This is a genomic window from Desulfobacter sp. (assembly GCA_028768525.1).
GTDB lineage: Bacteria > Desulfobacterota > Desulfobacteria > Desulfobacterales > Desulfobacteraceae > Desulfobacter.
Genome location: CP054837.1, coordinates 3277672 through 3335342, shown reverse-complemented (window position 1 = coordinate 3335342; position 57671 = coordinate 3277672). Strand labels below are relative to the sequence as shown.

Annotated in this window: 48 protein-coding genes and 2 riboswitches (2 of these 50 only partly in view); of the genes, 29 read left to right on the top strand and 19 right to left on the bottom strand. The window is 54.2% G+C overall.

What is annotated here, in order from left to right:
• The 8 genes from HUN04_14865 to HUN04_14830 all read right to left on the bottom strand — a co-directional run.
• On the bottom strand, positions 1-1183 hold the 5' portion of the coding sequence (locus HUN04_14865; GenBank protein ID WDP90906.1) for a CpaF family protein. 164 nt of this gene lie to the left of the window's left edge; the window shows 1183 of its 1347 coding nt (coding positions 1-1183); its start codon is at positions 1181-1183; its stop codon lies beyond the left edge, outside the window.
• Complete coding sequence (locus tag HUN04_14860; GenBank protein ID WDP90905.1) at positions 1180-2340, bottom strand: AAA family ATPase; 1161 nt, start codon at positions 2338-2340, stop codon at positions 1180-1182. The genes HUN04_14865 and HUN04_14860 overlap by 4 nt, the downstream gene beginning before the upstream one ends.
• Before the next feature lie 18 nt (positions 2341-2358).
• Positions 2359-3801: a pilus assembly protein N-terminal domain-containing protein gene (locus HUN04_14855; protein ID WDP90904.1), complete on the bottom strand. Its 1443-nt coding sequence runs from the start codon at positions 3799-3801 to the stop codon at positions 2359-2361.
• A gap of 33 nt (positions 3802-3834) precedes the next feature.
• Positions 3835-4938 carry a Flp pilus assembly protein CpaB gene (gene cpaB / locus HUN04_14850; GenBank protein WDP90903.1) on the bottom strand — a complete coding sequence of 368 codons (1104 nt, stop codon included), beginning with the start codon at positions 4936-4938 and terminating at the stop codon, positions 3835-3837.
• 48 nt (positions 4939-4986) lie between these two features.
• Entirely contained in the window at positions 4987-5445 is a 459-nt protein-coding gene (locus HUN04_14845) for a pilus assembly protein (protein ID WDP90902.1), read from the bottom strand.
• Positions 5442-5957 carry a prepilin peptidase gene (locus HUN04_14840; GenBank protein ID WDP90901.1) on the bottom strand — a complete coding sequence of 172 codons (516 nt, stop codon included), beginning with the start codon at positions 5955-5957 and terminating at the stop codon, positions 5442-5444. The genes HUN04_14845 and HUN04_14840 overlap by 4 nt, the downstream gene beginning before the upstream one ends.
• Positions 5954-6163, bottom strand: coding sequence for a Flp family type IVb pilin (locus HUN04_14835; protein WDP90900.1), 210 nt, complete (start codon positions 6161-6163; stop codon positions 5954-5956). Before HUN04_14835 ends, HUN04_14840 begins: the two co-directional genes overlap by 4 nt.
• A 319-nt stretch (positions 6164-6482) precedes the next feature.
• Positions 6483-7124, bottom strand: coding sequence for a hypothetical protein (locus HUN04_14830; GenBank protein WDP90899.1), 642 nt, complete (start codon positions 7122-7124; stop codon positions 6483-6485).
• Between the two features lie 48 nt (positions 7125-7172).
• A riboswitch (cyclic di-GMP riboswitch) is annotated at positions 7173-7255 on the bottom strand.
• A 186-nt stretch (positions 7256-7441) separates the two neighbouring features.
• Positions 7442-7546, top strand: a riboswitch (cyclic di-GMP riboswitch).
• Positions 7547-7588: 42 nt separating this feature from the next.
• On the opposite strand from HUN04_14830, the gene HUN04_14825 reads away from it, so the two are divergent.
• The 6 genes from HUN04_14825 (at position 7589) to HUN04_14800 (ending at position 18117) form a co-directional block, all read left to right on the top strand.
• A complete protein-coding gene (locus HUN04_14825; protein WDP90898.1) occupies positions 7589-8482 on the top strand; it encodes a PEP-CTERM sorting domain-containing protein in 894 nt (297 codons plus the stop codon).
• Positions 8483-8691: 209 nt separating this feature from the next.
• Positions 8692-9723 (top strand): VPLPA-CTERM sorting domain-containing protein, encoded by a 1032-nt coding sequence (locus HUN04_14820; protein ID WDP90897.1) that lies wholly within the window; start codon positions 8692-8694, stop codon positions 9721-9723.
• 274 nt (positions 9724-9997) lie between these two features.
• Positions 9998-12415: a tetratricopeptide repeat protein gene (locus tag HUN04_14815; GenBank protein WDP90896.1), complete on the top strand. Its 2418-nt coding sequence runs from the start codon at positions 9998-10000 to the stop codon at positions 12413-12415.
• Positions 12416-12430: 15 nt separating this feature from the next.
• The gene (locus HUN04_14810) at positions 12431-13534 is read left to right on the top strand and encodes a UDP-N-acetylglucosamine 2-epimerase (GenBank protein WDP90895.1); all 1104 of its coding nucleotides are present in this window, start codon (positions 12431-12433) and stop codon (positions 13532-13534) included.
• Between the two features lie 156 nt (positions 13535-13690).
• Positions 13691-14854, top strand: coding sequence for an efflux RND transporter periplasmic adaptor subunit (locus tag HUN04_14805; GenBank protein ID WDP90894.1), 1164 nt, complete (start codon positions 13691-13693; stop codon positions 14852-14854).
• Positions 14851-18117: an efflux RND transporter permease subunit gene (locus HUN04_14800; GenBank protein ID WDP90893.1), complete on the top strand. Its 3267-nt coding sequence runs from the start codon at positions 14851-14853 to the stop codon at positions 18115-18117. The genes HUN04_14805 and HUN04_14800 overlap by 4 nt, the downstream gene beginning before the upstream one ends.
• 61 nt (positions 18118-18178) lie before the next feature.
• Here the strand turns inward: HUN04_14800 and HUN04_14795 are convergent, their stop codons facing one another.
• The gene (locus HUN04_14795; protein WDP90892.1) at positions 18179-19600 is read right to left on the bottom strand and encodes a sigma-54-dependent Fis family transcriptional regulator; all 1422 of its coding nucleotides are present in this window, start codon (positions 19598-19600) and stop codon (positions 18179-18181) included.
• Positions 19593-22025, bottom strand: a complete 2433-nt coding sequence (locus tag HUN04_14790; GenBank protein WDP90891.1) for a DUF3365 domain-containing protein — start codon at positions 22023-22025, stop codon at positions 19593-19595. Before HUN04_14790 ends, HUN04_14795 begins: the two co-directional genes overlap by 8 nt.
• 341 nt (positions 22026-22366) lie before the next feature.
• Here HUN04_14790 and HUN04_14785 point away from each other — a divergent pair, with 341 nt between their 5' ends.
• The gene (locus HUN04_14785; protein ID WDP90890.1) at positions 22367-23929 is read left to right on the top strand and encodes a diguanylate cyclase; all 1563 of its coding nucleotides are present in this window, start codon (positions 22367-22369) and stop codon (positions 23927-23929) included.
• 39 nt (positions 23930-23968) lie between these two features.
• Here HUN04_14785 and HUN04_14780 read toward each other — a convergent pair whose 3' ends face one another.
• Positions 23969-24652, bottom strand: a complete 684-nt coding sequence (locus tag HUN04_14780) for a nitroreductase (protein WDP90889.1) — start codon at positions 24650-24652, stop codon at positions 23969-23971.
• A gap of 211 nt (positions 24653-24863) precedes the next feature.
• On the opposite strand from HUN04_14780, the gene HUN04_14775 reads away from it, so the two are divergent.
• From HUN04_14775 to HUN04_14705, 15 genes are all read left to right on the top strand, one after another.
• The gene (locus HUN04_14775) at positions 24864-26342 is read left to right on the top strand and encodes a glutamate--tRNA ligase (GenBank protein WDP90888.1); all 1479 of its coding nucleotides are present in this window, start codon (positions 24864-24866) and stop codon (positions 26340-26342) included.
• A gap of 111 nt (positions 26343-26453) precedes the next feature.
• Entirely contained in the window at positions 26454-27281 is an 828-nt protein-coding gene (locus HUN04_14770) for a hypothetical protein (protein ID WDP90887.1), read from the top strand.
• 18 nt (positions 27282-27299) lie between these two features.
• A complete protein-coding gene (locus tag HUN04_14765; GenBank protein ID WDP90886.1) occupies positions 27300-27791 on the top strand; it encodes a hypothetical protein in 492 nt (163 codons plus the stop codon).
• A gap of 31 nt (positions 27792-27822) precedes the next feature.
• The gene (locus HUN04_14760) at positions 27823-28308 is read left to right on the top strand and encodes a hypothetical protein (protein ID WDP90885.1); all 486 of its coding nucleotides are present in this window, start codon (positions 27823-27825) and stop codon (positions 28306-28308) included.
• 470 nt (positions 28309-28778) lie between these two features.
• Positions 28779-29027 (top strand): hypothetical protein, encoded by a 249-nt coding sequence (locus HUN04_14755; protein ID WDP90884.1) that lies wholly within the window; start codon positions 28779-28781, stop codon positions 29025-29027.
• A 72-nt stretch (positions 29028-29099) separates the two neighbouring features.
• A complete protein-coding gene (locus tag HUN04_14750) occupies positions 29100-29639 on the top strand; it encodes a hypothetical protein (protein WDP90883.1) in 540 nt (179 codons plus the stop codon).
• 471 nt (positions 29640-30110) lie between these two features.
• Positions 30111-30893 carry a hypothetical protein gene (locus HUN04_14745; protein WDP90882.1) on the top strand — a complete coding sequence of 261 codons (783 nt, stop codon included), beginning with the start codon at positions 30111-30113 and terminating at the stop codon, positions 30891-30893.
• A gap of 2 nt (positions 30894-30895) precedes the next feature.
• Positions 30896-31384 (top strand): hypothetical protein, encoded by a 489-nt coding sequence (locus HUN04_14740; protein WDP90881.1) that lies wholly within the window; start codon positions 30896-30898, stop codon positions 31382-31384.
• Positions 31381-31788 (top strand): hypothetical protein, encoded by a 408-nt coding sequence (locus HUN04_14735; GenBank protein WDP90880.1) that lies wholly within the window; start codon positions 31381-31383, stop codon positions 31786-31788. The genes HUN04_14740 and HUN04_14735 overlap by 4 nt, the downstream gene beginning before the upstream one ends.
• A 433-nt stretch (positions 31789-32221) precedes the next feature.
• A complete protein-coding gene (locus tag HUN04_14730; protein ID WDP90879.1) occupies positions 32222-34528 on the top strand; it encodes a response regulator in 2307 nt (768 codons plus the stop codon).
• Between the two features lie 280 nt (positions 34529-34808).
• On the top strand, positions 34809-35075 hold the full coding sequence (locus HUN04_14725) for a hypothetical protein (protein ID WDP90878.1): 267 nt from the start codon (positions 34809-34811) through the stop codon (positions 35073-35075).
• A 44-nt stretch (positions 35076-35119) separates the two neighbouring features.
• Positions 35120-36748, top strand: a complete 1629-nt coding sequence (locus HUN04_14720) for a putative sulfate exporter family transporter (GenBank protein WDP90877.1) — start codon at positions 35120-35122, stop codon at positions 36746-36748.
• A gap of 11 nt (positions 36749-36759) precedes the next feature.
• Positions 36760-36915 carry a hypothetical protein gene (locus HUN04_14715; GenBank protein ID WDP90876.1) on the top strand — a complete coding sequence of 52 codons (156 nt, stop codon included), beginning with the start codon at positions 36760-36762 and terminating at the stop codon, positions 36913-36915.
• A gap of 91 nt (positions 36916-37006) precedes the next feature.
• Entirely contained in the window at positions 37007-37480 is a 474-nt protein-coding gene (locus tag HUN04_14710; protein WDP90875.1) for a universal stress protein, read from the top strand.
• Positions 37456-38040 (top strand): hypothetical protein, encoded by a 585-nt coding sequence (locus HUN04_14705; protein WDP90874.1) that lies wholly within the window; start codon positions 37456-37458, stop codon positions 38038-38040. The genes HUN04_14710 and HUN04_14705 overlap by 25 nt, the downstream gene beginning before the upstream one ends.
• A gap of 4 nt (positions 38041-38044) precedes the next feature.
• On the opposite strand, the gene HUN04_14700 is transcribed toward HUN04_14705, so the two are convergent.
• The 5 genes from HUN04_14700 to HUN04_14680 all read right to left on the bottom strand — a co-directional run bounded on the left by HUN04_14700 (position 38045) and on the right by HUN04_14680 (position 46644).
• Positions 38045-39154 (bottom strand): radical SAM protein, encoded by a 1110-nt coding sequence (locus HUN04_14700; GenBank protein WDP90873.1) that lies wholly within the window; start codon positions 39152-39154, stop codon positions 38045-38047.
• A gap of 326 nt (positions 39155-39480) precedes the next feature.
• Positions 39481-40257 carry an MBL fold metallo-hydrolase gene (locus HUN04_14695; GenBank protein ID WDP90872.1) on the bottom strand — a complete coding sequence of 259 codons (777 nt, stop codon included), beginning with the start codon at positions 40255-40257 and terminating at the stop codon, positions 39481-39483.
• A gap of 57 nt (positions 40258-40314) precedes the next feature.
• A complete protein-coding gene (locus HUN04_14690) occupies positions 40315-41022 on the bottom strand; it encodes a DUF3108 domain-containing protein (protein WDP90871.1) in 708 nt (235 codons plus the stop codon).
• Positions 41023-41104: 82 nt separating this feature from the next.
• On the bottom strand, positions 41105-42343 hold the full coding sequence (locus HUN04_14685; protein ID WDP90870.1) for a glyceraldehyde-3-phosphate dehydrogenase: 1239 nt from the start codon (positions 42341-42343) through the stop codon (positions 41105-41107).
• Positions 42344-42444: 101 nt separating this feature from the next.
• Entirely contained in the window at positions 42445-46644 is a 4200-nt protein-coding gene (locus tag HUN04_14680; GenBank protein WDP90869.1) for a pyruvate, phosphate dikinase, read from the bottom strand.
• Between the two features lie 517 nt (positions 46645-47161).
• Here HUN04_14680 and HUN04_14675 point away from each other — a divergent pair.
• From HUN04_14675 to HUN04_14645, 7 genes are read left to right on the top strand one after another with little or no spacing between them, the layout of a single operon-like run.
• On the top strand, positions 47162-47920 hold the full coding sequence (locus HUN04_14675; GenBank protein ID WDP90868.1) for a class I SAM-dependent methyltransferase: 759 nt from the start codon (positions 47162-47164) through the stop codon (positions 47918-47920).
• A gap of 50 nt (positions 47921-47970) precedes the next feature.
• Positions 47971-50280 carry a TonB-dependent receptor gene (locus tag HUN04_14670; GenBank protein WDP90867.1) on the top strand — a complete coding sequence of 770 codons (2310 nt, stop codon included), beginning with the start codon at positions 47971-47973 and terminating at the stop codon, positions 50278-50280.
• A gap of 10 nt (positions 50281-50290) precedes the next feature.
• Complete coding sequence (locus HUN04_14665; GenBank protein WDP90866.1) at positions 50291-51862, top strand: ABC transporter substrate-binding protein; 1572 nt, start codon at positions 50291-50293, stop codon at positions 51860-51862.
• A 4-nt stretch (positions 51863-51866) separates the two neighbouring features.
• Positions 51867-52688 (top strand): ABC transporter ATP-binding protein, encoded by an 822-nt coding sequence (locus tag HUN04_14660; GenBank protein ID WDP90865.1) that lies wholly within the window; start codon positions 51867-51869, stop codon positions 52686-52688.
• Complete coding sequence (locus HUN04_14655; protein ID WDP90864.1) at positions 52673-53653, top strand: ATP-binding cassette domain-containing protein; 981 nt, start codon at positions 52673-52675, stop codon at positions 53651-53653. Before HUN04_14660 ends, HUN04_14655 begins: the two co-directional genes overlap by 16 nt.
• Positions 53638-54576 carry an ABC transporter permease gene (locus HUN04_14650; protein ID WDP90863.1) on the top strand — a complete coding sequence of 313 codons (939 nt, stop codon included), beginning with the start codon at positions 53638-53640 and terminating at the stop codon, positions 54574-54576. The genes HUN04_14655 and HUN04_14650 overlap by 16 nt, the downstream gene beginning before the upstream one ends.
• The gene (locus tag HUN04_14645; GenBank protein WDP90862.1) at positions 54573-55421 is read left to right on the top strand and encodes an ABC transporter permease; all 849 of its coding nucleotides are present in this window, start codon (positions 54573-54575) and stop codon (positions 55419-55421) included. The genes HUN04_14650 and HUN04_14645 overlap by 4 nt, the downstream gene beginning before the upstream one ends.
• A gap of 105 nt (positions 55422-55526) precedes the next feature.
• Here HUN04_14645 and HUN04_14640 read toward each other — a convergent pair whose 3' ends face one another.
• The 3 genes from HUN04_14640 to HUN04_14630 all read right to left on the bottom strand — a co-directional run.
• Positions 55527-56273 (bottom strand): transporter substrate-binding domain-containing protein, encoded by a 747-nt coding sequence (locus tag HUN04_14640; protein ID WDP90861.1) that lies wholly within the window; start codon positions 56271-56273, stop codon positions 55527-55529.
• A gap of 226 nt (positions 56274-56499) precedes the next feature.
• A complete protein-coding gene (locus HUN04_14635; GenBank protein WDP90860.1) occupies positions 56500-56883 on the bottom strand; it encodes a cupin domain-containing protein in 384 nt (127 codons plus the stop codon).
• 277 nt (positions 56884-57160) lie between these two features.
• Positions 57161-57671, bottom strand: the end of a protein-coding gene (locus HUN04_14630) for a sigma 54-interacting transcriptional regulator (GenBank protein WDP90859.1). 1079 nt of this gene lie beyond the right edge of the window; the window shows 511 of its 1590 coding nt (coding positions 1080-1590); its start codon lies beyond the right edge, outside the window; it ends in the stop codon at positions 57161-57163.

Sequence of the window (57671 nt, the reverse complement as noted above, 5' to 3'; positions counted from 1 at the left end):
GGTCAACGGCCTCGGCGCGCAGTCCCCTGACCTCGGTGATGGAGACCACCCGGCGCTTGCCGTCGGCCAGGCGGGCTAGCTGGACAATGATGTCAATGGCACTGGAAATCAGAGTTTTAAGGGCGGTCTCCGAATAGGTTACCGTCCCCATATTGGCCATGACCTCCATGCGGGAAAGGGCGTCCTTTGGGCTGTTGGCGTGGATGGTGGACATGGATCCGGGGTGGCCCGTATTCATGGCCTGGAGCATATCCATGACTTCCCCCCCCCGGGTTTCCCCAACGATAATCCGGTCCGGCCGCATCCTTAAACTGTTTTTCACCAGGTCAGTGAGGGTGGCCTCCCCCTTACCCTCCACATTGGGAGGCCTGGATTCCAGCCGGACCACGTGGGGCTGGCCCAGCCGTAACTCCGCACTGTCCTCAATGGTGATGATACGCTCCTTGTCCGGGATATTCTCGGACAATACATTCAGCAGGGTGGTCTTTCCGGCGCCGGTACCGCCGGAGACCAGAATATTGAGTTTTGACCGGATGGCGGCCCGCAAAAAATCGAACATTCCGCTGCCCATGGCTCCCCTTGCCATGAGATCATCTCCCGTGAACTGGTGTTTACCGAATTTCCGGATGGACATCATGGGGCCGTCCAGGGCCAGGGGGGGGATGATCACGTTAACCCTTGAACCGTCCGCCAGCCGGGCGTCCACCATGGGGGAGGACTCGTCAATCCGCCGGCCGACACCGGATACAATCTTATCGATGATGTGCATCAGGTGCTTGTCGTCCCGAAACTGAACCGGGGTGGTTTCCAGAATCCCGTCCCGTTCAACAATGACCTGGGAATGGCCGTTGACAAGGATATCCTGTACGCTATCGTCATTGATATAGGCTTCCAAAGGCCCCAGCCCCGTTATCTCATTGACCAGGTCCGATACCAGCAGGGTGCGCTCCCTGTTGTTCAGGGGCATATCCCGGTTCAGGGTGATTTCGTTGAGCATGTTCCGGACAGCGATCTCCAGCTCCTGGGAAGAGAGGTCCGTCACCGTGGACAGATCCAGGCGCTCCACCAGCATCAGGTGGACCTCCGACTTGACACGATTGTAGCGGGTCCGGTCCATGGGTTTTGCCGCAACCGGTCCGGTCCGCTGTCCGGTTCCGGCATTGAGCCGGTCGCTCAGCTTCATCGGAACATTCCCCCCAGCCGGTGCAGCAGGCCAGAAGGTGAAGGGTGAATACCGGTCAAACGGCCTGCCAACGCCCTGAACTCCCGGTTTATGGGATGCTTCCCGTCCCCCCGGCATACAATTTTCCCCCCGGCGGTCATTTTTTCAAAAAGGGGGGAAGCGCTGCTGATCCTGGCAGCTATTTTTTTCTCCAGCACCCCTTCAAGGGCGGCTGCATCCATGGCGCTGTCTTTTTTGTAACGGTTGAGCACCACCTCTATTTTGTCCCGGTCAAATTCCATCTCATTGAAGAAATCCATGACCTGACGGGTGCTTTTGACGGCAGGGATGGTCTGATGGGCTACCACCAGAATCTTGTCCGAAAGGGAGCAGGCCATGAGGGTCCGCTCGGAAAATTCATGGGGACAGTCCACAATAATATAATCGAAATACCGTTTCACCACAGCGGTCATGGCAGCGATGTCCTCGGGGCCGACCTGTTCGGCATCGCTGATGCCAACCGGCGGGGCCATCACATATATTCCCGAGTCATGGCGGTTCACCAAGGAAAACATCAGCTTTTCATCCATACGGTCCACATCACGGAGCAGGTCATAGGGGGTATAGTCCATTGGCATATTCAGATAACTTGTCACATCCCCCATAAAAAGGTTGAGATCCAGAAGCAGCACCTTGTCCCCTGTCAGATCGTAAAGATGCCCGGCCAGATTCATGGCAATGGTGGTGACCCCGACCCCGCCTTTGAGGCTGAACACGGAAACCACCTCCCCTCCGCCGGAACCGTCCCCCCCCCTGGCAAGGGCCCCCTGAACCGCATCAGAGATTTCTGCATTGTTAAAAGGCGAAAACAGAAAATCCGAAACCCCCGCCCGCATGGCGTCAAGAAGGAGGCCGGGATCCTTGGCCGCCCCCACCATGAGCACCTGGGTGTCCGGCTGCACCCGTTTCATCCGCCGGGTAAAACTCATGCATTCTTTTTCCCCGGCACCCAGGTCCAGAAACACCAGTTCTGAAGCGGCATCCCTGGCCTGGCGGTATCCAAGGGCAATGTCGGCCACCGGCCCCTGGATGTCCACCATTGGGGAAAGCACCGATGCCAGTTCCCGGCAGAGCCCCTTATCACTGCTGATTACCATGCCTTTTGGAGTATTGTTCATCTTTTCTTGATTTCCCTTTTATTTTGCGAACCCGGTCTTTCCCCTGAATTCCCGGGTATCTTTTTCATCGGATTCCATGAACCCCAGATTATTTTTAATGAAAAAATCCCCATCACGGATCTCTTTTTTCATTCCTCTGCCGGGCAGTGCCGGCACCTCACCCGGATTCATGGCCCTGACGATCCTGGGGGTTACCATAATCACCAGTTCGGTTTCACTGTGTTTGTTTTCCTTGCTGGTGAACAGGGTCCCCAGATAGGGAATATCGCCAAGGAAGGGCACTTTATTGATGGTCACCGAAGATTCTTCCTTGAGCAGCCCTGCCATGGCGAAACTCTGACCGTCTTTGAGCTGGAGGGTACTGGTGGCCCGTCTGGAGGTAATGCCCGGCGGATCAAATGAGAAATCCACAGCACTGACTTCCGGATTGACCTCAAGGGTAATGGTCTCCTTGTCCAGCAGATAGGGGGTAAACTTCAGGATAATACCGTAGGGCTGCATTTTCGTACTGATTTCACCTTCATCATTTTTTGTATTGATGGGATACTCCCCCCCGACCTGGAATTCGGCCTTTTGCCCGCTCATGGCCACCAGGGTGGGGGTGGCCAGGGACCGGGCCAGGCCTTGGTTCTTAAGGAGGCTCAGGTAGGCCAGCCAATTGTGCTTGGTGGAATTCAGGGCAATCTGAAACGCCGATTTAAACGGGGAACCGATGGTATTGGAAACGGTCTGGGTAACGGTATTGCTTATGGAATCTGGGGATTTGCCGGAACTGGCGGCGGCTGTATCGTATTTTGTTTCCCCCTTGAACTCCACCTTGGTTTCTGTGGTTCCCCCCTTAAATACGCCGAACCCCAGGTTGTCGCCGGAGTCCAGAAAATTAATGCCCATTTGCTTGAGACCGGATTTGGAGACCTCGGCAATGACCACCTTAAGCTGGATCTGCTGGGGGCCTTTGAGGTCAATGAGGTTGAAATAACGGATCCCAAAACTTTCAACAACAGTGATCACCCGCTCCATGACCATCTGGCTTTCCACCTCCCCCTTGAGAATGATTGATTTCGAATCAACCGCCTGCCGAGCCGGCAGAATATCGATGCTGACCCCTGGGGCAACGGCCCGGATCCGTTCAGCCATGAGGGAGAGCAGGGCCGGGTCGATCTTTGAAAATACGCAGATATCGTAAGTAACGGCCTTTTTTTCACTCTCCCAGAGGATGAGGGTGGTGGAGGCGTTACGCTTTGCCTTGGCCACCACAAGGATCTGGGTGGGGGAGAGGATATTGACATCAGCCACCTTGGGGTCGGCAATGGAGGCTCTCATGATGGGCACTCCGGTTTCAAGGAGATGGGAGTGAAACATCTCGATACGGATCTGCCCGGAAGGGCTGCCGGCATGGGCCGGGCATGCAAGGCAGAGCAGGAGGGCCGGGACAATTAAACACAATTTACAGGGTTTCAATATTCGTCTTCCTTGAACACTCATGGACAGTTCTCAATCTTCATAGAATTTGACCGGGTACTTGGCCGTACCTTTCAGAATTTCAACCATTTTATAGGGGCGCTTGTCTTTGATCACCAGATCTGTGAACAGTTCACCCCTGCTGTGGATACGCCGGCGGTCGCCTGGATTCCTGGCAACCACCCTGAACTTCCCGGATTTTGACGCATCCGTGACCACGGCCACCGTTTCCGCTTCCTTGGGGGTGACCACCAGGGTAAGAAATCTGGATTTCCTGGTATTTCCCAGGGAGGCGTCCAGGCTGCCTTCGGTGGCCAGTACTTCCACATCCTGAAGAATGATACGGGAGGATTTCCGGTGGCCGCTCATCATCCCTTGGGTTCCTGCAGCGCTGTTCCCCCCTTCGGTGGTGAACAAAGATTCCATGCAGGAAAAGATCAGGTCCACCCGGTCCCCCGGCTCAAGGGTGCCGCAGATGCCGTCATTGTTGTCGATTTCAATGGAGATGGCCCGCATGCCGGGCCGGATCCGGCCGGCCGGATTTACATGCCCGTCCCTTATGGTTACCAGTCCGTTCCGGGTGGTATAGATCATGGGCACGGCCCCCCGGATCCCGGTATCGTCCCGGTTTCTGAGCAGCAGGCGCAGCCTTGCCGCCTCCCCAACAGACGCAAGTACGGTGCCCTGGTCAGGGGTGACCAGCAGATGTATGGACCAGTTTTTTTTCTTCCGGCTCCCCTTATCTGTCAGACTTTTTTTAAATGCCGTCTTTTCAATGTCGAATATCCTGATATTCTGGAGCACCATTCTGGAAATACTGCCTTTCTGCCCATCCTGGAAATCCGTTACCGCCACCACGTCCACCCGGTCATTTTTTTCCAGAGACCGGCTCACTCCTGAGACATCATCCACCCGGATGGTGACAATACGCATCCCCCTGGGAATGCCGGCTGAAAAATCAACGGCTGCCGGCGCAGTGATTGTCCCATGTTCCGCTATCCCCGGCTTGACACTTTCTGCAACGGGCTGCGGGGCCGGGACGGCAGTATCCTTCTTGACCAGGGCGACCCCCTTGACGGCCAGAAGCCCCATTAGTAAAGAAAACAGGATGGCAATGACAGTTTTTGCTTTAAACATGGGCAATTCGCTTTCTCCATTGATTCATCGGGGAAATTCCCGGCCCTTTCACGGCAGCGTCATCAGGGCAATGGTACTGATTTTTCGAGGAATCATGCGGTCCGGCAAATACCCGGTCAACGGAGGATATTCATAATCCACCAGTTTGACTTCAAGGTATTGGCGCTGTCCATCCTCTTCCGCCGGCTGATTGGAGCCGTCCTTGAACCTCACATCAATCAGGGCAGGATTCAGGTCCGTATCCAGCCAGAAGGCATGCCTTACGGCATCTCTGGCGATCTCCACCGGGTCCTTATAGTCGTCGTCATCGGGTGCCAGCCAGTATTTCACCGTCACACCGGCCCTGGCACCGGCGGCCACGGCATTTTCCGCCACCATGACATGGGTCAGATACCAGGCATAATCCAGCATACCGAAAAACAGCAGGAGCCAGACAGGGACAAGAAGGGCAAACTCCACGGTGGCGGCCCCCCGGCTATTGGAAATACAAAGGCGTCCTTTTCTCACACCAGGCCTCCTGCCGCCGTATAAGCCAGGTATCCGGCCAGCACAGGAAGAGAATAGGGAATAGTCCTTCGCCCTGTATTCTCCTGATACGGCCCTGGGTTCCGGCCCCGGGCCAATTGCCTGATATCATCGGCCAAGTTTAACACCACTCCGTAATTCTTTTTCGCCATCAGGACAGCCATGGAGTAAATGCCTCCGGCCAGGGCGGCATATAAAAAGGTCCAGAATACGCCGCAACAGCCGAGCAGGGCCCCCATGGCTCCCAACAGCTTGACATCGCCACCGCCCGCCCCGCCCAGAATAAAGGGGACCATAAGACAGGCCAGCCCGGTCCCCATCCCCTTGAGGCTGAATAGAAGACCCGGCACCAGCCCCAGCTGGGCGGTGCTGAACCAGAGCCCGATAAACAGAAAGGGGATGGTTAGCCAATTGGGAATCCTTCCCCAGGCCAGGTCGGTATATGCCGCACTGCATGCCAGCACCATGGCTGCCGACGGAAGGGAAATGATCAACCGCCGCTTACCGTACTGCTGTTTTTAATGGTGTCCGTGGTATCGCTGAGTTTTTCCGTAATGGCATCAAATAGCCCGCTCAGCTTATCGCTGAACCCGCCCAGCACAGTGACCAGCAGGGCGGCCATGATTCCTGCGATCAAGCCGTACTCAATTGCGGTGGCACCGAAATCGTCTTCCCATAATTTGTTTAAAAATCGTTTCATTGCCTCACCTGGATTTTTCGGTTTATCCGGGGGCCTCCGCCGGTCTCCCGGCTCCGGTTGCATCCGCCCCGGCCTGATAACTAATACCCGATTGATCGGCTAAAAGCTTGGATTTTATTGCCTAAAATCAGGACTAAATTGCTATTTATACATAAAAAAATTGCCACCCGTATTCCATAAGATGGCGTCCTATTCCCCACATGGCAGCGGGCCGGCCGGAACCCTCCCGTGCAGGGGAGATTCCGGCCGTAACACACCTGGACAATGGCCCGTACCTGCCAGGAGTCCAACTCCGGCACAGGCGGCGTGTTCCAACCCCTTATACCCGTATCCGATTCCGGCCCATGCCGGCGAGCCCCAGCAACCCTGTGCCCAGCAGCCAGGCCGCCCCGGGCACGGGGACGGGAGATCCTGGGTCGCCGGCGGCAATCACCTTTCCCGCCTCGGTTTCCCAGGCCATGTCGTAGAGGGTGATGTATTGGTTTCCGGGATTGACCCAGGCCCGGATCCAGCCGTAGTGAACCGCCTCATCCCCGTCCAGAAAGCGGAACCCCAGATAGCCGGTGTCGCCTTCGGCCATATTGTCCCAGTTGCCCCAGGTATAATAGGTCCAGTCCTGGTCATCGTAATACCGGCTGAGCATCACGGTCTCATTTTTAAAGGTTTGTTCCGGGCCCACCATATCGCCGGCGACCAATTTCAGGGCCAATGATCCGCCCGCGGCAAACCCGTTGGCGTCCGGACTGCCTAAGGGATGGTTGGCCTCAGCCGTGGTAGAATCATCCCAGTCTTCATAGTTCCAGAACACACCGATATCATGGGTGCCGTTTCCATCCAGGTCCCAGGTATTTGTACCATGGGAGGGGATACCCTCTAACTGGGTATAGACGATGTCTGCAAATCCCAAGGCAGGAAAATTGACAAATACAACAACCAAAACCAATAATAATATACGCTTCATGGGAATCATCTCCTTTTTAACCGTTCAATCACAAGTTATTGATGAACCTTTGGCAACCCGGCGGTCTTGAGGAAGAAATGAGATCCGTGGCTTTCCGGCCCCGCCTTTCAACGGGTGTGGCGTTTCTGGTCAAAGCGGAACATAGCCCAATTTCTCCTGCCATGCTCAGACTTATTTGCCGAATTCCGGTAATTTTTTGCGTTTTATTCACTTTTCTTACTGCAAAAAATAAAATTCGCACATGGTGACAAGAAACTACCGAATTTTCGCAAATTAGTCTGAGAAAAAAAAACAGAGGCGGGATATGGTGCCTCTGAATCTGAAAAAGCCACACCTGCTGTGAAGCAGGGCCGGAAAACCACGGATCTCCCCCCCCCTTATCTCCTCGCTTCATGCCGGGGCCAGACAGCCGGGTCGCCGATTCACAACAGGCTATTTTATTTTTCAATGAGGAGAAAATCAAAATGAAAAGACTTCAAACGTTTTTTATCATTGTCTGCGGGGTGGCCGTTGCCGCCGGCAGCGCCCTGGCCGGTCCCTACACCGAAGCCGGCATTCCGGGATTTGTCGATGGCACCATAAACCCTGTTTTCCAGGGGTGGGCCACGGGGTTTCTAAATTATACCCCTGCCCCTGCCCTGGACCCTGATTTGGACGGTCAATATACCCAGGGGGGTGGGGTTTCCACAGAACCGAACAGAAATTACAGGACTCCGGAAAAAGCCCTGGGCCCGGTAACAGGGAGCAATATGGATATTGTTTCCCTGGGGGATTTATGGGCGTCCCAGATTGATGCCGGAATTTCACCGGGAGAAATCACATTGACCTTTGACGCCCCCATCATGAACGGGAGCGGTGACGACTTTGCCGTATTTGAAAACGGCTTTTACTCAGGCAGCGATCTCTTTGCCGAACTGGGCTATGTGGACGTATCCACGGACGGTATCAACTTTGCCCGGTTCGGCAGCGTCTCCCTGACCCCTGGCCCCGTCGGCGGATACGGCGGCATTGACCCCTCAGATGTCCATAACCTTGCAGGCAAGCATCCCAATGCCTACGGCAGTTCAGAGGGCACCGGATTTGACCTGGAGGAATTGTCAGACAATGCCCTGGTCCTGTCGGGCCTGGTGGACCTGGACGACATCAATTTTGTCCGGATCGTGGATATCCCTGGCAGCGGCGATTTCCTCGACTCCCAGGGTAATCCCATTTATGACAGCTGGGTAACCTGGGGTTCCGGCGGTGTTGACCTGGAGGCTGTGGGCGTTATCAACCAGGCTGCCGCCGTCCCGATTCCCGGGGCATTCTGGCTTCTGGGCACCGGCCTTCTTGTCGTTGCAAGGTCCCGCAGGAATTAGGCCAAGGGAAAAACCGCCATGGGCATCAACGTCATGGAGATCACGCCGGTACCGGTGCCCGGATCCTGTCGGCTTCTGGCATGGGGCCTGGCGGCCCTGGCCGGACGAATCCGAGAAAGGAGGTAAGGTTCCTTTAAATAGCGTCATCATCAAAAATACAACATCGTATTAACGATTAACTGACAATCTTAAATTTAAAAGGTGAATAAATGAAACGATTTTTAAAACTCACTATGGCCATCACATCATTTTTAGTCATCATGGGGTTGGCCGTTACCGCCGGGGCCTCTTCAGCCTTTTTCGACACCTCCGCGGCAACCGCCGGAACTTATGTCGCAAATGATATAATCTCAAATCAATATTTTGGCGGCTATGATGTATCAGGGGCTACGGTTTACGGCTGGGCAAACAACACTTTAAAAATCATGAATAAAAACAACGGGGCAGTAATTTCCGACCTTGGCACCCCCGACAATTACACCGGCTATAACAGCTTTGTCAGGCTGGACCCCACCGGGACTTCCTCATGGGTGGGCTTTACAGTTGAGGGCAACGTAGACGACCGGATTTACCAGGTGGACCATGCCACAGGCACCTGGACCCAGATGGCAACCATGGCCGGCAACTTTGATATGGATTTTTCCAACGGCAATGCCTATGTATCAGGCCTGAACAGCACCGACTGGTCAGATCCCACCTCCATCTGGCGCCTTGACACCTCCGGCGCCGACAACCACGATAAAATCGTTGAAATGAGCGGGAACTCCGCCGGCCTGGCCTTTGATGCGGCCGGCAATGCCTATTATGCATCATACGACGGCGGGGGGCTTTACCGCTGGGCTGCCGCAGACATCGCCGGTGCAGCCGGCGCCGGCAACCTGAACTATACCGATGGTACCAAGCTGACCGACCTGGAACTTGGCGCCTATGATGTTGACGTGGACGATGCCGGCAATGTGATCTTTAACGGCAATGGCGGATATTCTTTCACAGCGGTCTGGAACGGCACCGAAGGCGACGGCACCAACTATGATTACATCGGTATCGGTCCTGGGTCGCACTGGTTCTCTTTCATCGATTCGGAAGGTGATGTCACCAAAGACGGCAGCCTTTACCAGGCGGATTTCTACAACAATGGTATTGCCGAAGCAAAACCGGTTCCCGTTCCGGCGGCGGTATGGCTGCTGGGCACCGGCCTGGCCGCACTTGCCGGCATCCGGCGGAAAGCGGTTAGATTCTAATTCAGCACAATTTCAGCAAACATTTCAAAGGCCCGGTGAAATCCGGGCCTTTGAACCGCTGCCTGCCGGGCGCATCCCCCTGGCCGCCCCTTTCCTAACGCCCTTTTCCAACAGCAAAAAAAGTCAAAAAAAAGACAAAAAAAGTCAAGCTTATCACCTTGCCTTTTCCCAGGCGAAATGGTCTTATCAGGCCACTGTTTTGCTCAAAATCAACGGGCGGCCAGGGTGGATAAGGCTTTTCTCCCGGCGTCTGCCGCCACTCAAGGAGGATATAATGAAATCCGCAACAGCAAAAGCCCTGGCCGGTTTAGTGATCCTGGTCCTGCTGGCCCAGGTCCTCGGCTGCGCCAGCCCGGAAGATAAAAAACTCAAGTTCATGGATAAAGGGGACAGGCTGTTCAGCCAGAGGGACTATTCAAGGGCCCGCCTGGAATACCGGAACGTCCTGCAGATTGATCCGAAATTTGCCAAAGGCTATGCCGCCCTGGGAAAGACCCAGCTTAAACTCAAGCAGTTCAAAAAGGCCTACGCCTCATTTAGCAAAGCCGTTGAACTGGCACCGAACGACCTTTCAACCCGGATTGAACTGGGGAAAATGCTGCTGGCCGGCAGGGCCTCGGACAGGGCCATGGCCCAGGCAGAAGCCGTTCTGGCGGCAGATCCGGAACACCTGGACGGAAATCTGCTAAAGGTATCCGCCCACTATATGAAAAAAGAATTTGCCCAAGGGGATGAGCTCCTCAACACCTTGTATCATTCAGGCCGCCTGAGCCCGGATCTTTATATGCTGCTGGCCACCTCGGCCAAGCGGCAGAAAAATGCCGGAAAAAGGGATACATACCTGAAGGAAGGCCTGGAAAAATATCCGGACAACGTCGATCTTATTCTTTTGGCCGTGCAAAGAGATGCAGGCAAAAAAGACTGGGGGCGGGTTATTGAAGGGTTTGAGCGGGTGATCACATTGAAACCGGACACCCTCAGGTATCGTATCAGCCTGGCCAAGGTCCTCCTGGCCCGGCAGAAAACCGATAGGCTCCAGGAAGTGCTGGATGAGGCACTGGAAAGGAGCAAGGAAAACCCGGAAACCCGGCTTGCCATCGCCCGATTCTGGATTTCCGCCCGGAAACCTGGGCAGGCCGTCAAACTGCTGGAAAACGGGATTGCCCTTGATCCGGAAAATTTCGACTTCCGGCTCGCCCTGGCAGATATCCATGCGGGCACAAGGCAAATAAAAAAGGCTGAAGGCGGCCTGAGAAACGCCCTGAAACTGAACCCTGATCCGGCCCACCCCCAAATCATTAAAACAAAGGTGGCCCTGGCCAGACTATTGTTGACCACCTCACGGCCGGACCAGGGCGAAACCTTGATTGAGCAGGTCCTCAAAGAGGATCCCAAAAACGTGGATGCCCATTTTATCAAAGGCCGGATTCACCTGGGCAAAAAAAACGGACTCAATGCCGTATCCGAATTCCGGACCGTCGTGGAAAAACGCCCATCTTCGGTGAAAGCCCATCTGAACCTTGCCTCGGCACACATGATCTGCAGGGAGCCCGACCTGGCCATGGAAGTCCTCAAGGCCGCCCACAAGGCCATGCCAAGGGAGAATGAACTCCTGAACGCCCTTGCCCGCCTGAACATTATAAAAAAAGATTATCCGGCAACCGAAGCCAACCTGAAACAAGCCATTGAAAACCAACCAGAGACCCCAGGCCCCAGGATTGCCTTGGGAGATTTCTATACGGCCTCCCGGGATTTCGACAAGGCCCTTGTTCAATATCGGAAGGCAAGGGAGAAAGCCCCCGCCAACGCAATGGCTTATCTTAAAGCGGCCTCCGTCCTCGGAGCCCAGAAAAAAACCAAAGAAGCCATGGATGAACTGAAGATCGGCTATGCCGAAAATCCCAATGCCGCACTCATTGTCGCCAACATGGTCAGGGGCTATATGGCCCTGAAAAAACCGGATCTAGCGGAATCGCTTTGCCGGGAACGCCTGGAGAAAGCCCCCAAGGAAGCATTTACCTGGAACCTGCTGGGCAATGTGCTGCTTACCGGAAAAAAGTCAGACCAGGCCATGGCTGCCTATGAAAAGGCTGCGGCGTACAAGCCCCTGTGGGATACCCCCTACGACAATATGGCCCGGGTATACCTGGCCCGGGGAGAAAAAGAGGCCGCGGTGAAACGATTTAAGGCCGCTTTGACTAAAAACCCCAAAAATATGGGGGCCTGGATGGTATTGGGCAGTATCTACACCCGGGATAAAAACTATGCCGCTGCGGCCCGAACCTATGAACAGGCCTTTGAAAACAATCCACGGCTCTGGGCCGCGGCCAACAACTTTGCCTTCACCCAGAGCGAACTGACCCATGACCCGAAAAAACTGGGCAAAGCCATGGAGTACGCCCAAAAGGCCCTGGCCCTCAACCCCGGATCCGGCGTGGTTCTGGATACCCTGGGATGGATTCAATATAAACTCGGGGAAACGGAACAGGCCAGGAATAATGTGGCCCAAGCCCTGGAACAGATGCCGGACAGCCCCATCCTCAATTACCATATGGGCATGATCCTTGACCGCCTGGGACACGAACTTGAGGCCAGAAGCCACCTGGAAAAAAGCCTGGCATCGGGGAAAAATTTTCCCGGGGCAGGCCAGGCGGAAAGCCGGCTGAAAGACATTGATACCCAGGCAAGCTGATCCGGAGGCCGGAATATGACCACGGTGCTTCTTTCCGGGACAGGATCCGATTTTATACTATTGGCCCCCCTTGCAAGGGCCTTTAACGCCTGTTCCGGACTCTCCTGCAAAATCGTATACACCGGCCGATATGATGACAGCTATATCGGCCGTCCTCTGTTTGACGAAATGGGCATGGGCGAACCGGATTTTATTCTCAATGCCCAAGATCTGCCCTGCGCCCATCACCTGTCAGACACCATGGGAGTATTTGAAAACCTTTACCGAAGACTTCGTCCCGCCCTTGTATTTGTCGCCGGCGACGGCGATGCGGCGCTGGCTTCGGCGCTTACCGCAGCAAAACAGGGAATACGTGTGGCACATACCGAAGCCGGCATGCGCTGCCATGATAAAAACGCCCCAGGGGAAATCAACCGCTTGGTCATTGATACGGTGACCGATATTTTTTTCGTAACCGAGTCCCAGGCCATGGTCAATCTGAAAAAAGAGGGAAAGCCGGGAGGGGCCATACATTTTGTGGGGAATGTTCTTGTGGACAGTCTCTATTACCGGCTGGGGAGGCTTGACAGCCTGCCCCGTAAAAAATTCAGCAGCACCCGGTTTAAATCAAAACATAAGGAATACGCCGTGGCCGCCGTGGCCAGCCGATCCCTCACGGATGATCCGGCCAGACTCTCCTGCATAATGGATATTCTGGGCTGTATTGCAAAACGAATCCCTCTGGCGGTGCCAATTATGCCGGGTATCCAGAAAAAACTTGACGCCTTTGGCATCCGCCCGGCATCTGAACTTTTTTTTCTGCCGGGCCTATCCCATATGGCCTTCTTAGACCTATGGAAAGATGCCCGCCTGGTCATCACGGATTCAGGCCGCCTGCAGGAAGAAACCACCATTCTCGGCATCCCCTGCCTCACCCTGGGCGATCTCACAGACCGTTCCGCCACTGTTTCCAAAGGCACCAATGAACTGGTGGGCATTTCACCGGAAAAAGCCATGAACTGCCTGGATCAAATTCTAGCCGGCAGATGGAAACAGGGTACCCGCCCCGAATTCTGGGACGGCCGTGCCGCCCAACGCATTGTGGAACTGATCATGATCAAGGAATTTCATCTCAATTAGCGCAGGACACTTTTTAACATTTTATCCCTATACATAAAAATTATCCTGTTATAGGATCGAATTTCATAAAATTGCCCGGTGACATGAATATGTCAGGAAAGCCACCTGATATTAGACTGTTACATTCGTTCGATTGATTTTATAAGAGGATTTTCCATGGATACCCCAAATACAACCGTCAAGCAAAAAACCCCCCCCCTGCGCCGCCTGCTCAGATTCATCTGGAGAAGCATGCCTTTTTTCATTGTGCTGCTGGTTATCGCCCTTGTGATTCTGCCCCTGATGAACAGAATCAATGCCCAGAAGGCGGAACTGGCTGAAAAGCAGGCCTCCCGGGCCAGGACGGAACGGACCCCGACCAATGTGGTGACAATGGAAATGCTTCCCGGGCCGGTGGTGGAAAAAATCAGCCTGCCCGGGGTGGCCAGGCCGTGGATTTCCCTGACGGTGATGTCCGAAGTCAAGGGCAAAATCGTGGACAAACGGGTGGAAGAAGGGGCCCGGGTGGCCAAGGGGGATGTCCTGGCCGTCATCGATACCCGGGATTACCGCCACAATTACGAATCCGCCCTGGCCTCCTTTGAAACCGCCCTGACCAACCAGAAACGGTTCAAGGCCCTGTCCAAAAAGCAGTTCATCACCCAGTCCCAGCTGGACGACGCCGAGGCCCGGGTCAAAACCACCCGGGCGGCCATGGACCTGGCCAAGCTGAACATGGAACGGTGTACCATCCGTTCCCCCATGGCCGGGGTGGTGGACCGGGTCCATGTGGAATACGGGGATTTTCTGGATGCGGGCAAGCCCGTGGCCGTGATTCTGGACATGGACCGGCTCAAGGTGGAAGTGGGCATCCCCGAATCCGACGTGGCCGCCGTGCGAAAACTCAAAACCTTTGAAATGCGCTTCGACGCCCTGGGGGGGAAGGCGGTCACCGGCACCTATAACTACCTGTACAAAACAACGGATTCCCTGGCCCGGCTCTACAACCTTGAAATCCGGGTGGAGAATCCGGAACTGGAGATCCTTCCGGATATGTTCGCCCGGGTGGATATCGTAAAAAACCGGGCCGACAACGGCCTGGCCGTGCCCATCTATTCCCTGGTGACCCGGGAAAAAAAGACCGGGGTCTTTGTAGAATCGGAAGGCCGGGTCTCCTTTCGCCCGGTGGCCACGGGATTCCAGGACGGCTGGCGGATTTTGGCGGCCCGGGGCCTTGCCCCGGGAGACCATGTGGTGGTGGTGGGACACCGCCTCATCGAAGACGGGGAAAAGGTCAATGTCACCCGCACCGTTAAGCAGATGGAGGAACTGGTCCAATGATCCTCTCCGATACCGCGGTCAAAAACCGGATTTCCGTGCTGGTGCTGGTGGTGATCATTGTGGTCATCGGGCTCTACGCCTATAAGGTGCTGCCCCGGGAAAGCTCGCCGGACATCACCATCCCCTATGTATTTGTCCAGACCGATTACCGTGGGGTCTCCGCTTCGGACATCGAAACCGCCATCACCATCAAAATCGAAAAAAAGCTCAAGGGCCTGGACAAGGTGAAAAACATCTCCTCTGTCTCCTCCCAGGGGCTCTCCCAGATCAATATTGAATTTCTGCCGGGAACCGACATTGACGAGGTGCTCACAAAGGTCAAGGACAAGGTGGACGAGGCCAAGAACGACCTGCCCACGGACCTGGAAAACGACCCTTCGGTATTTGAGGTGAATTTCTCGGAAATGCCCATCGTGGTCTATTCCCTGGCCGGGGACGCCGGCCCCAAGCTCCTCAAAAAAATCGCCGACGACCTTAAGGACGATATCGAGGCTGTGCCCGGTGTCCTTGAGGTGGAGATCACCGGCGGACAGGAGCGGGAGATCCGGGTGGAGGTGGACACGGACAAGCTGGCCTATTACCGGATTCCCATCACCGCCCTGCAAAGCGCCGTGGCCAGGGAAAACCAGAACACCTCGGGCGGGGCCATCACCCTGGGGGACGGCCGGTACCAGCTCAAGGTGCCCGGGGAATTCGATACCCCCGAAGAGATTCTCTCCCTGGTGGTGGCTACCCACGACGGACGGCCCATCTATCTCAAGGATGTGGCCCGCGTACTGGACGGGATAAAAGAGGAAACCTCACGGTCCCGGCTCAACGGGGTGAATGCCATCAATATCTCGGTTAAAAAACGGGTGGGGGAAAACATCATCTTCATTTCCGACAAGATCGATGCCATTGTCCAGGAGGCCTCCGGGCACTTTCCCAGGGGCACCACCATCACCAAGCTCATGAACCAGTCCAAGGAGATCCGGGCCATGGTGGCGGACCTGGAGAACAATATCATTTCCGGGCTCATCCTGGTGGTGGTGGTTCTCTTTGTGGCCCTGGGCGTCCGCAATGCCTTTCTGGTGGGGCTGGCCATCCCCTTTTCCATGTTCCTCTCCTTTGCCGTGCTCCAGGCCCTGGGGATCACCCTGAACATGGTGGTCCTCTTCTCCCTGACCCTGGCCCTGGGCATGCTGGTGGACAATGCCATCGTCATCATAGAAAACATCTTCCGCTACATGCAGCAGGGGGTGCCCCGGCTGGAGGCGGCCATGCGGGCCACCGGCGAAGTGGCCTGGCCGGTGATCGGCTCCACTCTCACCACCCTGGCCGCCTTTTTCCCCATGATCTTCTGGCCCGGCATCATGGGGGAATTCATGTCCTACCTGCCCGTCACCCTCATCGTGACCCTCAGCTCATCCCTCTTCGTGGCCCTGGTCATCAACCCGGCCATGTGCGCCTTTTTCATGAAGGTCAGCGGAGACCGGCCCCGGCTTTCGGCGGAAGAAATCGAATCCAAGGGAGAACAGCCCATTGAAATACGGGGATTTTTCCTGAAAACCTATGAACTCATCCTGGTCCAGTCCCTGAAGCACAAGTTTACCGTGCTCCTGGCCTCCTTTGCCGTCCTGGTATTGTTATGGCAGGTCTGGATGCTGCGCATCGGCATTGAAAAGCCGGTGGAATTCTTTCCCGCCATCGATCCCCGGTCCGCCTATGTGAACATCGACGTACCCGAAGGGGCGGACCTGGAATATATCGACAGGACCGTAAAACAAGTGGAACAGGCCATTGCCGGCCTTCCCCATGGGGACTACCGGGAGGCCATGGTCCTCCAGGAACATGAACGCGCCGACGGCTCTGTCTTCATGGCCCCCTCGGATATCAACAATATCGAGCATATCTTCACCCGGACCGTCCAGAACGCCGGGGCCTCGGTATTCGACCAGAACCTGCCCAACCACATCGGGATCCAGTTCATCGATTTTGAAGAGAGGACCAGCCCCACCAAGGCGGACCTGGAGGAGATCCGCAGGCGGGTGGCCGAGATTCCGGGTGTGAAGATCACCGTGGACGAACTCAAGGAGGGCCCGCCCACCGGTCCCCCCGTCAATATTGAAATCTCCGGGGAAAGCTTCACAGTGCTGGCCCGGCTGGCCGAACAGATCAAGCAGATCGTGGGCAGCGTCCCCCATGTCAAGGATATCCGGGACGACTACCAGGGCGGGCTGCCCTCGGTCCAGGTAAAAATCGACCGGCAGCGGGCGGCGCTGTTCGGCCTGACCACCTCGGCCATCGGCTCGGCCCTGAAAACTGCATACAACGGCCTGGATGTCTCCACCTATTACGAGGGGGACGAGGACTACGACATCACCGTCACCCTGGCCGAATCCGACCGCAAGGTGGCGGATATCCTCCACAAGCTCATGATCCCGGCCCCCACCGGGGAGATCGTTCCGCTCACCACCCTGGCCGCCATTGAGTACAAGGGGACCCTGGGGGATATTGTCCGGAAAAACCACGAGCGGGTGGTCACGGTCCAGGCCAATGTGGATGAGACAAAGACCTCCGGCGCCGTGGCCCGCCTCCAGGTCATGGAGTTGATGAAGGAACTGGACCTGCCCCCGGGATACCGGTACAAGTTCACCGGGGAGGACGAGGAACAGCAGGAAGCCCAGAAATTCCTCTCCAAGGCCTTTGTCATCGCCCTGTTTTTGATCTTCCTCATCCTGGTCACCCTCTTCAACTCCGTGGTCCAGCCGGGCATCATCCTGACCTCGGTGATCCTCTCCCTGGGCGGGGCCTTCTGGGGCCTGGCCGTCATCGACTCCCCCTTCGGAGTGATCATGACCGGGGTGGGCATCATTTCCCTGGCCGGGGTGGTGGTCAACAACGCCATCGTCCTCATCGACTATACCAATAAGCTGCGGGATGCGGGGATGGGGGTGGAGGATGCAGTGATCTCCGCCGGAGCCACCCGGCTGCGTCCGGTGCTGCTCACCGCCGTCACCACTATTTTAGGGCTGCTGCCCATGGTCACCGGGGTCTCCTACGACTTCCATGTCATGGCCATGTCATGGACCTCGGAATCCAGCCAGTGGTGGCGGTCCATGGCCATCGTGGTCATCTTCGGCCTGCTCATCGCCACCATCCTCACCCTGGTGGTGGTCCCCACCCTCTACGCCCTGATTGAATCGGTGAAAACAGGGCTGGCCAAGGGCTACCGCCGGACCCGGACATTTTTCATGGGGCCTGCGGAGTCCGATCTCCAATAGAATTCGCCCGGTAGGCCCATCGGACTTACCGGGCGTTAAAAAACACAATGCACCCCCGGCCTCAGCTTTTCCGGAATTGGGCCATATCCATGCCCAGGCGCTTGACGATTTTCTGGATGGAGGCCCGTTCCAGGCCGCTGAGCCGGGAGGCCTCGGAAATATTGCCCCGGGTCCGGGTGAACATCCGGGAGAGGTAGTCCCGGCAGAAAAGATCCATGGCCTCCTTCTTGGCCGCCTTGTAGGAAACAGGCCGGTCCGACGGTTCGCCCGCAGCCGGAAAACCTGCCATATCCCCGTCCACCACCCGGATCAGGGCCGGATTGATGGCCCTGCCGTTGGAAAAAACGGCCAGGCGGCGGACATAGTTGAGCAGTTCCCTGACATTGCCCGGCCAGGGCTGCCGGGCCAGGTGGGCCATGGCCGCCGGGTGGATTTCCATGGGGGCCAGGTTCATCTCCCCGCAGGTCCGGTCCAGAAACCGGCGCACCAGCAAAGGGATATCTTCGGACCGCTCCCTCAGGGGCGGCATGGTCACTGACAGGACGTTGAGACGGTAATAGAGGTCCTGGCGGAAGCTGCCGTCCTTTATCTTTTCTTCAAGGTTCTGGTTGGTCAGGGCGATGATCCGCACATCCGTGGGTTTTGATACCGAGGACCCTACGGGCTTTACCTCCTTGTCCTGGAGGAATTTGAGCAGCTTGGCCTGGATGGGCAGGGAAATATCCCCGATTTCATCCAGTATCAATGTGCCCTTGTCCGCGGCCAGGAAAAATCCGTCCCGGTTCCGCTCGGCCCCGGTAAAGGCCCCCTTTACATGGCCGAAGAGCTCGCTTTCCAGGAGCTGGTCCGGGATGGCCGGGCAGTTCAGGGCATGGCAGGCGGCATCCTTCCGGGGGGAAAGCCGGTGGATCTCCCGGGCGGCGAACTCCTTGCCCGCGCCGGATTCCCCCGTGATGAGCACCGTGTAATCGGTGACGGCCATGGCGGCCAGCCGCTCCTGGAGGTGTTTCATGACGGGGCTCTGCCATTGGGGGGCCCTGTCCGTCTTGCCCATGGCCGCCACCAGGGCCTGGAGCCGCTTGTTTTCCCTGGCCAGGCCGTAATGCTGCACCGCCTTTTCAACGGTGTGGATCAGGGTCTGCTTTTCCACGGGTTTGGTAATGAAATCCCAGGCCCCGGCCTTCAGGGCCTGGACCGCCGCTTCCACCGTGGCATAGCCGGTGATCATGACGGCACAGAGACCGGGATTGAGGGCCAGGGCCTCTTCCAGCAGGTCATGGCCTGAGAGCCCGGGCATGCGCAGGTCGGAGAGCAGCACCCCCACCTCTTTTTCCCTCGCCTTTTCTTTCATAAGGGCCAGGGCCTCTTCACCGCTGCCGGCCCCAAGGATATCTGTCGTTTCAAAGGCTTTTTTCAGCTGGCGGATCACCCCACGTAAGAAATCGGGGTCGTCATCCACCACCAGAATGGAAAATTCATCCATTGTTCATATCCCCTTCACGGCTTTGGCCTGCTGCCGGAAAAAATACATTAAACCGGGTGTTAGGACGGTTGTCCACCTCAATCCGCCCCCCCAGTTCATTGACAAAACCGTAGATCACCGACAGTCCCAGGCCGGTGCCCTTGCCAACGGCCTTGGTGGTGAAAAACGGATCAAAAATCCGGTCCAGATGGTCATCCTCAATGCCGGAACCGTTATCCTCAATGACCAGACAGACCTCGCCGGCGCCCCTGCGCTCCGTGGATAAGGAAATCCTGTCCCCCTCTTCCTGGAGGGCATCCAAGGCATTGAGCCAGAGATTGGTCAGGATCTGCTCGGCCACGGCCGCATCACAATTTATCCGGGGCAGATCCGTTGCCAGATCGGCGGTCATCCGGATCTGCCTGTTTTTAGCCTGGGCCCTGAACACCTCCATCTCGGACCGGACCACCTCGTTGATATCGCAGGAACCGGAGAGTTTCTTTTTAGGCCGGGCCAGATTGAGCAGGTTCCGGACCACCTTTTTGGCGGAGCGGGTATGCTTGAGGATGATGTCCAGGTCCTGGAGGGTTTCGGGGTCTTCAGTGCCATCTTTGACCAGGTCGGCATAAACCTGGATCACCCCCAGGGGGTTGTTGATTTCATGGGCGATGCCGGCGGCCATTTTGCCCACGGCGGAGAGCCGCTCGGCCTGGTGCATCCGATCCAGCATCTCTTTTTCCTGGGTGATGTCCCGGGCATAAAGCACCATTTTCATTCCTGTCTTTCCGGCCTGTTCCAGGGGATAGAGGTCGATATCAAAATACCGGTTGTCCGGCAGCCGGATTTCATGGCTCACCGGCCGGCCGGTGGTGGCCACCTGGGTGAGAATGCTTTTGCCAGCGCACCCCTCCGGGCAGAGAAGCTGTGCCAGAATCCCTTCCCGGTCCCCCTTTTTGTCCCGGTCAAAGAGAAGGCGGCAGCCGTCATTGGCAATGATGATGCGGCAGCCCCGGTCAATGAGCATCAGGGGATCTGAAATCCCGTTGAACACCGACTGAAGCATATCGTGCTGGAATCTTATATTGGAAAAGGCATGGATGTTCTCAATGAGGATGGCCAGCTGCTGGCCCAGGGCCAGAAGGATATCCGGATCCAGGTCGCCGGGATCGGGCTGCGCCTCCCAGATGAGGTTGAGAATACCCCAGTGGGCCTCCGGGGATTTCACCGGTATGAAAAGCTGCCTGTCCAGCAGAAGGGTTTCATCCTTCCATAGCAGTTCCTCAACTTCCGGGGAAAGGGGGGAAATGGCATCTGAGGCCTTCCAGGCATAGTAATTCTTTGAGGCCACGGTGCAGTGGTAAACGGCCTGGGCCGCCCCATACCGTTCTCCAACGCTTTTAAGCAGATTCATAATCAGCTGGCGGTCCTCCCCGGACCGGCCGAAGTCGGAGAGCAGATTCACAAAGAGCCGGGCATCCCCCAGGTGTTTTGTGGCCTTAAGATCCAGTGCCAGGGTTCGTTCCTTCACCCGCCGCTCCAGGTTCTGGGCATGATCCTGGAGGTCCTTCCGGGCGCCGGCCAGGCAGACGGCCAGTTCCTCCACCCCCTCCACCAGGCCTTCGATTTCACCCTTTTGCCCCAGCCGCTCAATAATGGGCAGCTCCTCTTCTCCTGAGAACCGGGTTTTAAAGACATCGGAGAGTTTGTGGAGATTTTTCATCACCAGGCGGTCGAAAAAGAGGCTGATGAGGGCGGCAAAAAAAAGAATGCCAAGGACATAGAGGCTCAGGTACTGGTAGGTCAGTTCCAGGGCCGGGCTCTTGATCATATCCACGGGGAATCCGGCCACCACCACCCCGCCCACTTCCCCCACCTCATAGTGGAATCCGGCGGTGCCGCCGTAAATATCGATGAGTTCATGGGGGGCGTCTTTGGGGGTACCGTGGCACTGCATGCATGAGGCCTTGAAGGTCACCGGCCGGGCCACCAGATGGTACTCCCTGCCGTCGACCTCGGTGGTATCTTCCCAGAATACCGTATTCCTGTATTTTCGGAATTTTTCAATGAGCCCGCTTTCAAAGGCGTCCGGAGTCGAGGCCGGGTTCCTGGGGTTACGGGCCACCCGGCGGTAATGGTAGTCCGAGGCATCCTTTACATTGAGCCGGGCCATGACCTGGCGGGAAATATAGGAAGAGGACATGGCCTTGAGGACGAACCGCCCCTGGGGCAGGGTGTCGAACATCTCCGGCCGGAGTACGGTTTTCACATAATCCTGGACCGCATCGGACTGGGCCAGCAGCATCCTGGACCGCTGGCTGATCTCCGATTCCATGATGGAATTGTAGTGGAAATACATGATCACGCCGATACAGACGCCCAGGGTAAAGGCAAAAAGCACCAGTCCTGATATGAATTTCAGCCTGAGGCTGAAGGTGTTGGCCGCCATTGGGTCTCCTTAAATTCTTATGCCATAAAATAGAGAATCCTCAATGAAATTGCAAGCAGCCCGGGGGCTGCCGTATCAACACCGGTATCCATCAAGGTCAAATTTATTTACACGCCTTTGTGTTCCTGCTAAAATTCATAAAAATTCATTCTTTATATTTTAGGGCATGGATAACCTATGGTTAAACTTCATCACAGCATTGCCCTCCTGATTTGTATCTTTTTAGTAAGCGGGTGCGCCACGGATGCGTCCAAAAAAACATTTCCCCGGGCTGAAAAAGGCATTCTTGACCTGAGGGAATGGAACCTTGAACAACAGGGCCCCATCCGTCTGGACGGGGAATGGGCCTTTTCTGGAACAAACTTCTGGCCCCCAAAGATCCCCATAACGGCTCAACCTTCATGGAGATTCCCGGCGTCTGGAACAAGGGGCGGGGAAAGGATGCCTCATTTCCTGCGAAGGGTTTCGCCACCTTCCGCCTGCAAGTGCATTTAAATGACACCAAGGGAATTTTCGCGGTGAGGATGAAGGAAGTATTCACGGCCTACCGGCTCTGGATCGATGACAGGGAGATCTTTTCCTGCGGCAGGGTGGGAAAGACGGCTGAAGATGCCATCCCCAGGTCAGAATCCCATGCCGCCGTTTTCACGGTTGAGCACCCCCAGTTCGATATTCTGCTCCAGGTATCGAATTTTCACTATAAGGACGGCGGGATAAACGATGCCATAGAATTTGGCACCGCGGCACAGATTCAGAAAAAAAGGGAAACATCCCTGATCGAAGACTATCTCCTTTTCGGCAGCCTTCTGATCATGTCAATCTACCATTTCGGCTTATTCGGATTGCGGAGAGAAGACCTCACGCCGCTGCTTTTCGGCGTATTCTGCCTGATCATGGCATCCCGGATCCTGGTGGCCAACGACATCTATTTTACCACCCTGTTTCCGGCGGCCGGCTGGCATATCCGGATGAAAATAATCGTGCTGGGCTATTACCTGGGCCTGCCTGTATTTGTCACATTTATCAACCAATTGTACCAGCAGGTCTTTCACAGGCCGGTTATCATGGGAATCCAGGCCCTGGGAACCGGGGCCAGCCTCATGGTGCTGGTGACAGGGCCCTCATTCTATCCCCATACCGAAATCTATTACCAGACGTTTATCATTTTTTCAGCGCTGTACGTAATCTTCGGGCTGATAAGGGCCATGAACAAGGGGATGGAGGGGGCAAAATGGATTTTATTAGGGTTTCTGGCCCTTTTTGCCACCGTGGTCAACGATATCCTTTATGACCAGCATGTGGGATTTTTCAATAAATATCAGAATCTGTTGCCCTTTGGCCTGTTCATATTCATCTTTTCCCAGTCCTATATTCTCTCCGTCCGTTTTTCAAATGCTTTTAAGATCGCCAGCATAGACCACCTCTGCCAGGTGTTTAACCGCCGGCGGTTCATGGAACTGGCTGAATATGAGCGTCTCAGGTTTGAACGGTCCGGGGCACCGCTCTGCCTGCTTTCTTTTGATGCAGACCATTTTAAGGCCGTCAACGACACCTACGGGCACGACACCGGCGACCGGGCACTGAAAACACTGGCAAAAACAGTCAAAGCCAATATCAGAAAACAGGATGTATTCGGCCGGATGGGCGGAGAGGAGTTCTCCCTGCTTCTCCCTGAAACAAGCATAGACCTGGCCGTACAGATTGCAGAGCGCCTCCGGCATAAAATTAAAACCACCCCGGTTCCGGTGAAGAAAACCCAGATCTATATTACGGTGAGTATCGGCACGGCAATAATGACGCAACCGCTCAAGGTGGAGGATTTATTAAAAAACGCCGATCTTGCACTCTATCAGGCCAAGGAAAACGGCCGGGATCAGGTCTCCGTCTGGGATGGTAAAAATTAAACCGCCTTCAGATGACGCGCCGGGCACCGGCGGGGATTCTCAGTGGTCGAAACCGCACCAGGTGACCACCTCGTCTATGGATTCCCGCGGGCTTTCCACATGGTTTGCAGGAAAGGTCCAGTCCGGATATCCGATGGCAATGGCGGCCATCAGCCGTTTATCCTCGGGTATTTTCCCCTGGCTTCGGACCACGTCGGCATAGGTGATGCCCTGGTTTTCAATGCAGGTGTGCAGCCCGAACTCAAGGGCGGCCAGGCAGATATTCTGCATCACCGCCCCCACATCCAGGAAACTGCCCTCCAGGGGCAGGCTCTTATCCGCCGTAATAATAACAGCGGCCGGGGCGTCAAAATACCGGAATCCCCGCTCCATCCACCGGGCCCGCATGGCTTTGTCCTCCCGGGCGATCTCCATCAGCGAAAAAAGCTGTTTGGCGATCTCCACCTGCCGTCGCCGGTAGACGCTGCCTTTGGGACGCTCCACGAGGATATGGTGCATCTCCTGGGGCGGCATTTCAAAATTCCGCAATTTTTCAAGGTTCCCGCTGCGCACCCGGTCCAGCACCTCCCCGGAGAGGACATAAAATTCCCAGGGCTGGGTGTTTTCCGATGACGGGGCCCGGACAGCCGTTTCCAGTATCTTTCTCAGTGTTGCTTTGGAAACGGGATCGGGCTTGAATTTTCTGATGCTTTTCCGCGAATTGATGGCCTCCAGAATCTCCATTGCATCTCCTTTTGAAATGGGGGTCAATATTGGCTGTTAACCCTACTGTATAATAATGGGAAAGAGAAGGGCCAATACCAGAATCTTCATCATAAATGCTTATGGGGTCAGCCCCGGTGGGCCCCGGCACGGCCCGAACAGACCGGACGCTTGATATGGAGGACCGCTTGGGGTATGGTGCCATCCATATTTAACCAGGAAGGAGTCGATCATGGAAAACCAGGTTGTTGTCAGATTTGCCCCCAGCCCCACGGGTTACCTTCACATCGGCGGTGCCAGGACCGCCATATTCAACTGGCTCTATGCCAGGCAAACCCAGGGGAAATTTATCCTGAGAATCGAGGATACGGATGCGGAGCGCTCCACCAAAGATTCCATCCAGGGCATCATTGACGGCTTGAAATGGCTGGGGCTGGACTGGGACGAGGGCCCCAACTTCCAGAGCAGCGCCATAAAAGACCACCTGGCAGCGGCAGAGCAGCTGGTTGCATCGGGCCACGCCTACAAATGCTTCTGCACAAAGGAAGAGCTGGACCGGAAACGAGAGGCGGCCGTGGCCGCCAAACAGACCTATGTTTACGACGGGGCCTGCCGGGAACTGAGCCAGGACCGGGCCGCGGAAAAGGAGGCCCGGGGGCTGCCCTTTACCATCCGGCTGAAGGTGCCCCGGGACGGCGGCAGCCTGGTGTTTAAGGATGCGGTATACGGCCGGGTGGAAAAACGGTTCCAGGACCTGGAGGACTTCATTATTGTCCGGTCCAACGGCACCCCTCTGTACATTCTGTCCAATGCCGTGGATGATATCCGCGACAGGGTCACCCATATCATCCGGGGCCAGGACGGCCTGGCCAATACCCCCAAGCAGATCCTCCTCTACAAGGCCCTTGGGGCGCCGCTGCCGGTGTTTGCCCATATGTCCCTGACCCTGGATCCCAAAAAGGCAAAAATCTCCAAGCGCCGCCACGGCGAACTGGTGGCCATCCACCATTACAGAAACCAGGGATTTCTGCCCTGGGCCTTTGTGAATTTCCTCGTCCTCCTGGGCTGGGCCACCCCGGATTCACGGGAGATTTTCTCCAGGGACGAACTGATCGCGGCATTTTCCCTGGACGGCATCAGCCGGGCCAATTCCGTTTTCAATATCCGTCCGGGGGAGACCCGGTTCGCCACAGACCCCAAAGCCCTGAACATCAATGCCCACCACCTGAGGACCATGGATCTGGAGGCATTGTCAGATGCCGTCAAACCCTTCCTCCAAACAGAGGGCTTGTGGGACAGCGCCTATGAAGGCCAGGGGAAAGAACGATTTTTGGAAACCCTGGACCTGCTCCGCCAGCGCTTCCACCTGCTCACGGATTTCGCATCCATCGGCAGGGCCTGGTTTTCTGATGATTTTGAAATGGACCCCAAAGGCAAAGAAAAACACCTGACCGCCCATGCGCAGCTCCATGCCCCCCTGGCGGAACTGGGGCATAAAATACTGGCCATGGACAATTACACGGAAAAGGAGGTGGAAACCCTGCTCCGGGACACCCTGAAAACCCTAGATGTAAAGCCCGGTATCCTGATGAACGCCCTGCGCATGGTCCTGACCGGCCAGCCCAAAGGGCCGGATTTCATGAAAAGTTTGATGGTCATGGGCCGCAAACGGACGGGCGAACGGCTGGTAAACTTAGGGAATCCATGCTGAACAGTCAGATTGCCAAAGCAATATCCCCCTTGCATTCCGTATAGGAATCGGGATAATCATAAAGGTGATTTCCAATTTAGTGCCAACCTGTCCAACAAATGAAGGAGCGCAATGAATCGAATAAAGAATACCAGGTGGAAACACGCAATTACCGTGGCATCATTCCTGATCGTAATCAGCCTGCCATGTCTGCTCATGGCCCAGGACACCCCCACTCCGGAAAGCCTCTCTCTCAAAGGGCCGCGCATTCTGACAATCCCCAATACGGCGGATTATTCAATCGTCGTTTTCAATGCCGATAAAAAAAGCAAAGAAAACACTGAGGTGTTACTTTACCTGCCCAAAAACCTTAAGATTATTGGTGCAACACACAAGGGAACATTAACCCCTCCAAAAGGGGACCGCCCAACGACCATTACCTGGCCGCTGGGGAGCATCGCCCCAGGCAAACAAATTAAAATAAAATTCAGGGTGCAGGCGACAAAAAGAGGAAACGCATTGATTGATGCGACCTGTGTCGATTCAACCCAAACCACGCCCATAAAGGTTAGCACGACCACCATGATTATCGGCGTGCCGAATATCCAGATGAGTTGTTTTGATACAGAGGATCCTGTTGCTGTCGGGAAAAATACGACCTACGTACTTGAAATACAAAATGCCGGCTCTTCACCCGGCACCAATATAAAAATTGATTACCAGATCCCGGAACAGATGACATTCGTATCAGCGAATATCCCGCCAGGGCTTAAATACACCTCAGAGGGAAATCTGGTTAAGTTTTCACACTACCCCATTCTCGAGGCGGGCAAAAAAATCACCTATCGAATTGTATGCAAAGTGATCGATGAGGGTTCGGCAAAAAGCAAGGCCACCCTCACATATGACCAGAGTGAAAAACCGATGTTTGAGGAAGAAACAACATCCTGCTTCCGGTGATATGTAAAAAGGGGAGAGATGGCTGAAACCGTCCATGAATTTGAATACAGGCTCCAGGCTTGGGCCGTGCTTTTTATCGGCAGCGCCCTGGTCATGTTCGGCCTGATATTTGTATTTATGGCCGCGGTGAATACCACCGGAATAAGCAGCGACCTGATGACGCTTGACCCGGTCCAGGCTGGAATATTTTACTGGGGACTGGCAGCCCTGTTTTTTTTCAGTGCCGGGGCGCTGGCATGGATGGGAATCTGCCAGAAAAAAGCCGGCCGGGTCATCAGAATTTCCAAGGACGGCTTAAGCCTTCCCAGACGTCCCCTGTCCTCAAAAATCATCACCATCCCCCTGGACGATCTGATCCGGGCTGAGGTGGTTTCAAACCGGGGGATCGCTTTTATCAGTGTCCGGCACAGGCTGGGAACGCTGGCCATACCTGAGGGCCAGGTGGCCTCAAAGGCGGATTTCAAACAAATTTTTGAATTGATTTCCTCCCACTGCCCGGATCGCCCCTGAATCAGCCCCAGCAAGGAGAGCAATGGCTTCCATGGAAAGACTGACAGAAATTGTCGACAAACTGGGCATCGGGATTGACACCCCCTGGATCGTCTCTGCTCTGCCTTCAGCCATGGGGGCCCGGGCAGGACAGCAGCTCAATGAAATGACCGTCTACGCAGAAAGACTGTCAAACCTGAGCATGCCGCCTGACGGAGAGCAGGCGCTTGACGATGCGCTGCGGGCAATCGGAAACCCCATGGACAATGACGCCTCCTTCCAAGGCCGCAAAGGGGGATGCGGCGTATTGACCCGGGCAGGCTGGTTTAATGCCAACCCGGCCCTTGTCTTCTTTGCCCGAAACGAAACAAAAAACATGGAAGCCACCATCATGGCGCTGGCCAAGGAAGGCTGGATCAGCCAGAAAACAGCCCCCAAAGCCGTATTAAGATTTAAAAAAGCCCTGATCCGCCAAGGGATCGAATTCATTGCAACCCCGATACTTCCCCTGACCCGGATTGAGCTGCTTGACCACTGACAACACCTTCAACGCCTATGCAAGGAACGCAGCCGCCGAAAAATGGGCCGGGGCATTGCCGGCTGCAGTAATAACATTCTGATCGATAAGGGCTGTCGGGTCATCGACGTAATGAGATTGTCCAACGTAAACTGTTGAGTTGCCTGTCATGAAATTCGTCTTGTTCATCAGTTTCATAAAACCCGTGATCGCGTACTCAAAGAAGGGGGAAACCAGGTTTTTAAATGCCTGGTGAATTTCAGAGGATCATTAGAGTTCCGCTGGTGCAAGGTATCAAGGGTCGCAGACGGAATCATGATAACAGTGGAAGGCTTGGGAAGTATACAAGCGATTGAAAAATTCTAATAAAGGAGCCAACTATTTCGGCAGATCCTGCAGATCAAAATAATCATTTTTCCATATTTTCCAGTAGGTTCACTATTTCATGCTCGGCAATCTTTGCCGATTTCCATCATTCAAAGGAGAACTTTATGGCTATTATCAATTGTGCAGAATGCACCAGAAAAATTTCATCCAAAGCGACCTCTTGCCCTCATTGCGGAAACCCGGTAAATCAACAACCGACTGTCACTGTCGCCAAGAAATCCGGTGGTAAATGGGAAGCGGCCGGCTTCTTTCTGATCATAATCGGGCTCTTTCTCTGCTTCAAACTCTTAAACGCCGGCTTAACACTGATGTTTTTAGGGCTGGGGGTCTTTATTGTCGGCAGATTTAAATAACTGAAAAGGCCGTTTTGTACCTGATAAAAACTTCGGGGGCTCAACCCTGCCCGATCCTTAAGGAGTGTTTCCATGAACATCAAGCATTCTGTACTGACAATTTCTTTTTTCTTATTCCTCATTGCCGCCGTTTCAACGGCAGAAGCCGGGAGCGCACGATGGAAAACATCTGTCTCTGTAGATGAGATGACAGGTAAAACAAGTGCATATGCGTTTTCTCCCAGTGTCGGCCCCACAAAATCAATGAACTGGCCGTACCATACCGTAAAGGCATGGTTAGGAGTAGGCTGCGATGGAAAAAGCGAATGGGTGTATATCGGCTTTTCCGAAGCCCCGAATCTTTCCATTAGAGGTACGGAAGAAGGATACTATGTATTTGGGACGCGAGTTAAATGGGATAGCATCATCGAAAATGAAACTTTAACGCAAGGGTGGGGTGAGAATTTTATCCATTTCGAAGGAGACCGCTTCGCAATATCAAAAATAGAAAGCGGCAACTCCGTATTGGTAGAGCTGCCTTGGCACGGCAACGGCAAAGTGTATTTTAAATTCCCCCTAAACGGTTCATCGGCGGCCCTTAAATCCATGCGGGATAAGGTCAAAACCCCATGAGCGAGCTCCACATACCAACGCTAAGACGTGCGGCCCGAAAGTACCTCCGGGAAACAGGTCATGTCCCTAAAGGAATCATGGACTATATAATAAAGGATTGGGAAATTGACCTGGCCGCCTTCAAGGATCCCGAGTAGGCCCGCGACCTCTGGCGTAATTTGCTCATACTTTTTCTCCTGAACCCGAAAGCCTATGAAGACGCCTGCGACCAAATAAAACATATAGTTGATAACCACACCACAGATCCTGACGATCACATCCCGGACATAGTGGCATGACTCAGCAACGCCCGGATCCACCCGGCTATAGGCAAAAAGGGTTCGGCACAACTAAAAATATGGGGTAGCTATGTTGACCTTCCAAGTATTATTTACTATCTTTATCAAAACTATTTTGAATGACAATAATGGCGGATAGGAGTCACTTTCATAAATTTTTCTGTTTATCTAATTTCGAATCTAAAGGCACAAAATGAAATCAGGTATCTTTAATAAAATGTATATAGCGAATGTTGCATTTTCCATTCAACATGCACCGCACATAGATATAGAACGAGAGCTTGTTCGTTTCGAAGATGGACTTAAGAACCTGTTTGAGGAAGCGGGACAACTCACGAGGGTACCCCGTAATGCAGACCCTCAAATTCCAAGGTTTGTTTTTCAGAATAATTCAGGAAAAAGGTTAGAGATATCCCCTGTACGTTCTGTCCTCTCATTTAATTTCAAAAACATAGGCATAGATAAAGCATGCAGTCTTTTTAAAAAAAATGTAACGGATTTCTTTGCTTTTTTGAAAAAACAACCATGGCTGAAACTCGACGGGTTTAATTCTTATATAATTATCAACATGCCACTCAAGGACAAAACCCACAATATGTTGGAGGAAATAAAAAATCAGTTTATTAATTTCCAGGCTGAAGGACAGCTATTAAAAACGGCAGTATCAATTAAAGTTAAAAAAGAAAATCATAATTTTGAATATGTAATCGGAGAGTACAGTGAAATTAAACATGATATCAAAATAGATAAACAGAACATGTCTCCGAACCCACAGAAAGAGCTTTACATTAAACTCTCAAATGATAGCGGGACTCTTCTGGAGAAAGGCCTACGGCTTTCCATTATTGTAGAAGACATATTTAATTTCGAAGAAACTGAAAGCCCGGATATCAAAGCGTCTTTTGATTGCCATGTCAAAGACGTTATAAATGAGGTACAAATTGCTCCGCAAAAAATCATTTTTGAGAGGGAGTAATAATGGGGTCTAAAGTAACAGATCTGCCCAAGGTTGAAGGCTGGGATTATCTATATCCAGCTAATGAGCCGTCTCAAAGGAGATATCAAAGAGTAACTTCTGATCATCCTGTATCTGAAATAATAATTCACGATAATTCTTCCGATGTCCTTTTGATGATGGAACATTTTGATAGGGGAATCGGGAGGATAAGCGAACAACTGCATAAGCATGATAAAAAGGGGACAAAAGAAAGAAAGCTTTTGATGGATAAAATTGACTCTCTTGAAAAAGAAAATGCCTACTACAGGAGACAAATGACATCCATTTATTCCCCAGAAAAACTCCAAACTCGTTCTACATTAATATGTGTAGTATTTCTGTTTTTTCTATGTTTGAGTATTTTCTTTGATATTCAAATAGTCCACCCAATTTTATCAAGCACAGTGTCTTTTACCAGCTTTGTATTCCTTTTGATGTCATTTTTGATAAAGAAAGAAAAAAGTTCATGAAATTTTTTTCCACCGTCCTCGACAAACTATCTTCGCTTTCCGGCATTGAAATTCAAACAAGTGTTTTCTGGATCATACTGATGGGGATGGGTTGCATAACATTGATTATTGTTGTTGGAAAAATTCAAGGAGAAAAGCCCATTATCAGCGAGGTTATCGATTTTTTCAAAGATCTACTGAGCTATACCTATGGAGAAAAAGACGGTAAATTGTTTCAAAAGATGAATTTTGGCCTTTTTACTATTTTAGGGGTCGCTTCGTTGGCCTTTTTAGGGCTATTTTTTTGGGCTTGTCTAAAAAAAACAGAGCTGATGGAAATTTCAATAATTGGTATGATAACGTTTTTTTTAGTTCTATGTGTCATGACGCCACTCTGTATGAAATTCACTCGGCATTTTGGGTAATACAATATAATAAGGTAGCAACGTAGTCCCCAAAAAGTTGCCCTAAAGTCTGGTTGAAGTACGGACATCAAAACAGTTTTGAAATCGGCCTAGAAACGGAGCCCCCCACCCACCGGGTAATCCCACCGGGGACTAACTTATAACATGACTTCCCCTCCCAGTTATCCCCCCCCTGTACATCGTCTGCCGGAAATTGCAACGGTCAATGCAATGGTTGCCCGGACTCTGAATTCAGGCGGCATCCCTTGACGGCCCTAGGCTGATCCCGTATAATCCGAGCAATATTCGATTAAATTTCAATCCGTTCAGGCAATTTGGATACCGCTCCCTCCCAGTAATTTACAGTGTTCTCGCCACACGTTGCTCTCATCTGTTCGACGTTTTTCCAAGGCCCTGAACCGGCAGACGGTCAATGCAGCATACAGGAGGACCCATGTTTGAAAGCAGTCCCATCCGTCTACAGGTCAGTCAGGTATCGTCGGCCCTGGCGCACAATATTGAAAGCTGCTGCCATGCCCTGGAGGAGTTAAAGCGCGTTTCCCTTATCCTTTTTACCCGTACGCCAAGGGATAGCGCCGATATTCAGGCCTGGTACCGGCAGGACGGCTTCGGTGTGGATGATGACGGGTTCTGGATCTCCCTGCCGCTGCTGGCCGCTTTCAGGGGCGGCAGGGCCCCGGCCCATGCCGTCTCCTTTTCATGGCACCCGGACCTCCGGGACGATCCGGAGGCCTCATTTCGCATGTATTGTTTAAAAGATGTGGGACAATATCTGATGGAAGCCAGACAAAGGCTGCCCGGCACCGCCTGGATCTACTATCAGGATGTGACCAATACCTCGATGCAGTTCCCCTATATTGACCAGGTAACGGCCATTACCCCGGATTTTGACTGGTCTGCCTATCACACCTATGTGTCCGTGGCACCGGAAAATAATCCCCAAAGGGAGATCCGGTGGACCCGCCCCACCATTGATTATGCCGGAGAGGGGCTGATCATTTCCGCTTCCGTCCCCGTCTACCTTGATGACCGCTTTATCGGGCTGTGGAGTATTGATCTGCCCATGGCCTCCCTCTATAACAATTTTGATTTTAAGGGCTATCTCAAAGACCAGGTCAATTTCATCATCGACCGGGAAGGCTATATGGTGGCCCACCCTGCCATTGAGGCGGAAATCGATAAAGAAAAGGGCAGCGTATATCGCCGCCATATCCACCAGCTCGGCACCCGGTTCAAGGGTATTGAGCCCGGGGAGCTGCTGTCGGAGGGCAGCGGCCGCAGGCTTCTGTCCAACAGCCAGGGGGATGACCTGGTGGTATGGTTTGAGGTGATTCCGGGCATCCAGTGGATATTTTTTGCCACCGTTCCAAGGCAGTCCATGGAGGATGCCATCAACCAGAGAATCCGGAAAGCCCTGGACAGGGTGAAATCCGGGGACCTCTCCTACCGGATTAAAAACCTGTCGGAGATTGATCATGCCCGGCTGGTGGCAGAGGGGTTCAACCAGATGGCATCCGCCCTTGAAAACCAGGAACGGATCCGGCTGGAGGCCAGGGAGGAAAAAAAGCGGCTGGAAAAACGGCTCCAGCATTTCCAGCGCATGGAGGCCATCGGCACCCTTGCCGGGGGGATTGCCCACGATTTCAACAATATCCTGTTCCCGATCCTGGGATATTCGGAACTATTACTCCAGGACCTGGCCGGGGGCAGTCCGGAATATGAAATGATGAAACAGATTTACCAGGCCGCCGGCAGGGCCAGGGACCTGACCCGCCAGATCCTGACCTTCAGCCGGCAGACGGAAATGGAGAATACAGCGGTTTCCTTCCAGAGCATTGTCAAGGAGGCCCTCAAGCTTTTGCGGGCATCCGTTCCCCGGACCATTGAGATACACCAGAAAATCGACAAGGACTGTCCGCCGGTGCTGGGGGATGCCACACTGCTGCACCAGATCATCATGAACCTGTGTACCAATGCCTTCCATGCGGTTGAGGAGACCGACGGCAGCTTCGAAGTCTCCCTGAAACCCGTTGAAGTCCCTGCCCTGCCGGAGCCGGGGTTCGAAAACCTTTCGCCGGGGCACCATATCCGGCTGACCGTATCGGACAACGGCCCGGGCATGGATGAAGAGACATTGACAAAGATATTTGATCCCTATTTTACCACCAAGTCCGAGGGGAAGGGCACGGGACTCGGCCTTGCCGTGACCTACGGGATCGTCCAGAAACTGAACGGAGAAATAAAGGTATACAGCGAAACGGGCCAGGGCACCACCTTCCAGGTATTTCTGCCGGTGGCGGATTTCACACCCAACAATGAGAACCTGCCGGATCCGGCCATTTCAGGGGGCGTCGGCCGTGTCCTCCTGGTGGACGATGAAGAGAGCATCACCACCCTGGGAACCCGCTTTCTGGAAAAGTACGGGTATTCGGTAACCGCCTTTACCGACAGCAGAAAGGCCCTTGAGGCCTTTGCAAGGGCCCCCCACGCCTTTGACATTGTGGTCACCGACATGACTATGCCCCGGATGACAGGAGATATCCTGGCCGCCCGCCTCAAGGAGCTGCGAAGGGATATCCCGGTGATTCTATGCACGGGATTCAGTGAAAAAATTTCAAGTAATAAATACAAAGAGTCTGTGATTAACGCCTTTCTGATGAAACCCATTTCCATAAAAGATATTCACCAGACCATCCGGAAGCTCCTTGACACCTCCGGAAAAACCAGGGGAAACGGATGACCATTGCCGGTTCTCCCTGAGGGACGGCGGACAAAAAAATCCGCCGCCCCTTTAAAGCGCCCCGCCTGTCAACTGGGGCCTAGAGGATGCACCCCCCGCCGCAGACTGCCAACTCAAAGACACACCTTTGGCAGCAGACGTCCAACCGCCCCACGTCAGCCATAAAAAATTCCCTTAATTTATCAGCCGGTTAAGCACCGCCCATGGGTTGTCCCGGCCCAATGGCACACCCTTTGCTCCTGATCCGGGCAGAAAAATGACAACCATCAAAGGAGTTAAAATGAACAGAACAATTATTGCCCCCCTTTCCGTTTTGACCGGAATCCTGGGAGTTGTTGTGCTGGCGGCCACCACCCATTTGTTCAGCCCGGTGGTGGCCTTTATCCACAATTGGGATGCCATCACCCCCGCGGGCGTGGCTGCCTGCGTGCTGTTCACCGTTGCGGGATTCTGGGCCGCATTAAAACTGCTGCACATTGTCTGCAGCTATTTTGTGCCCCGGCTGGAAGAAAAACCGGGATATGAAAACGGTTCAGCCCCCCATTGAGTAAGGGTATTCTTTTAACCATTTATTATAATTAAGGAGGCGTTATGCCACGAATTAAGGATAACATGCCCGTCATCATCATGGGCGTGTTTCTGCTTGTCTACGGACTGATTGTCAATACCGGGGTGCTGCTGCCCGCCATGAAGTATCTGCACACCCATAAATCCATGGACCTCCAGGTGATGATGAGTTTCATCCTGGGCGGACTGGCCCTGGTCGGTGCCCTGATCAACTCCGCCAAGGAACCCGGGAACTCCGTGTTTGACCGGTTTTTCCTCCAGCCCCTGGGCGGGGTCATCATGATCCTTCTCATGGCCATGGCCATCCGGTGGTACCTGGAACCCATGGTCAAAATCATGAGTGCATCCCTGCAGCCGGTTCTGGGCTTTAAACTATATAAGGTCCTCAACCTCAACTACGTTGTCCTGGGTATTCTGGCCGGGGTGGTGCTGACCAACTCCTACGGCATCCCCAAATTTGCCGAAGCCGGCGTTAAATGTGCCCGGTTCGTCCTCAAAATGGGGGTCATCATGCTGGGGGCCCGGTACTCCTTTGCCGAACTGGCCAAGCTGGGGGTTTACTCGGTATGGCTCATCGGCTTTTTCGTTTTGGGCACGGTATTCCTGGTCCTCTGGCTGGGGAACCTCTTTAAGCAGCCCAAATCCATGACCGGCGTTCTTTCCGCGGGCATGGGGGTCTGCGGGGTTTCCGCCACCGTTGCCGTGGCCCCCGTGGTCAAGGCCAAAAGTACTGAAATGGCCTATACCATCGGCACCATCCTCTCCTTCGGCATCATCTGCATGTTTGTCTTCCCCACCATCGGCAAGCTGGCCGGGATGAATGCCGTGCAGTTCGGTGCCTGGGCCGGTACCGGCATCCTCAACTCCGCCCAGGTTGCCGCCGCAGCCCTGGCCTTTAACGCCGTTGATATCAAAACCTTGAAGGTTGCCGAAATTTTCAACATCACCCGTGTACTCTTCCTGCCCGTCATCGTTCTTGTCCTGGCCACCTGGTTCGGCAAGGAAACCGGCCAGAAGCTGAGCTTCAAATCCGTTGTCATCGACAAATTCCCCCTCTTCATCCTGGGCTTTCTGATTCTTTTCGGAATGTCTTCCGCCGGGCTGTTCTCCCCTCCGGGCCACTATAAGGGCAAATACATTGACGTGTCCTACAATGACCGGACCCAGGTGACCCCCGAAGAATGGGAAGTGCTGAACAAAGCCATGGCCGCCGGTGAATTCAAAGGCCTCACCGCTGAACAGATGGCGGCAGTCAATGACCTGATCCACCAGCGCCAGATCGCCGGCAACTACCAGGACCGCAATGACAAAACCAAGTTCGACCAGGTGGGCCGTGCCCGCATGACCGAGCTTGAGGGCATCCTGGCCGCCGCCAAGGCCAAGACGGTCTCCATTTCCGCGGAAGTGAAGAGTGCCATCAAGCATGCGGTGAAACAGGTACACAAAAAGTCAAAGACCGTTGTCACCCTCACTGACTTCATGATCTGGTTCTTTGCCTTCGGCCTCATCGGCCTGGGCATGCAGATTACCAAAAAATCCATTACCCAGGCAGGGGGATGGCCCATCGTAATGGGCGTCATTTCCGGGACCACCAAAGCAACACTTTCCTTCTTTGTCGTCCTCTGGCTGGTTAAAGACGTTGTATTGCATTAAAGGAGAAAAACATGAGCGAAAAAAATATGACTGAAAACAAGGCCGACGCTAACGAAGAACGGGCATTGTCTGTTTTCTCCAGCGAACGGAACGAAGATCTCACCGCCCTGGTATTCTGCCTGATCACCACATTTATGGTACTGCTGTTCACCAAGTGGCTGGCCTAGGCTATATTTGGACATAGTTAACACCCCCTGTTGCGGCTGCCGATAACGGTGGCCGCAACAGGCCATTTACTTTAAACTGCAGGAAAGCCCAATGTTTAAACACATTTTACTTTGTACCCACAGCACCGAGGGGGCACAAAAGGCCGAAGCCTTTGTGTTCGACCGGCTTGAAAAGGACCCCGCCCTCAGGGTCAGCGTACTCACCGTCCTGGACGAAGACTGGCGGGGCATGACCGGCGACGACTGGCTCAACTCCAGCAAGTCCCACGCCACATTTCTCGACCATGTGGAAACCCAGGTCACCGAAGAAATCCAGGAGGAATGGGACCGGATCAGGGCCGCCTACCCCGCTGGCGCCCGGGCGGAATTTTACCAGCAAATCGGCAACATCGCCGAAACCATTGCCCGTGCCGCCGGGGCCCTGGGATGCGACCTCATTGTGATCGGCCCCTGGCAGAAATCCAAAGGCCTGCTGGACAACAGCCGGAGCAAGGGCCTCAGGGACAGAATTAAAAACAAAGACCTTCATCCGTTACTGCCATGCCCGCTGATGATCATTCCTTAGACAAGGGGGAGGCCTTCTTCTCCCGGGAGGTTGACCTGGGCCTTGGGGTGCCGGAGGGATTCACTGCCGCACCGCTTTTTCCCGGCGACCGGATACTCCGCCTCCACCCCAATTGGTTTATCCTGGACTTTGAACGGGAGGGGGACGGATTCACGGCCCGGATAAAGGACTATGCCACCGAAGCCGAATCAGACCTCTCGGGGACCATGGCGTTCACCGGCAGGGGCGGACAGCTCATTGCGCTCACCCTTGACGGGGAGGCTGACACCCGAATCTGCTTTTTCAGCAAAACGGGCCGGCTCCATGTCCGGCTGGAGGCCAGGGCCGAACCAGCCCCGACAGACCCTGTGCTGCTCTGGATTAAAGCGGTAAGGGAATACCTGAGAATCTACCTGAAAACCACCCCGGCCACCCTGTTCTGGCGGCTGGTGATGAACCGGATCATCCTCACCATGAATCCCTCCCAGCGGAAAATCTGCCTCATGATTGCCCGGTTTACCCTGCTGGAAGTCCTGGTGATCCTCCTCATTGTGATCGGTTATTGTATATTTGTATTATAGCGGATTAAAACCCCTCCAGTTTCCGGCAGAACCGGCAGGGGGATGGCGGGGGATGTGCCTCAAACCCTCTGGCGATTTTCCCCCTGGCCCGGGCCAGTTGTTCCGTTCCCTCCATGCCGTACCCCACCGTTGACAATGCCCTGGCATAAAGGGCCGTCCGTTCCGTGAATGCCCTGCGGAATGCGGCATACTCTTCCCCCCTGTATACGGCATCTAGCCCCTGGTCCATGAGGTTGCCGAAAACCACCGGTGCCTGCACAGCCGTTTCATTCCCTTTTTTCCAGGCTATGCCTCCGGCCACAGGGGGATTGAGGAACACGCAGGGGGAAACGCTGCCATCAACAGATACAAAGCAGGTCCCACCGGGATTTTTATCGCAGACGGGCAGCGGCTCAGGAGAAAACGGCCTCAGGGAAAAACAAAAGCTGCTACGGCCCAGGGCCCGGAAATTGGAGAAAAACCGCACCCATTTTTGGGACAGGGTCAGGGCGGATGGGAAAAACTGGAGGGCCTCCTGGCCGGGGTGGACGGCCTGGGTCAGGTGAACCGTGGCCAGTTGGTCGATGCTCGATCTCCTGCACCATCCCACCACCCTGGGAAGCTCGGCAACACTTTTGGGGGTGAGCAGGTAGGAAATGGCCACCTTGATCCTTCCGCTCTCTCCGGCCGTTGCCCGCCGGTCCAGAAAAAGGGCGACGGACGCGTTAAGGCGGCGAAAACTTCCCCGGCCACGGACCGCATCCTGGGTGACTTCTCCGCCGCCGGCCATGGAAAAGGTGATGGCGTCCAGCCCCGCTTCAATGAGCCGGTCCGCCAGCCCCCTGTCCATAAATGACCCGTTGGTGGTAAAGCTGACCACAAGTCCCCGGGCCTTGCAGACCCGGATCATGGCCGGGAGATCCGGGTGAAGCAAAGGCTCCCCCCAGCCCTGGAGATGGACAGAGGAAACGCCGGGACTATTGGCCAGAACAGTATCAAGCCGGTCCGGGGACATATGGCATTCAATCCACTTATCCCTGTAGACCGGCTTGATGCAGGAGGTACACTCCAGGTTGCACCGGGTGGTGGGCTCAACCTGGATGTGGGTAATCTGCGGGTCAGGCTCTGATGGCACGGGGCTCACACAGGCCTGATTTTTTCGATCCGGAGGTGCCGCACTTTCCGCAGAAATAGGAAGGTGAAACCTCCTGTGGACGGCAGACCTCTTCGGCTCTCATACTCTGCTTATTGCAGGATTCGCAAACATAAAGGGTTGAAACGCTGTTTTCGACCGGGTCACAGACCTTGCCTTTATCAGACGAGATTTTTCCGCATGTCTGGCATTGGTAATTGCTCATGGTGCCCTCTCACTTTCAAAGTATATCTTGGATAAGCCTAAGCTTATTTTGATTGCCTATAAACACATAGTTGTGAGAATTTGCCGTTTGTCAACCCTTTTTTTCACAGCTGGATTATTTCATTCAACGCCATTTCCCGGATTTGTGTGCCGGGGCAGTCCTGTTGAACCCTGTGGACAAAGTCAGAGATATCCACCGTCTGTGAAACCGGGGGATAGAAATCGTCCTGGTGGTGGGGAATGACCATGCCCGGCTCAAGGAACCGCACATGCCGGGCCCCCTTGGCACAGATCTTCGAATGGCCCTGGAGGGGCAGCATAAGGATATCCACCTCCCCTTTTCCGATCCCTTCAAGCTCCTTGTCACTGGCACCGGCACTGCCGAAAAAGCGGATACGACGGCCTTCCAATTCAAACTGCCAGCTTAAAACCTGGCCGCAGGGAAAATTGGCAAACAAAGGGATGATGTCGGGCAGCCGGCGGCCCACCCTTGCCAGGGTGGCGGCCATGAGGCGGAAATCAAACCGGATATGCCGGCTGTAAAAGGCCTGGGCCCGGATCCCGCTGAAATCGGCCTCTGCCCCGTTGTGCTCCACGGTCCGGATCTGCCCCGGGGCAAGCCCCATATCTTCAAGGGTGCGGGCCGCCGTGGGGCTGCACCAGACCTCTGCCCCTGTCTGACGGGCAACGGCCGGCACATCCAAAAGATGATCAAAATGACCGTGGGAAACAAAAATATGGGATGCCGGCGCCAGATCGGCCGGTCTCAACTCCTGCCGGGGGTCGGCGCCGGGGTTCCGGCTCAGATAAGGGTCAATTAAAAACGAAGCCGTTGATGTCGCTATCCTGAATCCTGCCGTACCCAGCCATTGAATTTCCATGGGATTCCTCCTGACAATTTTCCGGACCGGCACAAAAGCGTAACTGAACGGGGAATATCATCTCTGCCCCGGCGCATAGCCTGCCAGATCAAAATAAATGGCCCCCACCACCACCTTGATCCGGATCCTCACAGGGATTTTGCGTGCGTCATCGGTGATCCAGACCCGGACCGTGGGGTCCTTGCTTTTCTTAAACACCCCTGAAAAATGGGTGACCCAGGGCACCACCACAACGGTGTCATATTCCCCGGACTCAAGTATTATCCGCTCCCTGCCGACGATATCCCCCTTCTGGATAAAGGCTTTTTTCCCGTCGGTCACGGGAAAGGAAAGGGTACCGCTATCCCCCAGGCTGAAACACCTCATTTTAAAATAGCTGGACAGGGGGTCAAAGCTGCCCTGTGGTATATCTATGGGGTCCCGGTGCTCGTTAAAATTGGAATAGGCAGCGGTGGTGCGGTCCGGAGAAAATGCCACCCGTATCTCTTTTTTCTTTTTTCCCATGCCTGCATACCGGTATCCCACGGACCCGGTAAATTCTCCATCGACAAATCCCTGGATATGATCCCTGACCTTGAAAAAAAGATCGATAAATTTATTGGATTCGGCCATGAGTTCAAAATGCCAGGCCTGGCTTCCGTTGACCTGGGTGAAAGGCAGCACCCGGACCCGGGCCTCCCCGGCCCTGTACATCTGCCAGCGGACATCGTAACGGATCTCCTCTCCGGGGGCAAAGGGCAGGGAAGGGGATTTAAGGCCGGCCATGGCGGGAAAAGCGGCCGACCATAAAAGACTGCCGGCGACCAGGGCCCAAAGGGCCGGGCGCCGGCAGAAAAATAACAGCGGTTTACTCCATGGACTCGGCAATGGTCACGGTCCGGTCCCCCATCATGTTCACATAGGAGGCCATTTCATTGTCATACCAGCCGTAGATCACAGCCTGGGTAACCTGGATACGGCCCACATGGTCCTTGATGCTTTCCAGAACCTCTTTTTCAATCCCCTGCATCTGCGAAAGATTAATGGAGATGGACCCGGTGCGGGTGTGGGTTTCGTGCCCCTCAATAACGGCCGCGGCCCTGGGGGTGCCGATGATATCCGAAGAGACGTTCTGCTTGCCTGAATAGACCAGGTAGCCGTTTTCGCAGCGCTGGGCCGCATCCTGGTAAATCTGATTGATCATGTCCCTGCGGATGGGTTCTTTGTTCAGCTCCTCCTGGAGATTGACCACCAGAATGATCAGGGAGCCGGTGGAGGTGGGAATGCGAACGGATTCGGCAATGAAACCGATGCTGCCCATTTCCGGAATGACCAGCTGCAGGGCCTTGGCCGCCCCGGTGGTGGTCAGTATAATATTATTCATGATGGACCGGTTTTTCCTCAGATCCGTCTTTCCGGCCGCAGGCAGGCGGTCCAGCACCTGCTGGGAACCGGTGGCCGCATGGACCGTGGCCATGGAAGCGGACAATACCCGGTCCACCCCGAAGGCGTCCAGGAGGGGCTTGACCATGTGGGAAAGGCAGGTGGTGGTACAGGAGGCATTGGAGATCACGGAATGGCGAACCGGATCATAGTCCTTGTCATTGATGCCCATGACCGTTGTCACCGCATCCTCTGGCATCACCGCCCCCTGTTTCAGCTTAAAGGGAGCCGAGGCAATCACCTTGCGGGCGCCGGCTTCCAGGTGGCCCCGGATGGATCCTTTGGCATCGTCCGCCGGCATGTTGGGGTCCAGAAACTGCCCGGTGGTATCCACCACAATATCCACGTTGTGGTCGGCCCACTCAATGTCTTTGGGATTTCGATTGTTTTTAAGAATCTTCACCGGAATCCCGTTCACCTTCATGGTGGAGGCATCGGCATCCACATCGGTGACGGCCGGTTTTCCCTGGAATCCGTGCAGGAATGCTTCCAGGCGGCCGTAGGTGGAGTCCCGTTCAATATAGTGGATAATATCCTCCATGGAGGTGCCCACTTCCCGGCCCACATTGATCACAATTTCATCAAAATATTTCCTGCCCGCATGGTGCCACAGGGACAGCTTTCCGATCCTTCCCAAACCGTTAACACCCAGTACCTTAGTCATTTTTCCTATTCCTTATAATTAATATGTCAACTCAGCGCTTGGATGAAAATTTGCCCATATACACGCTTTTGCAGCAAAGAAGTAGATGGGTAAATTTTCATTCAAGCCACCACTGTCAGCTGGCCCTGGTATACGAGCCCCTTATACCCGTTGATGCTGATGAAATCCCCCGTATTCATGGTCACGCCGCCCAGTTCACAGGTCCGTTCCTCTTCATTGCAGATCAGTTTTTCACACCCCACCACACAGGTCTTGCCCAGGTTATAGGCCACCACGGCCGCATGGGAGGTCAGCCCCCCCCTGGCCGTAAGAATACCGTCCGCCGCATCAATCTCCAGGATGTCGTCGGGCACGGTATCGTTTCTCACCAGAATCAGCCTGGCGTCGGGATCCTGGCGCCGGAACCCGTCGATTTCCTCCAGGGTAAAGACAATCCGGCCGCTCATGGCCCCGCCGGAGACCCCGATACCCTGGCCCAGATAGGCCTTTTCAAGCGCATGGCCGTCTGCGTCAAACCGCTCTATCTTTTTGGTATCCCGAAGGGAGAGGTCCCTGGCCTGAAGGATGAACAGGTCGTCGCCCTCAGCCCCTTCAAAGGTAAACTCTATCTCCTGGGGATTCCACCCGCCCTCGTAAATCAGCCGCCGGACAATGGCCCGGAGCTGCTCATAAATTTTTGGAAACCGGGTTTCCAGGCTGATCTTGGTATCCCGCTTTTCCAATTCCCGCTGGATCTCGGAAATGGGCAAGGTTTTTACCAGACCGGATACCACATCTTCCCCCTGGTTGCCAATGGTAAAATCCCCCCAGAGCCGTATGGCGTCCCCCGGCAGCTTGGGGCTGTGGGTGAAAGCCACCCCGGATCCGGACTCCCGGGACCGGTTGCCGAACACCATGGACTGGACGGTCACGGCCGTACCCCAGTCGTCGGAAATTCCGATAATTTTTCGGTAATCCTTGGCCCGCTTGGAATTCCAGGAGGAAAACACCTTGCTGATGGCCAGAAAAAGCTGGTCCATGGGCGATTCGATCAGCGCCACCCCCTCGTCCAGCAGCAGCCGCTTATAGGCCATGGCCACCTCCCGCATCTGGGAGCCGGTGAAATACCGCTTGAATGTGATACCGGCACGGTCTTTGAACCGTTTAATAATTTCGTCGAAACGGTCCCGCTGGATGCCGTAGACCATGCCGTAGGCCTGGATAAACCGGCGGTAGGAATCCCAGGCAAACCAGGGGTTACCCGACTTTTCCGCCAGGCTGGCGGCGATCTCTTCGTTGATGCCCACATTTAAAAATGAATCCAGCATCCCGGGCTGGGAAATGGAGGCGCCGGAGCGGACCGAAAGGAGAAGCGGATTTTCCCTGTCCCCGAACTTGCGGCCCGTGGTCTCTTCAAGCTGCCCCAGCATCTTGGTCACCAGCTGTTTGAAATTCACCGATGCAGGGATATAGGAATCAATGAGATCCAGGCATTTAAATACCTCGGTGGTGATGATGAACCCGTTTGGCACGGCCACGCCCAGGTCCTTGAGCTTGATCAGGTTCAGCCCCTTGTTGCCCAGGTAGATAATGTTGTGGCTGAACTGCTTGCCGCCGCCGATGGTGGAAATCGCCGCCTTGGGGTCGTAATTGAGCAGGGCGGAGAGTTCATCCTGGGAGAGCCGCTCGGACTGGCGGAAAAGGGTGCTGAGAATCCGGTTCAAAAAAACATCCAATTGCTGGAGGCCCAGGGAGGTGGCGATGCGGTCCCTGAAAAAAATGTCCGCCACCCGCTGGTCCAGCTTTTTGGCCATTTTGGCGTTGAACTCCGTATTCTTGGCATAGCCCTGGGGCAGGTACTTGTCCAGAATCTTGTCCCGGCCGATGCGCCGGTCGATGTGGGAAAGATTCCGGGAGTGGAGGTTGTTGAAATGATCGTTGACGGCATCGGCCACGGCCCGGGTAAAGCCCTTGAAAATATCCAGGTACTGGGTAAAGGAACAGGTGGTGATGTTGATGGAATATTTTAGAAATTCCATCTGGGTGTCCAGCTTGTTGGAGACAATGCCGTCCAGGGCCAGGGCCTGGCGGAAAAGCCTCAGAACCCGGAAAATCCTCACAAAGGTGGGTTTGGTGATCAGCCGCAGGTCAATGGAATTGATCAGGTCTTCAAAAAGCACATTGACCACGCTTTCGATCCTCAGGGTCAGCCCCAGGGCGTCAAACTTGGCCTCGCTGTAGGAGCCGTACATGGAGGGGATGTCCACGGCGATGTGGCGTTTGTGGTAGATGGCCTCGTTCACGGGGAAGGCCCTGTCCGACAGGATAATGTCACGCAATTCGGCCATATAGGCCAACAGGCTTTCGATCCGGGCTTCCAGGTTATCCTCCCCCATGGCGGTGATGGCATCCGATGGATCGGGCAGGCCTTCGGCCCTGTGGGCGGCCAGGTAGTCTTTGAGATCCAGGTTGTCGGTACCGTATTTCTGGTTGAGCAGTTTAAAAAACCTGAGCATGAGCTTTGACCGGGTCCGGTCCAGTTCCGTCACCCCGTCCACCCGGTCCACCATGGCCTCCAGCTCCTCCTGGGAGGTGAGCAGATAATCGGAAGGGGTGGCCAGCTTGTTATAGGCCAGGGCCTGGAAAATGGCGTGGGGCCCGTCCACATATTTGCCCGAAGGTTCGATTTCCCCATAGATGGAGGGGGGGACATAGGGCGCAAGGGCGGATTTATCCCGGGTCGTCCAGAAGGCCATGACCTCCTGGATAAACTCCACGATGCGCGACGAACTTTCCACATGGCACTGCTTCCTTAAAAAATGAATCAGCCGGTCCCGGCGGAAGCAGGCCTCGTCCAGCTGGGTGGAAATATCCCTCAGCTCCCCCTCGGCCCCGATTTCATTGAAAAAGGCCGGCAGCAGCCGGGAAAGCTGCTTGACCAGGTTGTACACCGGCCCGATATCGGTATTGAGGAACTTGGTAATATCCCGGGGAAAGAGGTCGGTGTCCCGGATGAACACCCCGCCCACGGCCAGGGAGGTGATCAGGGCCGAAAGCAGGCGCTTGGACTTTTTGGGGTGCTTGCCCACCAGGTTGAGGAAAACCCGGATATTTTTCACATGGGCCATGTTACCCTTGATCTGCCAGTCGTCTCCGGTGCCACGGATCATGGGAAACTGGAACCCGTGGTCCACGGACCGGTCGATGAAATGGTTGATCAGCTCAATTTCGTCGGTGTTGTACACCGCATCCCCGATTTTGTGGATACACTCCAGCACCGTGCCCGGATACCGGCCCTTATGCTCCTTGAGCAGGGCAAAGGTCTGGTCCACAATGGGGATATCCTTTTTGTAGTCCCGCTCCCCGATGAGGCGGATCAGGGTCCGGTGGATGTCCCCCAGGGCCTCCCGGTGGATAATGGAAAGGCCGGAGGCATGGATAATATAAAAGAGGAAGGTGAGCTTGAAATACTTGCCGTAGGTCCGGCCGTCCGCCAGGGTCAGGATCTGCCGGGGCATCTCCCGGAACAGCTTGACCACATCCCTGTGTCCGGGCAGGGCCGTCAGGGCCGCCGTGGCTTCCGCCCCGGCCGGATCCATGGACTTGACCTCTCCCAGCCGGCCCTGCCACTCCCGGATCCGGTCATGGGAAACGGTGTCCAGCAATTCGATCATCTCCGGGCTCAGCCGCCACTCGTCAATATTCTCCCTCATCCACACCTTGGGATCGTCCTGGGTGAGCCAGAAGGCAAATGAGGCATCATAGAACCGGATCAGCAGCCGGTTCAGGGGCAGGAGCAGTTCGCCGCAGTCCCCGTACAGCTCCCCCTCCCCCAGAATCCGTGCCATGCGGTCAGGCTGGTAATATGAGACCACAATATAAAAGAAATCCTCATCTCCCCAGGAGAGTATGTGGTTCAGTTCCCGCACCATAAGGTCCTTGAAGCGGGCCAGGCCATCTTTGCCGTCCTTGGCTATGTGGTGGAGGACCAGCATGAGGTTGTCTGCGGCATTTGCCTTGATGTCGGGGGAGTCCACGGTTTCAAAGGCCACGGCAAAGATATCGCAGAAAAGGGCCATGGCCTGCCGCCCCCGGTCCCGGGATTTGTACAGATGAAAATAATGCAGGGCAAAATGCCTGGACTCGGTCACAATAAACCCCCAGTTCCGGTAGGGGTGGGAGAGTTCCTTTAAAAAGGTTTCCAGCCGGTTCAGTATCCCCACATACCCGTCGAAAAAATCCAGGAGCAGTTCATATTTTTCATCCACGGCCACCTCGGCCCGCGTATCGGAAAGATTGACCTCAAGGGCTTTTGACTTCACTATGTCCTCTCTTTGGCACTTGCGCACCGGGTATTGAAAATTAGGGCCAGTGTAACATTTCAACGGCAGCTTGAAAAGCCGGAAGAGAGGTATTGCCAGGGCTCATGCCCCCGGATACGATGCAAAGAAGAGGGGAGGGTTGACGCTTTTTTCCATTTTTCCAAGGAGGCATGGACCCGGCCTCGGCACGGGGGAATCAGTAAGTAAATTGAACCTCGGCATTTTATGACTGCCACAATATATTATCATTGGATAATCTCTCTGAACATCATCAATGATGGACAAAAGGTTCTTTTTTTCTTGACTAAACTTTTGCAGTTTAATATTGAAAATCAACTTTTGCTAGAAAGCAAAGAACAATTTCGTCCAATTTTTAAAATCAGCCGAAGCAGCTTGAGTTCTGCCTAGGGCATCTAAAAGAATTAACCATGAAGGTTCAGGCGTTTACCGCATACCGGACCTTTGTGGTTTTTTTTTGGGTATGCCGCACGATACGATTGACTAGGAGCAGAGAACAATGGCAGCCTTTGGCAGAGACAAGCTTAAAAACAGGATTGAACGATACTGGAACTGGAGAAGCGCAAGTTACGAACTGGATCATGCAAAATCTGTCGAAACCGTAAAAAACTGGGAATCCACCATCAAAGATTTGGTGTCCCATGTCCAAGGCAAGGGAATTTGCGCCCTTGATCTAGGAACCGGTCCTGGACAGCTGGCGTTTTACCTTGCCCAGGAAGGGTTTCAAGTGACGGGCATCGACATCTCCCCCGGCATGATAAGACAAGCCCGGCAGAAAGCCAAAGAATTCGGGCTTTGTGTTGATTTCAGGACCGGGGATGCTGAAAATCTACCCTTTGAAAACGACTCCTTTGATGTCGTCACCACCCGGAATCTTGTGTGGACCCTCCCCCATCCAGAAGCAGCCGTTAAAGAGTGGCACAGGGTGTTAAGACCCGGGGGCCGCATCATTATTTCCGACGGTTATTGGCGCAATATCACCTGGTCCAGAATCCACCATTTGGTGCTAAAAACGGCAAAAGGGTTCCTCAGAACCCGCAGATTGATCTCATGCCGCTTTTTTTCCCACTATTCTTCCCTGATTCCTTCCCTTCCCCTCTACGAGGGCGTCACCTTGAGGGATGTAGGCCACCTGATGGAAAAGGCCGGATTTGAGCAGGTGCTTACCTGTGACATCAATAAGTATTTCGGGGTGAACCCCTATGGGAGAGACAGATATTCTCCACCACCATTTTTTGTTGTCTACGGAAACAAATGAGTCTCTTTGTTTGTTTTCTCTTTTTATTAACTTTATCCAAGGAAAAGTAAATGAAACATGTAAGACTGTTGTTGTGTAGTATTGTAATCTCTCTGGCCCTATGCGCCCCTGCCTGGGCTGGAACCGAGGCAGATCCGTCCACGGATCAGGGGGCTGTCGAAACTGACAAGAGCTGCGAGCTTGAGGGGATGACGGTTATTGCCACCAAAACGCCCAAGGCGCCTCTGGATTCACCGGCATCGGTTTCCGTGATTTCCGAAAATGAAATTGATGCCTTTAATTCGGAACACCCTTTTAAACCCTTGTTCCGGACGGAAGGGATCTACCCGCGCCAGTACAGGGGCCTGGCCGATTACTGGTCCCGGCCCATGATCCGCGGCAACAGGGCCCTTGTTATGGTTGACGGGCTCAACTGGTACGATTACGGCCATTACTATAACACAGGCGCCATCCCCATGAAGGATGTGGAAAAAATCGAGGTGGTGCGGGGACCTTTTTCTTCCCTTTACGGCACCCTTGCCCAGACCGGTGTCATCAATTATGAGACCAAAATCCCCTATGATATGGAGGCGGAGGCCTCTTTTACCTACGGCACCGACAATACCCAGTTTTTCAGCGCACGTATTGCCGACCGCCCATTCTCCCCGACCGATTCTGAAAATCTTTCCTGGGCGGATAAAACACTTGGAGACAAATTTTTCTACTCCATGAGTTTTAAATACAGGACCACGGACGGGTATGAAACGAACCCGACTGTCAGATCGCTGACAAGCCCTGTAGTCGGGCCACTGGACCCAGCAACCCCCATTGCGACGAACACAGCCACGGACATTGACCCCACCAACGGTGATACCCGGGCCATCATAGGAACCCAGGGAGAAAACTGGTATGAGGATTACGGGGCGTTTATAAAAACCGGATTGGAGCTTTCTGAAGACTCCAAACTCTGGTACAGCTTTAATATCAGCCAGTTCGAAAATGGATGGAGCGGCGGCCACAGCTATTTAACGGACGCCAGCGGCAACGCCATCGGGGCCGGGGATGTCTATATCCAGAATGGTGGCAACTACTATGAGATCAACCAAAGCGCCACCTCGTTTACAGGCACCACCTACCAAAAAGAATCCAATGTCCACACCCTTCATTATGACTACTCCGTGCCGGGCCAGCTGGATGTCACGGCCCTGGTGGGATACAATGGCAAGGAGACCCAGGAACATTCCGTTTCAAGCGCCAAAACCACAGTCAAAGACAACGATCTGCTTCAGGCAGACTTGTCCGGCACCTTTCACCTGATGGACAACCGGTTTCTTTTAACCCTGGGCACCCAGGGGGTAAAAGAGACTGCCACGGACACCAAATATACCCTGTTCAATGCCAGTGACAAGGACAGCTGGGCCTCTGCTGATTATGAAACAACCGGGGAAAGCCTGACCTGGGGTACGTTTATCCAGGCGGAATATACGCCCATTGAGTCCACCACCCTGTATCTTGGGGGACGGTATGACCATTGGTGGGGCACGGATACCGAATATACAAATAACGCCGGCAACCATGTGACCTATGAAGACATGGATGACGGACAGTTCAGCCCCAAGGCCTCTGTGCTTTTCAGGCTGACGGACAACGGCGTGCTGCGGGGCTCTTACGGGAAATCCTTTACTGCCCCCTCCCTGTATTACAGAATCGCCAACTATGAATATGTAAATGGGGGGGAAATCTATACCTGTTCGCCAAACCCGGATCTTAAGGCGACCACAAACACATCCTGGGAAGTGGGCACAGAGTGGGAGTTCCTGAACAAACGCTTGCGCGCCAAAGCAACATATTTCCAGAACAATCTGGAGGACATGATTACATCACAGACAACCAGTTATACCAATACCAGCGGCGTCGTTGTTCACGAATCAAAACGGATCAACGCAGGAGAGGCCGAAGTTGACGGCATTGAACTCGGCATTGAAGCCAACCTGCCCTGGAACCTTAAGGGAGGGATCCACTATACCCACCACTGGTCCGAATATACTGTGATTTCAGATGCAAGTAAACTTGGCAAAGAGGTAGATGAGGTGCCAACCGATATCTTTAACTTCTGGTTAGGCTATTTTACCGACGTGCTGGACGCCTCTGTCAACTTGCGATACTCTGACAGTGTTATGCGGGATGAACGGACGGCCTATGCCGATTCCGGATATAAGGACTACTCAGACTCTTTTGTCGTGGATTCCCAGGTCACGTACAGGCCCAGTAAAAAACTGGCCTTCACCCTGTCCGTGGATAACCTGTTCGATGAAGAGTATTATGAATACTATGCGGCACAGGGCCGGACCGTCATGGCCACCGTGTCAGTATCCCTGTAATAAGGAATTTATGGATAATTTAAATGCACAACCTTCCCCTGCCGGACCGGGCCTTTTTGCCTGGCCCGGCAGGGCCGTCCTCTGTCTGGTGCTCTGCCTGTGGGCGTCCATCGCCTTGTGCGCAGACTCTTTTACCATTGCCAAACCCTTTGGCCCCACGAGTTCCAGCCTGGACCCGGCAAGGGGGTCAAACGGCTGGTATGCCAGTGAGGCCGGTATCACGGAAACCCTGTTTGCCCTTGATTTTGATATGAGCCTGAAACCCTGGCTGGCCCGGGGGTTCAAGAATCTATCTCCCCAGACCTGGGAAATCCGCCTCCGGGATAATATTTCTTTTCACACCGGGGCCCCGATGACGGCCCAGGCGGTGAAAAACTCCCTTGAACGCCTGATCGATGAAAAAAGCGATGGATTTAACAAGCGGATCCAGGGTCTTTTGGATATAAAATCCATCCAGGTCACAGGGGACCTTTCCCTGACCGTGGAGACCTGCCATCCCCATGCCGGCTTTATTTACAATCTAACCTCGCCGGAAACGGCAATCGTTGACCCGTCCGGAAACAAACTTGCCGCGACAGGTCCGTTTAAACTTAAAAAGATCGTGCCCAGCGAGAAAACCATTGTCACCGCCTTTGACGGATATTGGGGCGGCACTCCCAAAATTGAGCAGGCTGAACTTTTTATCATCAAAAATCCGGTATCCCGGATGCTGGCCTTTGAGTCGGGTAAAATCGACATGGCCACCAACTTTCCGGAACTGGATGCCCTGCGCCTGATGCAGCAGGGCAAAAGCAGGATTGAACACCGTCCCACAGCCCGGCTTTGTTTTTTCTTTGTAAGGGTCAAGGACGGCCCCCTGGCCGACCCCATAATCCGCAAAGCCCTTAATTTCGCCATTGACCGCAGCCAGATCCTTGACTCAGTGCTGGGCAGCATCGGCGGAAAAGTGGGGGCGTCGGTCTTTCCCAAAGTACTGCCCTGGTGCCGCACAGACCTTTCCCCTTACCCCTATGATCCTGAAAAGGCGGTTTCCCTTCTGGAATCGGCCGGGGCCAGGGATCTGGACGGTGACGGAATAAGGGAAAAGGACAATAACCCCCTGCATATAGAGATGTGGACATACGAAACCCGGGCCGCATTGAAACCGACCCTGGAACTGATCAAGTCCCAGCTGGCCCGGGTGGGCATTGATGCCGGCATCCGGGTGACCAAAAAAGGGTCTCCCATCAACCAGGCCATGGGGCAGGGCCGGGTCCACCTCAACCTACAGATGTGGAACACCGCCCCCCAGGGAGATCCGGATGCATTTCTTTCAGATGTGTTCATGACCGGGGCAAGGTCAAATTTCATGGGCTATGCCAACCCGGAACTGGACAGACTGCTCAAGGAGGCCAGGACCTGCTTTGACCCGGCAGACCGTATCCGCCTGTACAACCAGGTCCAGAAGATCATCTATGATGAGAGCCCGGTCATCGTCCTTTTTCACAAAGCCATGGTCACAGCCATGTCAGACCGTGTCAATGGATACAGGATCCATCCGGCTGAAAAATACCTCTTAACCCATACCATTGGCAAAGAATAGCGGTATGACCGGTACACACCAGCCAGGCCCAAACATTCTGAGCGTCACCCGGCTTAACGTGGCGGTCCGGGCCAAAAAAGAGAACCGGGTCCTGTTAAAGGATGTGGATTTCTGCCTTGCCCGGGGGGAGATCCATGGGCTTGTGGGGGAATCCGGGTGCGGAAAAAGCCTTTTTGCCCGGAGTCTTGTCCGGCTGGAGGCCCCGGCCCGTATTATATCCGGCGCCATTCTGATTGATGGCGTCAATGTGGCGGACAATGCAGCACGGGCCGCAGACCCTTTCCGGGGGACAAAGATATCCCTGGTGCTCCAGAATCCGGAATCGGCCATGGACCCGGTATTTACCATGGCCAACCAGTTCCGGGATGCCCTTTCCATCCTTCCCAAACCTGCACAATCCATGGACCGGGTGTATCATCTGCTGGAAGAGGTGGGCATTGCGTCTCCAAAATTACGGTGCCGCCAATACCCCCACCAGTGGAGCCGGGGCATGCTCCAGCGGGCCCAGCTGGTCATGGCCCTGCTGGCCGCTCCCAGTGCCATGATTCTGGATGAGGTCACCTCAGCCCTTGATCCCACCATTGCCCTGCAGATCATTGAACTGATTTCCCGGCTCAGGCAGACCCGGCAGACAGCCTTTATCCTCATCACCCATGACCTGGCCATGGCGGCCCATGTCTGCGACCGGATATCGGTGATGCACCAGGGCACCATCCTTGAAACCCAGGATGTGGAAGCCCTCTTTAACCACCCGGAACATGAGTACACAAGCCAGCTCATATCCGGCACCGGCATCAGTGAGGAAAACCTGTGCCCGACCCATTGATTCAAATTGAAAATTTTGGCGTCGCCTTCAGGGCACAATCCCGCAGGTTCGGCCGCAGTTCCCTGTTCTGGGGAGTCAAACAGATCTGCTTAACCCTGGAAAAAGGGGATTCCTTCTGCCTGATCGGCGAAAGCGGATCAGGCAAGAGCACCCTTGCCCTGGCCCTTGCAGGACTGCAGTCCTTTCAGGAGGGGCACCTGATGTTCAAGGGGAAGAAAATAACAAGATCCGGCAACAGGAACCATAAGATGCTGATGAAAAAAACCCAGATGGTATTCCAGGATCCTGTGCAGGCGTTAAACCCTTTCCAGCCCTTGCGCCGGTCCCTTGAAGAACCCCTGGCCGCCAGGGGGATCAGGCCGTCAGAGCGGCAGGCCCTTCTTGCCCCGCTCATCCGGGATACCGGTCTGACAACCGATCTGCTGGAACGAAAGCCGGTTCAGGCATCCGGCGGCCAGAACCAGCGGGTCTGCATCGCAAGATCTCTGGCCACCCGGCCTGAACTACTCATCCTGGATGAACCCCTGACAGCCCTGGACAGCCTGATCAAGACCCGGATCACCCGTCTGCTGTGCCGGATCAAGGAAAAGTATCCCATAACCTGCTTTACCATTACCCATGACATGGCCCTGGTCAAGGCCATGGCCACCCGGATAGGGGTCATCTACCTTGGACGGATTCTGGAAACCGGCTCAAAATCCACCCTTTTGTCTGAACCGGCCCATCCCTACACCCGGGCGCTTTTGTCTGCCTCTTTTACGCCGGGGATCTGGAAGGGAAAACGGCTGGTGCTCAAGGGGGAGGCGCCGTCTGCCCAGGACCTGCCCCGGGGCTGTATTTTCCATACCCGGTGCCCCGAGGCTGCAGCCGTGTGCAGAAAAAAGGCGCCGGATGCTGTCCGGCTTTCATCCACTCACTATGTATCCTGCCATATGTACGGGGAGCATCCATGTCGGGTCTTTTAATCAAAAAAACAGCAGGAATGGCATTGGTGCTCTTCGGGGCCTCCTTTCTCACCTATGCCATGATTCTTCTGGCCCCGGGGGATGCAGCAAGGGAGATCGCCGTTGCCAGGTACGGGGGGGAAAGCCAACTGGACAGCGCCACCGTGGAATGGATCAGGGAAAAAGAGGGACTGGACCAGCCCTTTCTTGTCCAGTACGGTCGATGGCTCTCCCATGTTGTCCGGCTTGATTTCGGATACTCCCTGGTGGAAGAAGCAAATGTTTTTCATCTGATCTGTCAAAGATTTTCAAAAACCTTTGAACTGGCCGCAGTCTCCATTCTCATCGCCCTGGCCGTGGCCCTGCCCCTGGGAACCCTGGCAGGTCTTAACCGGGGGTCCTGGCTGGATTCGGTATCGGTTTCCCTGTCCGTGCTGGGACTTTCCATCCCCAATTTCTGGCTGGGGATTCTCCTGATCACCTTTTTTGCGGTGCACCTTCACTGGCTCCCCAGTTTCGGAACCGGGGGATGGCAGCATCTGATCATGCCCGCCCTGACCCTGGGTACATCCATTACCGCTTATATTGCCAGGCTGCTGCGCCTTTCCATCATCCAGACCCTGGCGTCAGACCATATCCTTGCCCTGAGGGCCAGGGGGACAGACGCTCCAAGGGTTCTGGGAAAACATGTGCTCAAGAACACCCTGATCCCGCTGGTCACCATTGTCGGCCTGGAATTCGGCCTGATCCTTGAAGGGGCTGTGATAACGGAAGTGGTGTTTTCATGGCCGGGACTGGGCAGCCTCATGGTGGACGCCATCTGCAACCGGGACTATCCCCTGATTCAGGGGGTGGTATTATTTACCGGGACGATTTTTGTTTTGATCAATTTCACCGTGGATCTGATCTGCGGCACACTGGACCCAAGGATACGGATACAATGAGTTTACGGCACAGGCTGCCCTCCTTCAGGCATCTTATGGTCTCAGCGGCCCGAAATCCTCTGGGCAGCATGGCTTCCGGGGTGTTAATCCTTCTGGTCGTTATGGTTTTCGCAGGGCCTGGCCTGGCCCCCAATGATCCCCTGGCCCCGAATCCTGCCATGCGGCTCAGTCCGCCCTGCATGCAATTTCCCATGGGCTGCGATGCGTTGGGCCGGTGCCTGTTTTCCCGGATTCTTTGCGGCGCCAGGGCCTCCCTAGGTATTGGGTTTGCCGCCGTTGCCCTCTCTGCAGGTCTGGGAACAGCCATCGGGCTGGCTGCCGGGTATTTCAAAGGCTGGGCAGACGAAATTTTCATGCGCATTACCGACATGTTCCTGGCATTTCCTGAGATGGTGGCCGCCATAGCCCTGGCCGGCATCATGGGGCCGGGAGACCTGAACCTGATTTTTGCCATCAGCTGTGTGTCATGGACCAAATACGCCCGCCTGTCCCGTGGTATTGCCCTGACCACCCGGGAGGCCCTCTACGTAAAATCAGCCCGCCTGTCCGGGGTATCTCCTGGCATGATCATTTTCCGTCATCTTTTGCCCACGGTCCGGCCTGCCATGACGGTCCTGGCCACAGTGGGCATGGCCAAGGGTATCTTAAGCGTTTCCGCCCTGGGGTTTCTCGGGTTCGGGGTCCAGCCCCCAGATCCGGAGTGGGGGACCCTGCTCATGGAAGGCAAGGATTATCTGTTCACGGCCCCTCACCTGTCCATATTTCCAGGCCTTTGCATCATGGCTGCGGTCATGGGCTTTAATCTTCTGGGAAATTTGATGGAGCAACAAGCCCAAAAGGCTTGATCAGGATATTTTCACACTAACCGGAGTAATTTGCACTTTAATTCTCATCAATGAGTTCGCTGATAATTTTCAACGCCTTACTAAACGCGTAGCGCTCATGGGGAATTAATTATAATATGAATCAATTATCTTTTTTATTATTCCCTCGTCCTTCGCCTTTTTTATTTCTGAATCAAAATCCTTCAATATTTCTTTATATGCAGATCTTTTACCGACACAAAGGTAAAAGCCTATGGACGAAATGGGATGGGGCAACACAACAACGCTGTCCTGATATCCACAGTTTTTAATCGTATTGATCCCCACCTCCGATACAATCACGGCATCGGCTTTTCCTTGTAACAGGAAAGTAAAAATCGCCTCGTAATTGGGCAGCCAGTAAACGTTCAGCTCTTTCAATGCTTTTTTGGCCCATCCGTTTCCAAGATAATCCACCAGTTTAAAGTCCTTTAATCCGTCAACGGAGGTCACCTGTTTCAATTCATAAAGTTTATTGTGATCCGCTGGTGCCGCAATAAAAGTTTCAAATTTAAATAGCGGTTCCCTGCTTATGAATGTATAGGTCCTTCTTTCAGGTGTGGGAACCGTAACAAACGCATCGAATTCACCGTTCTTTACCATCACTTGAGCCCGTGCCCACGGAAACCCCTCATGAATGACATCTATACCCATTCGATCTTTGACCACAATATCGATGATATCAATGATAATACCGGTCATTTTCCCTTCGGTCCTGTAGGAGCGGGGCGGATAATTGTCAAAATAGGCAAACTTCATTGGTTCGGACCTGGAAAATGAAGGGAATAATAAAATAAGGAAAAAAATAATCCCAAGTCCTTTTGAAACGTTCATATTTCCTCCCTGTCATTTCCTTTGGTCGAGGACTGTCGCGAATGGACCCTGCAAATTTTCACAAAATTTAAACGACTGGCAAGTCACTCATCATACAAAAGAATATGATATATCGCAATCGTCTATTCGTGGGCCAGGGCAATTGCATGATCAGCATAAAAATGGGAGGCTCACTCCAAATGAATGAGCCTCCTCAAGTAAACACAAAAAAAATCAGACGAAATTATTATGCCAGTTTGGAAAGAACGTGATCCATAACCTCACTATGTTCGTGCTCAGGACTAAACAAAATCATTTCAGTATCCTTATCTGCTTTGATCGTATGGCCAGGAGGCCAGAAAAACAAATCACTTTCACTGACGGTTTCAGAATGGCCGTCTGAAAAGTCAACTGTCAATTGCCCTTCAATAATAAACCCCCAGTGAGGAGACTGGCAGAGGTCTCCTTCAAGTCCCTTTAGTAAAGGCGCAAGGTCGGTTCCGGAAGACAGAGAAAAATATTCGCCGCCAATCTTCCCATAGCCTGTTGCATCCCCAAAATCTTTAATTTGCCGGGCTGTAGCCCCGGGCACATCAATTCTAATGGGTACATTATTCTTTGCTATTTTCATTTTAACACTCCCTAGAAATATTCTTTGTTTAATTTCTGTATAAGCATTGGTCAACAGGAGAATAGACGAATTTTGAATAACGGCAGGTACAGAAATACTTCCCTTAAAATATACCACAATGTGCCATTTTCAAGGGGAAGCAGATTTTATCGGCCGTTGAGGAATACAAACGTGTTGATCATACCCGGGGTCACCCCATGCCGCCACTTGCATTCTCATATGGCATGCTGTGGCAGGTCATACGGTTTAAACCGTGGCGGCAGGCCGTTGCCCGGTTTCAGGACCGGATGCGGGTGGTTTTCCGAATCTTGTATTTCTTCATTTTATTCAGCAGGGCCGGATGGGAAATCTGGAGCACCCGGGCGGCCTGGCGGATGGTGTGATGGGTCTTGAGTGCACTGACAATGATTTTTTTCTCCAGTTCACCCACCTGGGACTTGAGGGAGGACTGGGTCAGGGCCGGGCTGTGGTTCATGGGAATCGCGCTGTGGGGCATCTCATGGCTGAAAAGGATGCTGTCCACATCGATTGAACGGCCTTCGCTCAATATGGCGGCCCGTTCCACCACATTTTTAAGTTCCCTGATATTGCCCGGCCAGAGGTGCTGTTTCAACTTGTCGTAGGCAGAGGCGGTGAGGCCGGGCATCTGCTTTTCCAGCCTGGAGGTCAGGGTAAAAAGGAAATGCTCCACCAGCAGGGGGATATCATCCAGCCGCTGGCTCAGGGGGGGGATGTGGATGGGCAGCACAGAGATGCGGTAGTATAAATCCTTGCGGAATTTCTTGTCC

What these genes read in the sequence shown, in the direction of transcription:
- HUN04_14860 (WDP90905.1), bottom strand. Translation starts at nt 2,340, where the DNA reads ATGAACAATACTCCAAAAGGCATGGTAATCAGCAGTGATAAGGGGCTC.
- cpaB (WDP90903.1), bottom strand. Translation starts at nt 4,938, where the DNA reads ATGTTTAAAGCAAAAACTGTCATTGCCATCCTGTTTTCTTTACTAATG.
- HUN04_14835 (WDP90900.1), bottom strand. Translation starts at nt 6,163, where the DNA reads ATGAAACGATTTTTAAACAAATTATGGGAAGACGATTTCGGTGCCACC.
- HUN04_14830 (WDP90899.1), bottom strand. Translation starts at nt 7,124, where the DNA reads ATGAAGCGTATATTATTATTGGTTTTGGTTGTTGTATTTGTCAATTTT.
- HUN04_14825 (WDP90898.1), top strand. Translation starts at nt 7,589, where the DNA reads ATGAAAAGACTTCAAACGTTTTTTATCATTGTCTGCGGGGTGGCCGTT.
- HUN04_14820 (WDP90897.1), top strand. Translation starts at nt 8,692, where the DNA reads ATGAAACGATTTTTAAAACTCACTATGGCCATCACATCATTTTTAGTC.
- HUN04_14815 (WDP90896.1), top strand. Translation starts at nt 9,998, where the DNA reads ATGAAATCCGCAACAGCAAAAGCCCTGGCCGGTTTAGTGATCCTGGTC.
- HUN04_14810 (WDP90895.1), top strand. Translation starts at nt 12,431, where the DNA reads ATGACCACGGTGCTTCTTTCCGGGACAGGATCCGATTTTATACTATTG.
- HUN04_14805 (WDP90894.1), top strand. Translation starts at nt 13,691, where the DNA reads ATGGATACCCCAAATACAACCGTCAAGCAAAAAACCCCCCCCCTGCGC.
- HUN04_14800 (WDP90893.1), top strand. Translation starts at nt 14,851, where the DNA reads ATGATCCTCTCCGATACCGCGGTCAAAAACCGGATTTCCGTGCTGGTG.
- HUN04_14795 (WDP90892.1), bottom strand. Translation starts at nt 19,600, where the DNA reads ATGGATGAATTTTCCATTCTGGTGGTGGATGACGACCCCGATTTCTTA.
- HUN04_14790 (WDP90891.1), bottom strand. Translation starts at nt 22,025, where the DNA reads ATGGCGGCCAACACCTTCAGCCTCAGGCTGAAATTCATATCAGGACTG.
- HUN04_14785 (WDP90890.1), top strand. Translation starts at nt 22,367, where the DNA reads ATGGGCCTTTTCTGGAACAAACTTCTGGCCCCCAAAGATCCCCATAAC.
- HUN04_14780 (WDP90889.1), bottom strand. Translation starts at nt 24,652, where the DNA reads ATGGAGATTCTGGAGGCCATCAATTCGCGGAAAAGCATCAGAAAATTC.
- HUN04_14775 (WDP90888.1), top strand. Translation starts at nt 24,864, where the DNA reads ATGGAAAACCAGGTTGTTGTCAGATTTGCCCCCAGCCCCACGGGTTAC.
- HUN04_14770 (WDP90887.1), top strand. Translation starts at nt 26,454, where the DNA reads ATGAATCGAATAAAGAATACCAGGTGGAAACACGCAATTACCGTGGCA.
- HUN04_14765 (WDP90886.1), top strand. Translation starts at nt 27,300, where the DNA reads ATGGCTGAAACCGTCCATGAATTTGAATACAGGCTCCAGGCTTGGGCC.
- HUN04_14760 (WDP90885.1), top strand. Translation starts at nt 27,823, where the DNA reads ATGGAAAGACTGACAGAAATTGTCGACAAACTGGGCATCGGGATTGAC.
- HUN04_14755 (WDP90884.1), top strand. Translation starts at nt 28,779, where the DNA reads ATGGCTATTATCAATTGTGCAGAATGCACCAGAAAAATTTCATCCAAA.
- HUN04_14750 (WDP90883.1), top strand. Translation starts at nt 29,100, where the DNA reads ATGAACATCAAGCATTCTGTACTGACAATTTCTTTTTTCTTATTCCTC.
- HUN04_14745 (WDP90882.1), top strand. Translation starts at nt 30,111, where the DNA reads ATGAAATCAGGTATCTTTAATAAAATGTATATAGCGAATGTTGCATTT.
- HUN04_14740 (WDP90881.1), top strand. Translation starts at nt 30,896, where the DNA reads ATGGGGTCTAAAGTAACAGATCTGCCCAAGGTTGAAGGCTGGGATTAT.
- HUN04_14735 (WDP90880.1), top strand. Translation starts at nt 31,381, where the DNA reads ATGAAATTTTTTTCCACCGTCCTCGACAAACTATCTTCGCTTTCCGGC.
- HUN04_14730 (WDP90879.1), top strand. Translation starts at nt 32,222, where the DNA reads ATGTTTGAAAGCAGTCCCATCCGTCTACAGGTCAGTCAGGTATCGTCG.
- HUN04_14725 (WDP90878.1), top strand. Translation starts at nt 34,809, where the DNA reads ATGAACAGAACAATTATTGCCCCCCTTTCCGTTTTGACCGGAATCCTG.
- HUN04_14720 (WDP90877.1), top strand. Translation starts at nt 35,120, where the DNA reads ATGCCACGAATTAAGGATAACATGCCCGTCATCATCATGGGCGTGTTT.
- HUN04_14715 (WDP90876.1), top strand. Translation starts at nt 36,760, where the DNA reads ATGAGCGAAAAAAATATGACTGAAAACAAGGCCGACGCTAACGAAGAA.
- HUN04_14710 (WDP90875.1), top strand. Translation starts at nt 37,007, where the DNA reads ATGTTTAAACACATTTTACTTTGTACCCACAGCACCGAGGGGGCACAA.
- HUN04_14705 (WDP90874.1), top strand. Translation starts at nt 37,456, where the DNA reads ATGCCCGCTGATGATCATTCCTTAGACAAGGGGGAGGCCTTCTTCTCC.
- HUN04_14695 (WDP90872.1), bottom strand. Translation starts at nt 40,257, where the DNA reads ATGGAAATTCAATGGCTGGGTACGGCAGGATTCAGGATAGCGACATCA.
- HUN04_14690 (WDP90871.1), bottom strand. Translation starts at nt 41,022, where the DNA reads ATGGCCGGCCTTAAATCCCCTTCCCTGCCCTTTGCCCCCGGAGAGGAG.
- HUN04_14685 (WDP90870.1), bottom strand. Translation starts at nt 42,343, where the DNA reads ATGACTAAGGTACTGGGTGTTAACGGTTTGGGAAGGATCGGAAAGCTG.
- HUN04_14675 (WDP90868.1), top strand. Translation starts at nt 47,162, where the DNA reads ATGGCAGCCTTTGGCAGAGACAAGCTTAAAAACAGGATTGAACGATAC.
- HUN04_14670 (WDP90867.1), top strand. Translation starts at nt 47,971, where the DNA reads ATGAAACATGTAAGACTGTTGTTGTGTAGTATTGTAATCTCTCTGGCC.
- HUN04_14665 (WDP90866.1), top strand. Translation starts at nt 50,291, where the DNA reads ATGGATAATTTAAATGCACAACCTTCCCCTGCCGGACCGGGCCTTTTT.
- HUN04_14660 (WDP90865.1), top strand. Translation starts at nt 51,867, where the DNA reads ATGACCGGTACACACCAGCCAGGCCCAAACATTCTGAGCGTCACCCGG.
- HUN04_14650 (WDP90863.1), top strand. Translation starts at nt 53,638, where the DNA reads ATGTCGGGTCTTTTAATCAAAAAAACAGCAGGAATGGCATTGGTGCTC.
- HUN04_14645 (WDP90862.1), top strand. Translation starts at nt 54,573, where the DNA reads ATGAGTTTACGGCACAGGCTGCCCTCCTTCAGGCATCTTATGGTCTCA.
- HUN04_14640 (WDP90861.1), bottom strand. Translation starts at nt 56,273, where the DNA reads ATGAACGTTTCAAAAGGACTTGGGATTATTTTTTTCCTTATTTTATTA.
- HUN04_14635 (WDP90860.1), bottom strand. Translation starts at nt 56,883, where the DNA reads ATGAAAATAGCAAAGAATAATGTACCCATTAGAATTGATGTGCCCGGG.